The organism is Agrobacterium sp. OT33, from assembly GCF_017313365.1.
Classification (GTDB): domain Bacteria; phylum Pseudomonadota; class Alphaproteobacteria; order Rhizobiales; family Rhizobiaceae; genus Agrobacterium; species Agrobacterium rhizogenes_A.
The window spans coordinates 281,367-338,046 of record NZ_JAFLMZ010000003.1 but is presented as its reverse complement, the minus strand read 5'-3'; the positions used below and the strand labels follow the sequence as shown (position 1 = coordinate 338,046).

The window sequence follows — 56,680 nt, the reverse complement described above, 5'->3', positions numbered from 1 at the left end:
GAGAGTGTGAGGAAGTTTACCCCTCGGTCTTCTGCTTCTTGCGGGCCTCGATCATCGGCATGGCCTCAGCATAACTCACGCAGGCGACATCGTCTTTCCGGCAGACTTCGCGCAGCAGGCGCTCATAGGCGTTCCAATAGGCGCCGCCATTCATCTTCACGAAATGAAAGCCCATCTGCAGCGGAATGCGCTCGCCATTGTATTGCCTGTCGAAAGCGTTGCGGAAGGCCGTATAGGCACGGTCTTCAAATTCCCTGGCGCGATCCGGCGTCTCGACGCCGATGGAATGGCGGATGAAGAGATTGTAGTCCATGGCGATGATGGGGCGGTTGCCCGGACCTTCGGGAATGAGCGGCAGGCCGAAATGTTCGATGCCGTCGCGTTCCACCGGCCATTCCGGTCCCTTGGTGATGCTGGTGGCGTCGTAAACGAAACCGTGTTTTTTCTGCGCGGCGGTCAGCGCCGGCCCCTGCGACAGATAGGGCGCGCGGAAACCGTTGATGTTCTTGACCATGTCGCGCCAGCCTTCGGGTTCCTCGCCCTTCTTGCCGATCATCTGCCAGGCATTTTCCAGCGTGCTGGTGAAGGTGGTGAATTCGCCGTCCCATTGTTCGGCGGTCCATTGGCCTCCATCGAAGTGGCCGCAGGTGTGGTTGCCGATCTCGTGACCTTCGCGATAAGCTGCCCAGATGTTCCTGAGCCTTGCCTCCACCTCTTCCGGCGATTGGCCGAAACCGACATTGGAGCGGCCGGCCTTCTGCCCGGGACCCTGATAGGTCTTGGCGCTGGTCTTCCTGTCCATCACCAGCGTGCAGGCAAGGAAATAGGTGAAATGCGCGCCGACTTGCCTGCCCGTCGCCCGGCTTCTTTCCCACAGTGTATTGTCGCCCGCGCCGTCGAAGGACACGATGACAAGCTGCTTCGGCTTCTCAGCCTCCTGCGCAAGAGCGGGAAGGGCGGCGAGAAGCGACAGGGAAAAGGCGGCAAATGGGCGAAACATCAGGTATCCGTCATATGAAACACCGTGGCCTTTTGCGGGTGGAATAAGGCGAAGCTTTGAATAGTCTGGCGTTTTCATGACTTTCGGCCTAATTCCTGTTCTTAACTGCGGTGATAGGGCCGCTTCGTTCCACCGGGGGACCGTGTTCCATGCTTTTTCTCGCACTCTGTCTTGCCTTGTTCCTGCTGACCCATCTTTTGAAGGTGGTCGCACCGCATTTTCGCGCGCGGATGATCGCGACGATGGGCGAAGGCCCTTTCAAGGGCGTCTATTCGCTTGTCAGCCTCATCACGTTCGGCCTCGTCATCCATGCCTTCGGCGAAGCGCGGCAGGAAACCGGGATGGTCTGGTATCCGCCGGTGTGGACGAGCCATCTCGCCGTGACCCTGATGCTGCCGGCGATGATCTGTCTTGTCGCCAGCCTCATCCCGGCTGGCCACATCGCAGTGAAGACGAAACATCCGCTCATTCTCTCGGTGAAGATCTGGGCGCTTGCCCATCTTCTGGCCAATGGCGAGACGTCCTCGATCCTGCTCTTCGCATCGTTCCTCGCCTGGGGCGTGGTGATGCGGATTTCGCTGAAGCGCCGGGAGCGAGCGGGCGAAAAAGTGGTCCGGGACTTCGTTTCGAGCCGCTACGATCTGGTGGCGGTTGTCGGCGGCATCGTTCTCTGGGGCGCTTTCATCCTGAAACTGCACGAATGGTTGATCGGCGTTCAGCCAATCGCGATGTAGGAAATCAACGTTTCCCCCTTACATATCAGGCAAAATAGGCTAGAAGGCCGACCAAGACCCGGTCGGCCTGACTTTTGCCAACCCGGGTAAGCGGCTTGGTATGTCCGCGAACGGATGGATCGGAAGCGATCTCCGCGCGGGTAACGGAGAATTTGATGGCAAACGAAAATGATACCTTTATCCGCGAAGTGAACGAGCAGATCCGCTCCGAGCAGCTGTCGCGCTTCTGGGGCCGGTACGGTATCGTGGTTGTGGGCGCCGCCATTCTCGTGGTTGTCGGCGCCGCCGGCGCGGGCATCTACGAATACTGGAACACCAGCCGCGCTTCCAATTCCGGCGACCAGTTTCTTGCGGCGCTGAAGCTCGCTTCGGACAACAAGACGGATGAGGCGCTGAAGGCCTTCGCCGATCTCGAAACCTCCGGTCACGGCAACTACCCCGTCCTGGCGAAGTTCCGCTCGGCCACGTTGCTGTCGCAGAAGGGCGATGCGGCCGGCGCCATCGCCGCCTTCACCGCCATTGGCAACGATACGTCCGCGCCGCAGGTCTTCCGCGATACCGCCAAGGTGCGCGCCGCATGGCTGCTGGTGGATAACGGCACCTATGATCAGGTCGTGGCGCTGGCCGAGCCGCTCAGCACTGAGGGCCAGACCATGCGCGCATCCGCCCGTGAGGCTCTGGGTCTCGCCGCCTACAAGGCCGGCGATTTCGCCAAGGCCAAACAATGGTTCGAACAGATCGTCAGCGACACGCAGGCGCCGCGCAACGTGACGAACCGCGCGCAGATCATGCTCGACAATATCACCGCTTCGGGCAAGGCTGCTTAAAGCCGCTTCGCCACACGAGATCGCCCCGGCATTTCTTCGCATTGCCAAAGCGATCCAACTCATTATTTTACGCATGTCCTTTGCCCAAAACAGGTAACGTTTTGGGCAGACGTGCTTTAAGGAACCAGGATCAATGAGCTTCACCGTCGCCATAGTCGGGCGCCCCAATGTCGGCAAGTCCACGCTTTTCAACCGCCTCGTCGGAAAGAAGCTGGCGCTGGTGGACGACACGCCGGGTGTTACCCGCGACCGCCGCCCCGGTGAGGCGAAGCTGGTCGACCTGCGTTTCACCATCATCGATACCGCCGGTCTGGAGCAATCCGGGCCGGAAACGCTTCAGGGCCGCATGTGGGCGCAGACGGAAGCGGCGATCGACGATGCCGATGTGACGCTGTTTGTCGTGGACGCCAAGGCGGGCCTGACGCCGGCTGATGAGACGCTGGCGGAAATGCTGCGCCGTCGTGGCAAGCCGGTCGTGCTGGTGGCCAACAAGTCCGAAGCGCGCGGCTCCGACGCCGGTTTCTACGATGCCTTCACGCTCGGCCTTGGTGATCCCTGCCCGATTTCGGCCGAACATGGTCAGGGCATGATCGACCTGCGCGACGCCATTGTCGAGGCAATCGGCGAGGATGTCGCTTTCCCGCCTGAGGTGGATGAGGCGGAGACGGATATCGTTCTGCCGCGCACCGAACCCGGCAGCGAGGACGAGGAAGACGAAGAGCCGGTTTATGACGAGACCAAGCCACTGCGCGTCGCCATTATCGGCCGGCCGAATGCGGGCAAGTCGACGCTGATCAACCGCTTCCTCGGTGAAGACCGCCTGCTGACCGGCCCGGAAGCCGGCATTACCCGTGACAGCATTTCGGTCGAATGGGACTGGCGCGGCCGCACCATCAAGATGTTCGATACGGCCGGCATGCGCCGCAAGGCCAAGGTGACGGAGAAGCTGGAAAAGCTCTCGGTCGCGGATTCGCTGCGCTCCATCCGTTTTGCGGAAACGGTGGTGATCGTGTTCGACAGCACCATCCCCTTCGAAAAGCAGGATTTGCAGCTGGTCGATCTTGTCATCCGCGAAGGCCGCGCCGCCGTGCTCGCCTTCAACAAATGGGATCTGGTGGAAGACCCGCAGGCCTATCTGGCCGATCTGCGTGAAAAGACCGAGCGTCTCTTGCCGCAGGCGCGCGGCATCCGCGCCGTGCCGATTTCCGGCCAGACGGGTTATGGTCTCGACCGGCTGATGCAGAATATCATCGATACCGACAAGGTCTGGAACCGCCGCATCTCCACCGCAAGGCTCAACCGCTGGCTGGATTCGCAGACCACGCAGCATCCGCCGCCGGCCGTTTCCGGCCGTCGCCTGAAGCTGAAATACATGACGCAGGTAAAGGCCCGCCCGCCGGCCTTCATGATTTCCTGCACACGGCCGGAAGCCATTCCGGAGAGCTATACGCGTTATCTGGTGAACGGTCTGCGCAAGGATTTCGACATGCCCGGTGTGCCGATCCGTGTGCACTATCGCGGGTCTGATAATCCGTTCGAGAGCAAGGCGAAGAAGAGGCGGTAATCGGTCGTCGTTTTTATGATGCACAAGGCTGCGGCGTGTTTCTTCTCCCCGAGGGGGAGAAGGTGGCCCGAAGGGTCGGATGAGGGGGCAACCTCTCCGTATATTGTTGGCCTCGCCCCCTCATCCCGCTGCCGCGGACTTCTCCCCCTCGGGGAGAAGAAACAAGCGGTGGACGCTCATCCAACGCCTTGTTTTGAAGAGTAAAAGACCATGCTGATCAAGCAGACCGACTATCACCGCATTTACCGCGTCATCAACAGCCTGCTCATCAGCCAGAATGCCGATCCCGCTTCGGCCTCCATGTATTTCAGCACTTTTGGTGCCTTCATCCTGCAGCAGCATTACAAGGTGAAGGCCGTGCCGAAGGGTGGGCTTGCGGCCTATAATCTTGGCGGCACCGTCCTGCTGTTCGCCGATCATCGCGACGACGGTTATGTGACGGGCGCAGGCGATAATTTCCACTGCTGGGTGGAGGCCGATGGTTGGGCTATCGATTTCATGGCGCCTGCCTTTTCGCAAGGCGCCGATGGGCTTTCCGTGCCGGCGAAAATGTTCCAGCGGCCGCTTGTCGCCATGGCGGCATCCATCAACGATCTCGGGCAATCCGGCGATTTCTTCTATCGCTCCGAACCCGAAGCCACGGCCAAGCGCTTTGCCGACTGGCACAAACAGGCGATGATCGGCGATATGGCGAGCGTTGCCGCCAACTGGTTCCGCAAGTCGCCGAAACAGATGGCCGCATCGCTTTCGGTAACGGATCGCGACGGCAAGGCGCGGACCGTGCCGCTTTTCGGCCAGATGCTCAACGGAGCGTGGTGAAGGCAAGTCACGCCGCAGGGCGTCGATCCCGAAGGTTTTGTCAGCAAAAGGTCTTTTGATTTATAAGGGCAATGTTGCTACGCAGACTGGGCTTTAACTGCGACGGGATTGACGTGTTCCTATGGCCGATGACACGATTTCAATAAGCTTCACGCCCGATCCGAAACATGTGCCCGACTATGTCCACGGCTATCAAAATCAGGCCTATGAAAATTACAGCATGATTTGTGACAAGTCCTGGAAGCGCCATTTTGCCTCGGCCAGAGCGCATCTATCCTCGTTTGCGGGACTTGCTGCCGGTTTCATCTATTCCTTAAGCCTGCCGTGGTTTCCGGGCGTCTGGCCGGTGGTCGGTTATTGGGTGTTTGCACCCGCACCGTTTGTGGCCCTCGCCATATGGTTCATTATCTCGTGGGGCTCGAGAAAGGAGATGAAATCCTATTACGAGGTTCTGGCACATTGGAATATTGCCAATGATCGGATGTATTCGCCTCACACGGAGGTCGAGATAGGACCCGAGGGTTACAAGCAGGTCACAAGACTGGACACCGTGCAGCTGAGCTGGGCGCGCTACCATCTCGCCATCACGCCGCCGGATAGTCTGGTGCTGGTTTTCCACGGGACGGTGGCTGTCATACCCAACAGCGCCCTGCCGATTGCTGCAAAGGACATCATCGAGAAGATCAACCACTGGTGCGCAGCCCAGCAGAAAGAGCTTCTTCCCTTATCCTGAAGCGGCATCTGAAAATGGCGGTATCATCCGGAAACAGAGGACGGCCAGCGTGTTCTCGCGGCAGCCGCCTGACGTCAATCAGCAGCCCGACCCCGTTCTAAAGATAACGGCAGTCGCGTCCTGATCGCCTTGTGACATTCTCGCTCCGTTTCGTCCACCGTTTCCGAACGGAATCCTCAGGCAAGCTGCGAACGGGATAGCAGCGGCAAGGATTTTCCGGCGGCGTGGATGACATTGTCGAGGAATTGCTTTGAGGCCTTTTCCCAGCTGTAGCTCCTGGAAAGCGCCAGCGCCTCCTGCGGCGAACAATGAAGCGCCGCCAGACAGGCATCGCGAAGATTGTCGTCCAGCGCACCGGCTGCCGGGTTACCGCCGAGAATATCGATCGGTCCGGTGACGGGGAAGGCGGCCACGGGCACACCGCTTGCCAGCGCTTCCAGAATGGTGTTGCCGAACGTGTCGGTCTTCGAAGGGAAAACGAAGACATCGGCCTGCGCATAGGCGTCGGCGAGGTCCTCACCGGTCTTGACGCCGGTGAACAGCACATCCGGATATTTTTCCTGCAATTCATGGCGGGCGGGGCCGTCGCCGACGACGATCTTCGATCCCGGCAGGTCCAGTTCCAGGAATTCCGGCAGGTTCTTCTCCACCGCCACACGCCCCACCGTCATGAAGATCGGCCGCGGCAGGTCGAAAGGCAGCTTTGCTTTCGGACGGGGATGGAAAAGTTCGGCGTCGATGCCGCGGCTCCAGCGCTTCAGGTTGCGCACGCCGCGCGCTTCCAGTTCGGTCTCAAGACTCGGCGTCGCCACCATGCAGGTGTTGCCGCCATTGTGGAACCAGCGCACGAAGGCGTAAAGCCAGCTTTCCGGGACGGGGAAACGTGCCGCGACATATTCGGGAAAGCGGGTGTGATAGCTGGTGGAAAAGCGCATATGGTTCTTCACGCACCAGCGCCGTGCCATGAAGCCGAGCGGCCCTTCCGTCGCAATATGCACAAAAGACGGCTGGCTTTTTTCGATCTCCGCCGCCACACGGCGATAACCGGCGACGGAAAGGCGGATTTCCGGATAGGTGGGGCAGGGGATGTTGTAGAAACTCTGCGGCGTGACCATGCGCACATCCACACCCAGCCGTGCCAGTTCGGTATTGGTGTTTTCTATCGAACGAACCACGCCGTTGACCTGCGGGTGCCAGGCATCTGTGACAATCGTGATTCTCGTCATGAAACACTGATCCTGCTCATCTGCGCACGGGCGAATCCCCATTGCCCGGCTTCTGCCCGTATATGCGGCGCGCGTGTTACAGGATCATGTCAGGGTGTGTGACGGCGGGGAAGCGTGGTTTTTGCGCAGAAGTTTGCGGTTATCCACGGCGCTCCCCCGGTGCGACGGAGCCTTATCCCACCAGCGGCAGCAGCTCGGGGCTGATCAGCGCGCCGTGGTGGCCGATGACGGTTGCCGCCGCCCTTGCTGCGAAGGTGGCCGCTTCCTCCGGCGAGCTGCCGGTCACGTAACGGGCGAGGAAGGCGCCGTTGAAGCTGTCGCCGGCGCTTGTCGTATCCACCACGTCCACGGCCTTCACCGCCGGTGCATGACTGCGACTACCGCCGAAATCGAGTGTCGCGCCCTTGGCGCCGTCTTTCACGACGATGTTCTCGACGCCGAGGGAACGGTAGCGGTCGATGGTCGCTTCCACGGAGACATCGCCGAAATGGCTCGCCTCGTCATCGAAGCTTGGCATGACAAGCGTTGCGGCGCGTGCGCCGTTGGAGATGGTCTCGAGCATCGTATCCCTGTCCGCCCACAGGCGCGGGCGGATGTTGGGGTCGAAGACCACCAGCTTGCCCGCCGCCCTGGCGCGGCGCAGTTCGGCGAGGAACGTATCGACATCATGGGCGGAGGCGAGAATGGCGAGCGTGATGCCGGAGAAATAAACGACATCGGCGCTTTCCACCGTCCTGCGCAGGTGGTCCGCATCGGCGGCGAGCTGTCTTGCGGCGGCGGCGTTGCGCCAGTAGCTGAAGGTCCGCTCGCCGTCCTTCAGGTTGATGAGGTAGAGGCCGGGCGTGCCGCCCTTGATGCGGCGGATTTTTTCGGTGCCGATGCCGGCATCCGCGATGAAGGTGAGCATGTCTTCAGAGAGAGGATCGTCGCCGAGTGCGGTGAAATAATCGACCGACCAGTCGCCCGGCAGGCAGGCGCGCGCATACCAGGCGGTATTGAAGGTGTCGCCCGCAAAACCCTTGCGCAGCAGCCCGTTGCCGGCCTGCGACAGTTCCACCATGCATTCGCCAATCGACAGAAACCGTCCGCCCACGCCGTCATCCTCCCGTTTTTTCCAGCCATGCGGCTTACGACGAGTGCGCGCCGCTGACAAGGGCGGTTGTGGCCGTTTGTGCGTGTGCGAAGTTCCGGTTTACGCGGCCGCACAGGCTTTATATTCTCCCGCCAGACACATCAGGAGATCGCCGATGACGTTACCCCATGCCCCGGTCCACAAACCCCAAGCGCAATCGGACTGGTGGAAGGGAGCGGTGATCTATCAGGTCTATCCGCGCTCGTTTCAGGATACGACGGGTGACGGTTACGGCGATCTTGCCGGCGTGACGAAACGCCTGCCCTATATCGCCTCGCTCGGTGTCGACGGCATCTGGCTCTCGCCCTTCTTCACCTCGCCCATGGCCGATATGGGATATGACGTTTCCGATTATTGCAATGTCGATCCGATGTTCGGCACGCTTGCCGATTTCGACGCGCTGATGGCAGAGGCGCACCGGCTGGGGCTGAAGGTCATCATCGATCAGGTCATTTCACACACGTCGGACCAGCATCCATGGTTTGTGGACAGCCGGGCGAGCCGCACCAACAGCAAGGCCGACTGGTATGTCTGGGCCAATCCCAAGCCGGATGGCACCGCCCCCACCAACTGGCTTTCCGTTTTCGGCGGCCCGGCATGGGAATGGGACGGCGTGCGCAAGCAATATTACATGCACAGCTTCCTCGCCTCGCAGCCGGATTTGAACTTCCACAATCGCGAGGTTCAGGATGCGCTTCTCGAAACAGTACGTTTCTGGCTGGAACGCGGCGTGGACGGTTTCCGGCTCGATACCGTCAACCATTATTTCCATGACAAGCTTTTGCGCGACAACCCGCCGCTTTTCGACGAGGAAAGTTTTGGCCTCGATGCATCCGACGTCAATCCCTACGGTATGCAGGACCATCTCTACGACAAGACGCGGCCGGAAAACGTGGCTTTCCTCAAGCGCTTCCGCGCGCTGCTCGATGAATATGAAGGCCGCGCCACGGTGGGCGAGGTGGGAGATGGGGCGCGCTCGCTGAAGACGGTGGCGGCCTATACATCCGGCAATGACAAACTCAATATGTGTTATACGTTCGACCTGCTGGGGCCGGATTTCAGTGCAAAACATCTGCGCGCCTCGGTGGAGACCTTCGGCAAGGTGGTGACGGATGGCTGGGTGTGCTGGGCCTTTTCCAACCATGATGTGGTGCGCCATCTCAGCCGTTTTTCCGAAAGCGTGGAGGAGCAGACACGGGTGGCGAAGCTCGCCATCTGCGTTCTCGCCAGCCTGCGCGGCTCCATATGTCTCTATCAGGGCGAGGAGCTGGGGCTGACCGAGGCCGAGCTTGCGTTTGAGGATCTGCGCGATCCCTATGGCATTCGTTTCTGGCCCGCCTTCAAGGGGCGCGACGGATGCCGCACGCCGATGGTGTGGGAAACCGGCAAGCCGAATGCCGGTTTTTCAAGCGCTGAAAAGCCCTGGCTGCCGGTGCCCTATGTCCATGCCATGCAGGCTGTGGATGCGCAGGAGCGCAAGCCGGACTCGGTACTGAACCATTACCGCGCTGTCTTGTCCTTCCGCAAAGGTCACGGCGCGCTGCGTGACGGGGACATACACTTCATCAAGACCAACCTCGATGTGCTGGCCTTCACGCGCAGCAAGGGTGACGAAAAACTGCTGTTCGTTTTCAACCTGACGCGTGAGGCGGTGGAGTTTCCGGTGCCGAAGGCCATGCGTGTCACGGATATTGTGCCGATGCCGGGTTTTGCGCCGCTGTTCGATGCTGATATCGTGAAGCTCGAGGGGCTGGATGTATTTTGCGGGATCGTTGCATGAGTGGTCAATTCGTCATTGGAAACGCCGCCGACTATCGGGATGACTGGTGCCTTTTGCGGCACCGGCTGTGGCCGGATACCTCGCCCGCCGAACATATGGCGGAATTGCGGGACGTTTCCGAAACCGGGGCTGGGTTGATTGTCCACGATCCGGCCGGAGTGGCCATCGGTTTTGCCGAGGTCAGCCTGCGGCGGGATTACGTCAACGGCTGCGATACCTCTCCCGTGGCGTTTCTTGAGGGAATTTATGTCGAGGAGGCGTTTCGCAGACAGGGCGTTGCCGCCGCGCTGGTGGCCGAAGTGACCCGCTGGGCGGTTGGTCAGGGCGTGAGCGAGCTTGCTTCCGATGCCGATATTGCAAACGTCGATTCCCATCGCATGCATGCGGCACTGGGGTTTGAGGAGACGGAACGGGTGGTTTATTTCCGCAAGCTGCTGCCCTCGGATTGAGGGGAGACATAATGATTTTTGCCGATCCTCCACTCTTGTGACAAGCACAGGAATAGGGATCGGCGTTTCATCCTCCCAGCCGGGATGTTTTCCGGTCAATCAGATCAGCGCAAACCGGTCCACGTCCACCATGCCCATATCCGAAATCTTCAGATGCGGGATAACGGGCAGGGGCAGAAAGGCCACCTGCAGGAAAGGCTCTTCCAGTGTGGTGCCGAGCGCATAGGCCGCTTTTCTGAGCGTGTGCAGCGTGTCGCGCACCGTCTCGTAGGGTTCGAGGCTCATCAGCCCGGCGACGGGAAGCGCGATTTCGCCGCTCACCCTGCCGTCTTCCACCACCACGAAACCGCCCTTGATTTCGCCGAGCCGGTTGGCGGCCAGCGCCATGTCGTCTTCGCTCACGCCGACGACGCAGATATTGTGGCTGTCATGGCCGACGGTGGAGGCGATGGCGCCTTTCTTCAGGCCGAAACCCTGAACGAAACCATTGGCATGGTTGCCGTTCTTGCCGTGTCGTTCGATGACGGCGACCTTGATGATGTCGTTCTCGAGATCGACTGTCGTCTGGTTGCCATCCGTCGGCAGTTTATAGCGGCGATGTTCGGTGATGATCTTGCCGGGAAGCACGCCCATGACCGGTGTTTCGCCTTCGGTGACAGGCACGCCGAAATGGGAAGCGAGTACCGGTCGTGCCTTGACGCTGTCGAGACCAACGGGGGCGACCGGCTTGCGGGTGGCAAACAGGGCGTCATCGACGATCCGACCGCCGGAAAGCACCATGCCGGCCTTGCAGTTCTGCAGGCTGTCGATGACCACGAGATCGGCGCGCCAGCCGGGCGCGATGAGGCCACGGTCACGCAGGCCGAAGGCTTTTGCGGCGGAAATCGAGGCGGCGCGGTAGATGGCGAGCGGTTCGACGCCATTGGCGATGGCGGTGCGGATCATGTAGTCGAGATGGCCCTGTTCGGCGATATCGAGCGGGTTGCGGTCATCCGTGCAGAGCGCCAGATAGGGCGACAGGCGTTCGGTGATAACAGGCATCAGCGCGTGCAGGTCTTTCGAGACCGAGCCTTCGCGCACCAGAATATGCATGCCCTTGCGGATTTTTTCGAGCGCTTCCGGTGCATTCGTGCATTCATGTTCGGTGCGGATGCCGGCGGCGAGATAGCCGTTCAGCGCGGTGCCTGACAGAAGCGGTGCGTGGCCGTCGATATGCTGGCCCTGAAACGCCTCAAGCTTCGCCATGCATACCGGGTCCTTGTGGATGACGCCGGGAAAATTCATGAATTCGGCAAGCCCGATGACCTTCGGGTGATTGCGAAACGGCAAAAGTTTCTCGATCGGCAGATCGGCGCCCGATGTTTCCAGATGGGTCGCGGGCACGCAGGAGGACAGTTGCACGCGGATGTCCATGATGGTTTCCATGGCGCTGTCGAGGAAGAATTGTAGCCCTTCCACCCCCAGAACATTGGCGATCTCATGCGGGTCGCAAATGGCTGTCGTGACGCCATAAGGCAAAACGCAGCGGTCGAACTCATGGGGGGTGACGAGCGATGATTCGATGTGAAGATGTGTATCGATGAAACCCGGAACGACGATCTTGCCGGTAATATCGATTTCCCGGCGGCCCTCATAGTTTTCGCAGGTGCCGACGATGGTATCGCCGCAGATGGCAATATCCGACGCAACAAGTTCCCCGGTCACGAGGTCGAAGAAGCGTCCGCCTTTTAGAACCATATCTGCCGGTTGACGGCCCGTACCCTGATCGATGCGCGTTTCAAGTTTCGAATTCATGCGGTTCTTCTTTGGCTCCAGCTTTGCGTTATGCGCGAGATTTTTTAGTGTTCACATTCTCAGGTTGTTTCTTGATGTATTCAGATTGATTCTTCGTGTTTTAAATATATCCGGAGTAAAAAATTTTCATATTCGTGCTATCTTATGTTCTGTGTTGCAGAGTTGAATAGTTCGGCGGGCTTATCTTTATCCGTCTGAGGGCTGGTTTTACGTTGGCCTTTACCAATAGCGGGTCACGTTACCATTCCCGGGAAGGAAAATAAAAGCGTCTGATGCTCAAGCGAATTTCCACCCGACAATTGACTGTTGGCATGTTTATCGAGGCGGTCGAGGGAACGCTGTCGAACCGGCACATCATGCAGCGGCATCGTTTTCTCCTGCGGCATGAGGATGTGGTGCGGCAGCTGAAGTCAAGCGGCGCGGAAAGCATCGTCATCAATACCGCCAGGGGAAATGATGTTGAAGGCGGGCCGGGTGCCGGCACCGCCGCACCGGTGAAACCGGACAGTTCTTCCGAAACCATGGCGGCCGTCAGCCATGCCGTGCGCTCGGCCGCCGATGCGGTGGCCGAGACTTTTGCGGCTGTCGAAGCGGGGGGTGTCGTATCGCTGAAAGGCATGGCGGCGGAAACAGGCAAGATTTCCGAAGCGGTGCAATCGAACCCGGCGATTTTCATCGGCGTCACACGCCTGAAGTCGAAGGACGAAACAACCTTCGTCCACTCGGTTTCCGTCAGCGGTTTGATGATGCATTTCGGCAGCTATCTCGGGCTGGATAAGGCAACGGTCGATCTGCTGGGGATCAGTGGCCTGCTGCATGATATCGGCAAGGTGGAAATTCCCTCTTCTATCCTCAACAAGGCGGATGGGCTGAGCCCGAATGAGCGGGAGATCATCAATCTCCACCCCGCCTTCGGGCGCGATATCCTGTCGCGCAACGAGCAGATGCCGGAGATGGTTCTGGATGTCTGCTTCAATCATCACGAGCGGATGGATGGCGGCGGTTATCCGAGCGGGCGGTCTGGCGCCGAGATCAGCCTTTACGCCCGCATCGCGGCGATCTGCGATGTCTATGATGCCGTCACCTCGGTCCGGCCCTACAAGAAGCCGTGGACGGCGAATGATGCGTTGACCTGGATGCTGCGCCGGGAAGGCCATTTCGACGTGCAGCTTCTGAAGAAGTTCGCGCTCTGCATCTCCGCCTCGCTGCCGAGGGCTTAATTGCCGAAGATGACCGCCATCTGCAGGCTGTCGGTGTAATGCCCGTCGATCAGAACGGCGTCGCGTGCCCGGCCTTCATGCACGAAGCCGATCTTTTCATAAAGCGCAATGGCTCTGGCATTGTCCCCATGCACGCTTAATTCAATACGATGCAGCCCGCATTGACGGGCGGCATCGAGCGTCCGCCGCATCAGCCGCGCACCCAGCCCCTTGTCACGATAGGCTGGCAGGATGCCCATGCCGAGCGTGCCGCAATGGGCGCGGGTTTCTCTGCTCACGCGGCGAATATCGCACCAGCCAATAACTTCATCGTCCACAATCGCCACGAATTGCGGATGGCCGTTTTCGATCATGTCATGCACGAAGGCGCGCACCGCTTCGAGCGGCGGCGCCTCCAGAAAGCTCAGATATTTTCGCTCGCGCGACACCGCATCGAGAGCACGATGAAAGCTTTCAACGTGCTCCGCCCGGATCGGTTCGATGCTGATAGCGTCGGCAGCAGCCATCACGCGGCTTTCGTCTTTGCCTTGCGGGTCAGATGCACCACCACGTTTTCGATCATCCGCATGCCGGCGTCCTGGCCGAGCGTCATGATCGATTCCGGGTGGAACTGAACGGCGGCCACCGGTTCCTTGGCGTGTTCGATACCCATGATCGTACCGTCCTCGCTTTCCGCGGTGATGATGAAATCACGCGGCAGGGTGGTGGGATCGGCGAAGATCGAATGGTAACGGCCAACGGTCACTTCCTTGCCGAGACCGGAGAAGACAAGACCGGGCTCCAGCACGCGGATGCGCGAGGGCTTGCCGTGCATCGGCACCGCAAGCTGGCGCAACTCGCCGCCATAGGCTTCCGCCAGGGCTTGAAGGCCAAGGCAGACACCGAAGATCGGCAGGTCACGGGCGCGGGCGGCCTTGATCGTTGCCTTGCAGTCGAAATCCGTCGGGCTGCCGGGGCCGGGAGACAGAACGACCAGATCGGGCTGGAAGCGATCGAACACATCCGCGGCGACCGGCGATCTGACGGTGGAGACGGTCGCGCCCGTCTGGCGGAAGTAATTCGCCAGCGTGTGCACGAAGCTGTCTTCGTGGTCGACGAGGAGGATCTTGACGCCGGTGCCGACCTTGGCGGCATCGCGTTTGGTGGCGGCAGAGTTGGTGCCCTTGGCATCACGAATGGCCGATATCATGGCGGAAGCCTTCAGTTCGGTTTCTGCTTCTTCTTCCTGCGGGTTGGAATCGTTGAGCAGCGTCGCACCGGCGCGCACTTCGGCAATGCCGTCCTTGATGCGGATGGTGCGCAGCGTCAGCCCGGTGTTCATGTCGCCATTAAAGCCGACCATGCCGATCGCGCCGCCATACCAGGCGCGCGGGCTCTTTTCATGGCCTTCGATGAAGCGCATCGCCCAGAGTTTCGGTGCGCCGGTGACGGTGACGGCCCAGGCGTGGCTAAGGAAGCCGTCAAAGGCATCCATGTCGTCGCGCAGGCGGCCTTCGATGTGGTCAACCGTGTGGATGAGGCGCGAATACATCTCGATCTGACGGCGGCCGATGACCTTCACCGAACCCGGTTCACAGACGCGGCTTTTGTCGTTGCGGTCCACATCCGAACACATGGTCAGTTCGGATTCGTCCTTTTTCGAATTGAGCAGTTTCAGTATCTGCTCGCTATCGGCAATCGGATCGTCGCCGCGCTTGATGGTGCCTGAAATCGGGCAGGTCTCGATGCGGCGGCCGGAGACGCGCACGAACATTTCCGGCGAGGCGCCGACCAGATATTCCTGATGGCCGAGATTGATGAAGAAGGAATAGGGCGACGGGTTGATCGCCTTCAGGCGGCGCGAGATCGCCGACGGATTGCTTTCGCAACGCTCCATGAACTTCTGGCCGGGAACGACCTCGAACAGGTCGCCACGACGGAAGCTTTCCTTGGCCTTCACGACAAGTTCGGAATATTCGCCGGGACGGTGATCGCCCTTGGGCGGGATCGTATCGGTGGTCTTGAAGGGCTCGGGCGTAATGTCGGAGGACTTGCCATCCGTCGTGACGCCGGCCTTTTCGAAATCGTAGCGGTCGATCCAGGCCTTGGCGGAATAGTGGTCAACGACGAGGATTTCATCGGGCAGGAACAGCACCATGTCGCGCTGGTCTTCCGGCCGCGAAAGCGACAGCTTGATCGCATCGAACTGGAAGGCGAGATCGTAACCGAAGGCGCCGAACAGGCCGATGGCCGAATCCGCATTGGAATAAAAGAGATCAACGACGGCGCGCAGCGCGGTGAAGACGGTCGGGATTTTCGAACGTTCTTCTTCGGTGAAGACGCGATCCGGCTCGTTGACGGTGAGATCGAGACGGCGCGTGGTGGAAGCGCCAAGCGTGAGATCGGGCGTCGCCTTCAGCTTTTCGGCGATGAAGCCGAGCAGTACTTCGCCACGGCCATTATAGGCCTCGATCCACATCTTGCGGCCAAAACAGGAAATGCCGAGCGGTGGGTCGATGATGGCCGTATCCCAGCGGGTGTAACGGCCGGGATATTCATAGTTGGACGAAAAAACCGCGCCGCGATGGGAATCGAGCTTTTCGATGTAATTATCGATGGCGCTGGCATAATCGGCGGGCCGGCGCTTTCGGCTGACCTTGATGCCGCCTTTCGTCTCGTAGGTTTCCGCTCCGTCATCCTGAATGATCGTTACCATTTCTTTCGTACTTCCTGTTGTTCAGGCCCGATGACAGGCGGCAAAATAACAAAAAAGCCGCCTGAAAATTCGGGCGGCTTGGACTTTGTCTGAAGACATGACTGGTCAAGGCCGCGTAAAGCTGCTCCACCACCAGTTAGCAATGTTCATAGACACGATATTCATGGGAAAATTGTTAGCGTGCACGATCCGCCTTGGCAAGCGGATTCAGAGACGGAATGAACCTTACCGGCCGCCGGCGCGTTCCTGTCCTGCCGAAACGGTCAGGAGTACCCCGTACAATGCTTCATCGCCTGTGTCTTCTGGTAGCCAGCCTCGCATTGATTGCCGCCTCTGAACCGCCGCCCCAGGTGCCCGTGCCACAGCCCAAACCGGGCGAGGCGCAATCCTCCACCCCTTCGGAAAAGCCGCCGGAGGAAAAGCTGCAAAATCCGGCTGAAGCGCCGAAACCGGCGCCAAAGCCTCAGGTGCCGGAAGCATCGAAACCGGATGGCGAAAAGACAGCCGCTGACAAGGAGCCCGGTGATCCGAAAAAGGAAGGCGAGGGCAAGGGCAGCGAGGGACAGCAGAAACCGGCTGACGGGGTGAAAAAAGCGGAGGAGAAGCCGCGCGAACCGGTAAAGCCGGAAGACCCCGCAGAACTTGAGGCCTGCCTCGGTGCGCTGAAGGAGATCGGTGCGGAATTCAAAAAGCTTGAGCCGATCCGGGACGAGGAGCAGGGCTGTGGCATCGAAGCGCCGATTGAGCTTTCCGTGGTGCTGCCCGGCATCAAGCTCGAACCATCAGGCACCATGCGCTGCGAAACCGCGCTTGCCCTTTCCCGCTGGACCAAGGAGATGATGTTGCCGGCGGCGGCCCTTGCACTGCCGGAAAAGAAGGTGACGGCCATCGCCAATGCCTCGACCTATATCTGCCGCAACCGCAACAGTGCGGAAAACGGCAAGATTTCCGAACATGCCAAGGGCAATGCCGTGGATATTTCCACCATCGCCTTTGACAAGGGCGAGCCGCTGGTGATGAAGCCGCGCGGTGAGGACGGGACGCCGGAAGGCGCCTTCCAGCGCACGATTACAGCCGCCGCGTGCCTGTTCTTCCGCACGGTTCTCTCGCCCGGCAGCGATGCCACCCATCAGGATCACCTGCATCTCGACGTGCTGGAAAGAAAGGGCGGCTATCTCTATTGCCGCTGACAAAAAAGGGGCGACCCGAAGGCCGCCCCGACTGGAGATGGTGGTCCTGCCCGTTTTAGAATTTCTGGGTCAGGGAGATTTTGAAGGTGCGTCCGGCTTCGGAATAGAAGTCGACCGGCTGGTTGACGGTGCTGACAGCGTTGGGGTTGATGTCGCGGACGCCGACGGCGTTCCAGTATTTTCTGTCGAACAGGTTGTAGATGCCGGCCTGGATGCGCAGTCCCTTGGTCTGTTCCGGCTCCCACCAGCCACTCAGGTTGAAGATGCCGTAACCGGGGGCGTCAAAGGTGCTGGCCGTCTTGTCGTCACGCATGCCGGACGAGAAAATGCCGGTGAATTCCGTGCCCCAGGTTTCCTGCGCATAGCCGAGACCGACGACGGACTTGAACGGCGCCACCGTGCGGATGAACTCGTTGGTGTCGGTGTCCTTGCCATAGGCGTAAGCGAGAGACGCATGGGCGAAGAAGCCGTTTGCAAGATCCTTGCGAACCTTGGCTTCCACGCCGGAAATTTCGACATTGGCGCGGTTGCGATAGGTGAAGAGCGATCCGTTACCCCTGCCGCCGAAACCGGGGAAGAGGGTGGTCGAGGTCGTATATTGCTCGATGAAGTTCTTGTACTTGTTATGGAACAGGGTCAGGCTTCCGGCCAGATCGCCCGACGCATAGTTCGCGCCGATTTCGAAACCATTGCTGGTTTCGGGATTGAGGTCGGAGTTGCCGATAACGGCGTAACCGGAACTGACGTTCGAGAAGTTCAGGTACAATTCATTGATCGTCGGCGCGCGATAGGCCATCGACCATTGTGCGAAGAGCTGAAGTTCCGGCGTCACGTCATAGGTGGCAAGCAGTTTCGGCGAGAAGCGCGAGCCGCTGTTGCCGCTCGGCAGGCCGAAGGTATTGTAGCCGCTATTGCTTGATACCGAACCATCCGGATCGTAATCGTAGGAATCGAAGCGCAGGCCGGGGGTCAGGCGGAAGCCGTTGCCGAATGCGATTTCGTCATCAAGATAGAGCCCGAGGCTCTTGCCGCTCACGTCAGGCATGTCGGATTGCGACGAAGACGTCACTCCGGCCGTGTTGGCGTAAAGCTCCTGGCTGAAATCGGTCGTCATGGCGTTGCCGCCGAAACGGACCGTGTGCTGCACGCCGCCAAGCTCGAAGCCGGATTCGAGGCCGCCGACGATGCCGAATGCGCTGTTGCGCATGCTGTCTTCGCGGATGTAGAGCGAATTGTTGGTCAGGCGGTCGCCGGCACCGGATTCCTTGGAAAGACGCGTCCAGTAAAGCGAAAGATTGGCGGCATCGATGAAGCCGTCGGTCGAAGGGGCGTCGTATTCGTAATCGAGAGATACGCGATCGCGCTCGGTATCCTCATAACCGCGGTAATCGCCGATCCGATAGCTCGATCCCGTGCCCGTTATGCTGACGCCCTGCAGGGTTCGCATGTCGCTGCGGTTTCTCAGTGAATAACGCTCGGCTGTAAGACCGATGCGGTGGCCGCCTTCCAGATCCTGGCGGATCTTGAACATCAGGTTGCTTTCATAGGTGTCGGCGGGATTGGGCTTGGTGCGGCTCATTCCGTAGACATCGGCAGTGCCTTTGTTGTCCGTCTCGTTGCCGCGCTTGTAGGAACCCTGGAACAGGACCGAGGTGTTCTCGATCTTCTTGGCGACGGCGAGCGATCCGCCGACGCTTCTGTCTTCGCTGTCATAGGTGGTTTTGGCGACGCCGCCCCAATCCCTGCCTTCGCCGATCAGGTCTTCCGGCTCGAGCGTGCGCAACACCAGCGCGCCGCCAAGAGCGCCGGAGCCGATGCGGCTGGAATCGGCACCGCGCACCACGTCCACAGTCGAAAGCGAAGAGAAATCGAAGCTCGAATTCGTATTGCTCAAAGTGGTGGTGGCCTGACCCTGACGGGCGAAGTTTTCGAAGAAGGGGACGGGGATATTATCGATCAGCGTCACGACACGGGCGCCACCGAGACCACGGATGAACAATCCACCCGGCTTGCCGGGCTTGGCGTCCACGTAGTCGACGCCCGGCTCGGTCGAGTTTCCGAGGTCCCTGATGCTGCCGATGTCTTTCTTCCTGATCTCTTCCGCCGTTGTCTGGCTTGCCAGCGGCGTGTCGGCGGCGGCGTTGGCGCTTTGTACGCGCTTGCCCTTGACCACGATCTTTTCAAGCGTGGTGGTGCCGTTCGCCTGCGAGGTGGCTTCCTGTGCCAGCACGGGGCCGGCAACGGGCAGAAGAGACATGGCAGTGCACAGAAGCAGCGCGGATTGCGTGCGCGAGATGGACATTAAATACCCCCGGAAGGCGCGCGGACAAGCCACGGCGCGCGAAAACGCGCCGCACTCAGCGCGGCTGGAAATGTTCTGATTTGTTACGGGCGAGCCGATAGGTGAGGACTAGAAAACATGATGATAACTGTCAACATATTATATATGACTTTTTACATCATGTTTTAAAGCATAACCGTATGTTGCAGAAATGTTACGGGCCGGCTTTGTCCTACCCCCGCGCGGAATGAAACGAAAAACGCCACGGTCCTGCCAAAGTCCCGACATTGCCGCTTGCTAGGATATTCGCAGCCAGTTTACATGGCGAAACAAAGCATGCCCCAACAATAGACAGTTTATTAATCGGATACGGAAATGAAGTCTCTTGAACTGCTCGTAGAGCGGATCATTCTCTCCAGCCGCTGGCTGCTCGTCGTCTTTTATCTCGGGCTTGTTGCGGCGCTGGCGGTTTATGCCTTTTCCTTCGCGCTGAAATTCCTCAAAGTTGCGAAGAATGTTTTCATCTACGATGAAGCGGACATGATCCTTGCCATGCTTGGCCTGATCGATGCGGCGCTGGTGGCCAGCCTGATCGTCATGGTGATGATTTCCGGCTACGAGAATTTCGTCAGCCGTTTCGATGATGCGGATGCCGAAGTTTCATTTCTGGGCAAGCTCGATGCCGGCAGCCTGAAGATCAAGGTCGCGTCGTCGATCGTGGCGATTTCGTCGATCCACCTGCTGCAGATATTCCTCAATGCCAACCAGTATTCTGACAGCAAGCTGATGTGGTTCACCCTCATCCATCTGGCTTTTGTCGTTTCGGCGGTCATGCTCGGTTTCCTTGAGAAACTGATGGCGAAGCCGAAAGACAAGTCCGAAAAACCGGCGCTTTAGGCCAGGGGTCCGTCGGTTATGAAGGTCGCAACCCCGTTTGGCCGTGGCATGTGTTCCTCCCTCCGGCTCGTCGCAGCCCGATATGGCGGCGGTGTGTGAATGGTGAAAACGGAGCGCCAGGCCAGACTGTGCCGGGACCTGTCGGCCGCTACCGACAAATCCCAGTGGCTAGAGGCGCTGCGGGAGGTGACACATGCGTTCGGTTACGCCTATGTGACGCTGCTGCGGTTGCCAGGCGGATCCAACGCTTATGCTTTGCCGACGGTTCTTGAAAGCAGCCTGCCGGTCTGGGTCGTGAATGCGATGACCAAGGACGGTGCGCTTGGGGACTGTCCTGTCATAAAGCGCGGCGCCTCATCGATGATGCCGCAATATTGGTCGCTGGAGGACCCGGATCTTGCCTGTGAGCCGCTCATGGAGGCGGTGGCCTCGGTGGGCAGCATGGGCATCGCCTCCGGCCTCATGGTGCCGGTGACCGGCATGTATGGAAACCGGCATCTGATAAATTTCGCAGGCGATCGCGAGCCCCTGTCGCAGGCGTCGCTGAACGAACTGGGCATGATCGCCCTGCACGCCCTGGAGGTCTATGACCGCCTTTGCCGCGTCGGCTCGAAGGGACCGTCACCCCTGACCAAGCGGGAACTCGACGTGGTGCGCTGGACGGCGCAGGGGAAGACCTCCGTGGAGATCGCCGAGCTTCTCTCCATCTCGGAGCACACCGTCAATACTTACATGAACAATGCCATGCGCAAGCTCGACTGCGTCAACCGCACGCAACTGGTGGCCAAGACCATACGCCTGCGGCTGATAGACTGAGCCGGCCGCAAGGGGCCGGCTTCATTGTCAGCGATCGAGAACGGAGCGAAGTTCGACAAGGTTCGAGCGCACCCGCAGAACGTAAAATCCCATGGTGGCGAGATGCGAGGGCATGATCCAGCCGCTTTCCTCGCCGTTGGAAATGATCGCCGGCTGGATACGAAGGGCGGCGCGGGTCTGTACCAGTGTGTCGTTCCACAGGTTGGTCAGATTGCGTTCGCGGATGACCTGCGCGAAGTCCGATCCGGCGGCGGACAGCACGCCGTAATAACCGTAGAGCTGGCCATAGGCGAACCAGAAACGGTCGTCGGCGCGGGTGTCGAACCAGCCGCCATTATAATTCTCCGAACGCTCGCGCAGAATTGCAGAGGTGGAGCCGATATCGCCGGCAATACGGTCGATGAACTGGATGAGGTTGTCGGCACGGGTATCGAAGACGGCCTTGCAGGCGGTCAGTTCGCCGTTGAAGGCCTGGAAGCTGCGGATGGCGGCGCGGTAGTAGCTGGGTGTCGGCGTCTTCGGGCCGAAGGGATCAAGGCCGAAATACCAGGAATATTCGCTGAACTGCATGTTGCCGCGCGCTTCCTGCAGATTGTTGTTGATACCCGATGTTCCGCGCACGCGGCCGAGCGTGTCGACCAGCTCCACCGAGGTGCGGCGCACCGCCTGGTTCACACCGCGCTGGAATGAAGCCTTGTTGTCCAGGAACGGCGTGCTGTCCCAGTCGATGCCGAAGAGGCCGAGACGATAGAGCAGCATGGAGGAAATCCACGCGTTCTGGTTGACGTTGAAATCGGTGAGATCGGCGGCGGCATCGACGATGGCCGAGCGCTGGCACACGGGTGCGGACGTATTGGCGGCAGCGCCGGTCGCCGCAGCCGGGGTGGCGGCCGGTAATTCCTGTCCGGGCGGCACGGTGCGTTCGGCCAGCTTGTAACGGGCGATATAGTCCGGGTCGAAATTGCTCCAGACCTGCGTCTGCCAGACGAAATATCCGTAAAAGCCGGCAAGCAGGATGAGAACCAGAGCGATCGGTCCCTTGATGATCCAGTTGCGGTCGCGATACCAGCCATGGGCGGCCATGAAGGGCCACAAAAGCCAGGCGACGACCATGCCGGCGGCCTTGCCGATGGCGCTGAAGGCTGCCTGAATCAATGCGGTGATCCGGTCGATCATGTCGTCATAGTCTCCTCTGCCCGTGGGGCTGGACGCCGGAAGAAAAATCCGTGGCTCAATCCGCGCCCTTTCGGTGCTTCGGAAAAACCACGGTCATTTACTGTCTTCCAGATATGTCCCGGTCAACCGGGATACAACATGATTGCGAAACTTTTCTCAACCTGCGGTCCGCGTCGGCTATTCCGGCATGCTCAGACTGCTTAACCGGATATTGCCGCCGCGGAGCCGTGGGGATATGCGGTTACAGGCCGAGTTTGGTGATCTCGGCATTCAGCCGGTCACGGGCTTTCTTCGGCAGCTTGCCGTTCTTGACAGCATCCAGATTGGCCGGCGGTGCGTCGCCAACGACAATGAGAGCGACCATGCCCATGCCAAGATGCGGTGTGCATTTGACGACATAGGCGCCTTCCTTGTCGACCGTCACCTTCACCGTCTCGTTCATCTTGCCTTTGAAGTCGGCGACGCCTTCGGGGATCATTTCCTTGACGGCTGCCGCATCATGGCCCTTGTCGACCGGAACGAAGGTGATGACGTCACCGACGGCGGCCTTGACGGTTGCCGGTTCGAAGACCATCGCCTGGCCGTCGCTGCCCTTGTTGAGCATCTTCACTTCGATTTCAGCCGAGAGGGCGGGAAAGGCGAAAAGGCCCGCGATGATGGCGAGGCTGGCGAATTTGGCAGTTTTGTTCTGCATAATTTTGCTCCTGAGAGAAAGCACATCCACGCGAATGTGTCGCCCTCGTCTTAGCGCAGGAGCAGGCAAGCCATCTTTGCGAAAAATCAAATGCGGCAACCGGACGCAGACACTCAGCCGCCCTTGACGGTCTCCACCCAATGGCGGCGGCAGAAGGAAACGTATTTTTCATTGCCGCCGACCTCGATCTGCGCGCCTTCCGTCACGACCTTTCCTTCATTGTCGAAACGGGCCACCATCGTCGCCTTGCGGCCGCAATGGCAGATGGTGCGGATTTCGCGAAGCTCGTCGGCGATGGCGAGCAGTTCCTTCGAGGCGGGGAATAGCTTGCCCTGAAAATCCGTGCGCAGGCCATAGGTCATGACCGGAATATTCAGCCTGTCGGCAATGTCGGCCAGCTGCCAGACATGGTGTTCGGAGAGAAAATTGGCTTCGTCGATGAAAACGCAGGCGACCGGTGCTTCGGCATTAAGGGCCGATACCTCGGCGAAGAGGTCGGTATTTTCATCGAAGGTCAGGGCGTCGGAGGACAGGCCGATGCGCGAGGCGACGCGACCGACGCCCGCCCGGTTGTCGAAGGCGGCCGTGAAGATCAGCGTGCGCATGCCGCGTTCCTGATAATTATAGGACGCCTGCAGCAGCATGGTCGATTTGCCGGCATTCATCGTCGAATAATTGAAATAGAGTTTTGCCATTATCCACTCCCGGAGCACCCTCGCGTCCTTCGGACGTTTCACAATGCTCCAACCTATCGAATCGGCACATCGCGCCTCATGGAACAGATTCCTGTTTATGAGCCGATGCTGCAGTAAGCGTCTTTTGACGGCGAAGAAGCGGATTGAAAAGTGTGGCGATGGGAAAAACACAGATTTCCGCAATCCGCCAATTTCCTCATCAACCGGCGAAACACGGCCATTTTCACGATTTTGTCGCAAACGGTGCGCCAAAGCACGCAAATGCACGCGAGTTGATTGTGCCCGGCAGATATTGATAATGGCAAGGGAACGAAAAAACAGGGAGCAAGCGATGTTTGCAAATAGAAGTCGCTGTCTGGCCTTGGCCGCAGCAATCTCCTCCATGACGTTCAGCGCGGCCGGCGCGGCCGAGCCGGCAAGTTGCGGTACGGTGCGTTTTTCCGATGTGGGCTGGACCGACATCACCGCCACGACGGCGACCGCCACCGTGCTTCTGAAAAGCCTGGGTTATGAAACCGACGTCAAGCTTCTCTCCGTACCCGTTACCTATACATCCTTGAAAAACAAGGACATCGACGTCTTCCTCGGCAACTGGATGCCGACCATGGAAGGCGATATCGCCCCTTATCGCGAAGACAAATCCGTCGAGACGCTGCGGGAAAACCTGACCGGCGCGAAATACACGCTGGCGACCAACGCCAAGGGCGCGGAACTCGGCATCAAGGATTTCAAGGACATCGCCGCCCATAGCGCCGATCTCGGCGGCAAGATCTATGGCATCGAGCCCGGCAATGACGGCAACCGACTGATTCTCGACATGGTCGCCAAGGACAGTTTCGGACTGAAATCGTTCGAGGTGGTGGAGTCGTCCGAGCAGGGCATGCTGTCGCAGGTCGCACGCGCGGAAAAATCCGGCGAGCCGATCGTCTTCCTCGGCTGGGAGCCGCATCCGATGAATGCGAATTTCAAGCTGACCTATCTGACCGGCGGCGACGAGGTCTTCGGCCCTAATCTCGGCGGCGCGACGATCCATACCAATGTCCGCAAGGGTTACGTCGAGGAGTGCCCGAATGTCGGCGCCTTCCTCAAGAACCTGCAATTTTCCCTGCCCATGGAAAACGAGATCATGGGCAAGATCCTGAATGACGGCCTTGAGGGCGAGGCGGCTGCAACCGCCTGGCTGAAGGCCAATCCGGCGGCGATCGAACCCTGGCTTGCCAACGTCAAGACCAAGGACGGCAGCGCGGACGCCTTGCCCGCCGTCAAGAAGGCATTGGGCCTCTAAGCCGCAAGACGTGCATGGCTGCGCCCGGTTCTCCCGCGAGAAGCCGGACGCAGCGGGAAATGACAATCTCCATGCATGACCTTGCTCCGCTGATTTTCCCGGCATGAGGTCATGCGTCAGCACCGCGTCCGGCAGTTTTGCTGCCGGCCATTGTTTCTGCATTGGCGTGTTGCCGGTCGAACGGCATCACCGTCAATGCTTCAAATCTTTTTGCCTGCGCAATTCCGGACGCAAGATCGCTCCGCTTTTTTGCTGGAATTGCTCTCATTCACGAAAGGTCTTTTCTTACCGTGGAATGGCTCAGCGCTCCTGAAAACCGCCTGCCTGTCGGCCGATATGCCAAGGAGGCCATCGACTGGCTGACCGGCAATCTCGCTTTTTTCTTCGATTGGCTTTCCTTCATTTTCCAAAGCGTCATCAACGCCCTGCTGTTTGTCCTGCAGGCGCCGCACCCGCTCATCATCGTCGCGATCGTGACGGCGCTGTCGGCCTGGACGCGCCGCTCCGTGGGCATGCCGGTGTTCACGGCGCTCGGCCTGCTGCTCATCATCAATCTCGGTTACTGGAAAGCGACGACGGAAACGCTTGCGCTGGTCATCGCCGCCAGCGCCGTGTGCATGATCATCGGCATACCGCTCGGCATATTGGCGGCGCGGCGCAAGTGGATCTATGCCGGCATGCGTCCCGTGCTGGACCTGATGCAGACGATCCCCACCTTCGTTTACCTCATTCCGGCGTTGGTGCTTTTCGGCCTCGGCATGGTTCCGGGGCTCATCGCCACCGTCATCTTCGCCATTCCGGCTCCCGTGCGGCTTACCCGCCTCGGCATCGTTTCGACGCCGCCGGCGCTGGTGGAGGCGGCGGTCGCCTTCGGTGCCACGCCGTCGCAGGTTCTGCGCAAGGTGGAGCTTCCCTTCGCTGCGCCGCAGATCATGGCGGGACTGACCCAGACGATCATGCTGTCGCTGTCGATGGTGGTCATCTCCGCCCTCGTGGGGGCGAATGGTCTGGGTGTGCCGGTGGTGCGTGCGCTCAACACCGTCAATATCGCCATGGGCTTCGAGGCCGGCCTGTGCATCGTCATACTGGCGATCGTTCTCGACCGGCTTTTCCGCCTTCCCGGCACGGAGGATGACCTATGAGCGACGCCATCATCTTCGGAAATGTCGATATCGTCTTCGGCGACCGGCCGGACGCGGCGCTGCCCATGATCGACGGGGGCAGCACCCGCGACGAGATCAATGTCGAGACCGGGCTGGTGCTCGGTGTCGCCAACGCTTCGCTGTCCGTCAAGGAAGGCGAGATTCTCGTGCTCATGGGGCTTTCCGGCTCCGGCAAATCGACGCTGCTGCGGGCGGTCAACGGGCTTGCGCCCGTGGTGCGCGGCAATGTCGGCGTGAAGACCAGTTCGGGTTATGTCGATCCCTATCGCTGCCCGGCGAAAACGCTGCGCGACCTGCGCATGCATACGGTTTCCATGGTGTTCCAGCAATTCGGCCTTCTGCCGTGGCGCAATGTGGCCGACAATGTCGGTTTCGGGCTTGAGCTTTCCGGCGTGCCTGAGGCCGAGCGCAAGCGGATGGTGGCCGAGCAGCTGGAGCTGGTGAACCTTTCCGCCTGGGCCGACCGCAAGGTGGGCGAACTTTCCGGCGGCATGCAGCAGCGTGTGGGGCTGGCCCGGGCCTTTGCCACGGGAGCGCCTATTCTCTTGATGGACGAGCCGTTTTCGGCGCTTGATCCTCTCATCAGAAGCCGTCTGCAGGACGAGCTGCTGGAATTCCAGAGCCGGCTGAAGAAGACCATTCTCTTCGTCAGTCACGATCTGGACGAAGCCTTCCGCATCGGCAACCGCATCGCCATGATGGAGGGCGGGCGGATCATCCAGTGCGGCACGCCACAGCAGATCGTCAAGCAGCCGGCCACGCAATATGTCGCCGATTTCGTGCAGAACATGAACCCGATCTCGATGCTGACTGCGGCAGATGTGATGAAACCGGGTGTCGACGAGCGAAACGGACGGCTGGCGGTGGCCGCCACGGCCCGTCCGTCATCGCCGCTGATCGATATTCTCGATACGCTTGCGAAACACTCCGGGGCGATCGGCGTCGTCGACAATGGCGCCATCATAGGCACGATTTCCGCAGACGAGATCGTGACAGGGCTGACCCGGCACCGCAAAAAATAGTATTAATCCTGCCTGAAAAGCACAAAGGGCCTTCCGGACTGGAGGGCCCTTTGTGCTTTTCGGAGAGGCCAGCGGCGCAAGTTATACCTTCCTATGGTGGCAAAGAATATTTTTGATATCAGAAGTTATGCATGAAAATAATTACTAATAAAAATCATATTGCAAATTTTGAGAAAATTGCGCAAAGTTAATCTAGATTCTGTGGCGCGTTGCTAAATTTAAGGTGGTATAAGATTATAGCCTCAAATTCGGGCATTGCCTGTCAGGATTTATACGCTCAAATTTTCATCGATTATTGCTTATAAATACTGCTGCTAATACATGAATTTATTGCGAAATTGACAAAAATCATGCAAAAGGATGATAATTTAGTCGCAATATTTTAAGTAAATAACCGGAGAAGAATAGTCTTTGAAAGGGACACGATATAAGCAAGATTTAGGTATATACAACGTATTCGCTGAATTATAAAAGCACCTTTTGGAACACCTATTATAGCCACCATGACGGTCTTTCCGACTGTCATCAGGAGACTTGAGCGTATGGATAACCAATCTCTGTCGGAACATAGCATCGCCGCTGCAGACTTGCTCTCAGCGATGGCGAATCCCAAGCGCCTGATGATCTTATGTACGCTGGTGGATACGGAAGTGCCGGTCGGTGTTCTCGCCTCACAGGTTGGTCTCAGCCAGTCCGCTCTTTCGCAGCATCTTTCGAAATTGCGTGCGCAGCGGCTGGTCAAGACACGACGGGATGCGCAGACCATCTATTATTCCAGCAACTCCGAATCCGTTAAAAAAATCCTCGCCTCCCTCGAGGAAATTTATTGTCAGGTGCAGAAGAGCAGCAAGACAGCGGCCTGAGCGCGCAGCCATTTTCCAGGGCCTTCACGGCAGCCTGTCCCATTGAAACCGGCGCACGACGCCGGTTTTTCGTTTTAGTCATCGCGTCCGGTGTGGGCCTTCGGCCTGACGGACCGTTGGCCGAGGCGACTGCGTTTCCCGATTCAGCGGATTTCAGGGTAATGGCGCAGCCTGCATCTGTTGCTTGAGGCGGCTGGCCGCGGCCGCATATCCGCCGTCGGCGCCATCCACGAAATGCATGTGGTCCCTTGAAAGCGGGGAGGGCACGATACAGGTCATCAGGGCGGCGTCCTGTTCGTGCAGGCCGAAATAACAGGTTCCGGACAGGCGGCCCTGTTCCAGCCGGGCGCGGATTTCTTCAAGCCGTTCCGCATCGATGTCCACCGTCATCTTCAGGCCATCGTCGAATTTCCGGAAATCGGTGTTGCTGGCCACCGAACGCCGGTAACGTGTGGCGTTGAACCGGCCGAGCGACAGTCCCGTCAGGTCGAGAAGATTGACCAGCAGGCTTTCGCCGAGGATGCGCAATGAGCGGCGCTTCTGTCCCCATCCATCCCGATATGCCGCGCCAGCCCTGGCTTCGAGGCCAAGGCCTTCCTTCACGAAGCCGAGTTTCGGCCCGTCCTCCGGAACGGGGTGGCCATCTCTTGCATCCTGTGCGGCCAGGTCGACGAGATCGACGACGAGCTGGCGGAAGGCCGGCATATCCCGCGCCGGTCCCGGCACGGCGATGATCGAGACGACCTTGCCGTGGCTCGCCGGTATGGGATTCCAGCGGCATGAAAGACCGGTGAGATCGGGGCGCTCACCTGTCCCGGCCGCCGGCAGGCTATATTGCCCTTGCTTCATCCTTGCTTCGGCCCAGCTGTTGCCGCCGCCCGAAAACATCGCATAGGAAACGTCTTCACTCGCCTGGAAGCGTGCGACGCGGACATCGAAGCCGTTGGCGCGGATGTCCTCTATGGGAACAAGGGCAACCCGCATCGCAAGGTCGAGATCGTCCTTCACCCAGCGCTGGACATTCGAAAGCGTGCGGCCAGCAAGAGGCAATCCATCGGCGGGCACCGCGACGGCGGCACCATCGCCGCCGAACACGAAGGGCAGGTCGTGGCGGCCGAGACTGTTCGAAATGCCTGAAATGACTGCCGCACCCGCCATGTTCACGGCCTTGTATCGGCCGGCGCCGATTGCCGCCGTCGAATCGACGATATCGGCGATGGCCAGCCCCCATCCCGAGGGCAGGGCGCGGTAAAGCGCCGGGTCTGCCACGTCTTCAAAATGTCGGAAGACGGGAAGGCCCGTCAGAAATGCGTCATCGGCTGCGATCATGCCGGCATTATCCTCCCGCGGCGGCCAAACGCCAAGGCTTTACGACGCGCGGATTATGGGTTCTGATGGCGCAATCATGACGGGCGGGGCGATTGATTTACAGGTAATAGACCTTATCCAACAAAGGTGACTTGCATAAGTCATCAAACCTTCCGTATGAGTTGAGACTGAAGGCTCGGAATTCAAACATGGAACGAGTTTTCGCCGGGAGGCGTCCGATAGTTTCATTCGGTCGACGCCCATGGCGCTCACCGGGTCCGCGACCCCTTTTAAGGAGACACCAGGATGAAACTGAAGACATTGACCAGCGTGACGCTCGCAGCGTCCTTCGCATTCGCACCCCTTGCCCATGCCGAAATCGTCATCGGCCTGATTGCACCGCTCACCGGCCCTGTTGCCGCCTATGGCGACCAGGTCAAGAACGGCGCCCAAACGGCAGTCAATGAAATCAACAAAAAGGGCGGCATCCTCGGCGAACAGGTCGTGCTGAAGCTGGCCGACGATGGCGGCGAGCCCAAGCAGGGCGTTTCCGCGGCCAACCAGCTCGTTGCCGAAGGCATTCATTTCGTCGTCGGTCCGGTGACGTCTGGCGTCGCCATTCCGGCTTCGGATGTCTTTGCCGAAAACGGCGTGCTGATGATCACCCCGACGGCAACTGCTCCGGGCCTGACCAACCGTGGCCTTTCCAACGTCTTCCGCACCTGCGGTCGTGACGACCAGCAGGCCGAGGTTGCGGCGAAATACGTTCTCGCCAACCTCAAGGACAAGAAGATCGCCATCATTCACGACAAGGGCGCTTACGGTAAAGGTCTTGCGGATGCCTTCAAGGCAACGCTGAATGCCGGTGGCGTGACCGAAGTTCTCTATGATGCCCTGACACCCGGCGAAAAGGATCTCGGCGCGCTGACAGCCCGCCTGAAATCCGACAATGCCGATATCGTCTATTTCGGCGGTTACCATCCGGAAGCCGGTCTTCTGGTGCGCCAGCTGAAGGACATCGGCTCCAAGGCTGCCGTCATCGGCGGTGACGGCCTGTCGAACAGCGAGTTCTGGAACATCGGTTCGCAGGCTGGCGAAGGCACCATCTTCACCAACGCCTCCGACGCGCTGAAGAACGACGACTCCAAGGCCGCAGCCGAAGCGCTGAAGGCCGCCAACATTCCGGCGGAAGCCTTCACCCTCAACGCCTATGCCGCCGTCGAAGTACTGAAGGCCGGCATCGAGAAGGCCGGAAGCGCTAAGGACTCCGAAGCGGTCGCCACGGCTCTGAAGAGCGGCGATGCTTTCGCCACGGCAATCGGCAAGGTCACCTATGGCGAGAATGGCGACCTGACGTCGCAGACCTTCTCGCTCTTCAAGTGGCAGGACGGCAAGATCGTCGCCGCCGAATAAGTTGACGATACCGGCCGCACCTGTTGCGGCCGGTATTTTTTCATGGCCTTAAAAAGCGGGAAGTGGGCATGCGCGACGCCGAAAAGCACAGCCTTTCAGACATCGGTTTCGAGCGGACCTTCCCGATCGTCAGGATTTTCGACGAGGCCAAGGCCCGGGAATTCTATGTCGATTTTCTCGGTTTCGAGATCGACTGGGAACATCGCTTCGGAGACAATTTCCCGCTCTACATGCAGGTTTCGCGTGCCGGAATGGGGCTGCACCTCAGCGGTCATCACGGCGATGCGACGCCGGGCTCCAACATCTTCGTCACCATGCGCGGCGTTCACGCCTATCAGCAGGAACTGGCGGCGCATGACTATCGCTTCATGAAGCCGGGCGTCGAAGAATTGCCCTGGGGCGATGTGATGGAAGTCACCGATCCCTTCGGCAACCGCATCCGTTTCTGCGAACAGAAAAGCGGGGATTGAGGTCGTTGATGCGACCTTGAGGCTCTTGACCTTGCCTGCGGTTTGAACGATAGAAAACCCCAATAGCGAACCGCGCGCACGGAGACCCCGTGCGCGCGGTTCGTGCGTTTTGGCAGTCGGTCATGCAATTCGTTCGCATCCGCACGGGGGCAAAAATGAACAGTGAAGGCAATGCACTGGTAAGGAAGCTCGCATTCTGGGGCATTCCACTTTCTTTCGGCGTGCTGGGCCTCAAGCTTCTGGCATGGTGGGTCACGGGGTCCGTCGCACTTCTGTCCGATGGTCTGGAATCGACCGTCAACGTGGTGGCGGCCTTCATCGCCTATTTCGTCATTCGTTATGCGCAGAAGCCTGCCGATGACGATCACCAGTTCGGCCATCACAAGGCGGAATATATTTCCGCCGTGGTGGAAGGCGTGCTGATCGTCGTTGCCGCGCTGCTGATCGTGCAGGAGGCATGGGGCGGTCTCTTTAATCCGAAGCTGCCGGAGGCGCCGGTTCTGGGTCTTGCCATCAACGCGGCGGCGGCGGTCATCAATGCGGTCTGGGCAACGACCCTGATCCGGGTCGGCCGGAAATACGCCTCGCCGGCGCTTGCCGCCGATGGCCATCACATCATGTCGGATGTGGTGACTTCAGCGGGCGTTCTCGTCGGGCTCATTCTGGCGCTTGTGACGGGTTACGCCATTCTCGATCCGCTGCTTGCCATATTGGTCGCCATCAACATCCTGTTTCAGGGATCGAAGGTCATCATGCATTCGCTTGGCGGGCTGATGGATCGCGCGGTGGAGCCCGAGGAAGACGAGGCGATCAAGAAGGCGATCGCGGACAATTCCGGCGGCGTCATCGGCGTGCATGACCTCAGGACTCGCCGTGCCGGTTCGGCCGCCTTCATCGATTTCCACGTGGTCGTTCCGGCCACGATGACGGTGCGGGAGGCGCATGATATTTGCGACCGCCTTGAAGATGCCATAAGGGAGGTCATACCGGGCGCCAGCCTTGCCATTCACGTCGAGCCTGAGGGCGAAAAGGCGCATGGCGTCAAAGTCATTGTATAAGTAGTCAGGAGTTTTCCATGTCCGTGACGGATGTTTCCGGCCTGTCGCAGCTGGGCACGAAGGTCGATACGCCCGAGAGCCCGGAAAAGGCCATTCTCGAAAAGGTGCCGAACGGCAATGCCGGCACTGATTACGTGGTGCGCTTCACCGCGCCCGAATTCACCTCGCTTTGCCCGATGACCGGCCAGCCGGATTTCGCCCATATCGTCATCGATTACATCCCGGGCGATTTCCTGGTGGAATCGAAGTCGCTGAAGCTGTTCCTGCAGTCCTTCCGCAACCACGGCGCATTCCACGAGGATTGCTCCGTCTATATCGCCAAGCGTCTGGTGGAACTGTTACAGCCGAAATGGCTCAGGATCGGCGCTTACTGGTATCCGCGTGGCGGCATCCCGATCGACGTCTTCTGGCAGACCGGGCCGGCGCCCGAAGGCGTATGGCTGCCGGATCAGGGTGTTGCGACCTATCGCGGTCGCGGCTGATCCGGCTGTTTAGCGTGTGAAGATTCAGGCGAACGAACCGTCGTCGCCTGAATCGAAATCAGCGTCGTCAGCATTGTCGCCATAGTCGGCCTGCTGGATATTGTCGTCGTCGTCGTTACTTTGCTGATTGGCGCTGTCGCCGTAATAATTGTTGACGACGGTTTCCTCGACGGGGGCGTTGCCTGCGGCATTACCGCCGCCGAAGGGTGAACCGAGCCCCAGCGACGACATGTGGCTGCCGAAAATGCCGCTCAACGAATTGGCAAGCAGCATGCCGCCCGCGACGCCGGCGGCGGTGCCGAGCGCGCCCTGCAGAAAGCCACCACCCGAACGCCCGACGGCGGTGGGTTGCTGGCTCCACGGGCCGCCGGGTTGCTGCTGACCGGCCGGCGATCCCCAGGGGCCAGCCGTCTGGCCGGCGGTATCATTGCGCCATGAGGTTGGCGCGGCGGCAGGGGCTGGCGTCGGTGAGGGCTGCTGCGATTGTCCTGTCCCGAAGATTGAACTGAGGAACCCGCCCTGTGCGGCTGCCTGCGGGGTGTTATTACCGCTTTCCAGCACATGGATGCGGTCTTCGAGCTGCCTGATATGGGCTGCTGCCGCCTCCAGCCCTTTTTCCTGAACGATCACCGCCTGGGCGAGATAATAGGGGGCTGCGGGTTGATCGCGCACGGCGTCTGCGATCAATGTTTCCGCCTCGCGGTCACGCGGGGTGGCGGATGCGGTTTTGGTCCTGTCGAACAGGCCCTTGAGAAGCTGGCTTTCTTCCGGTGACATATGCTGCCTCCTTACCGTGAAGCGTAAATCCACGATAAGGAGGTAGGCCTCAATTCAGGCTTTTCAAAGCGGCCCGAATTTTAAATTTCGGTAATGATCGTCAGCCGCCGAGGGCAAGCGACAGGCCGGCGATTGCCGTCAGCGCGCCGATGGTGCGGCTTGCCGCCGAGCCGAAACGGGCAATGCCAAGGCCGAGCGCGATGCCGGCCAGATGCAGCAGCGCGGTGGCGATCATGAAGCCAAGGCCGAATTGCCAGGCGCCGGCGCTGCCCAGTTCACCGCCATGGGCGTGGCCGTGGAAAAGCGCGAAAGCGCCGACAACCGCCGCAGCTGCCGCTGTCGGCAGCTTTACCGCCGCCGCGACCAGCAGGCCGAGGCCGATGACCGAGGCGAGAATGGCGGGTTCGACGAAGGGAAGATCGATGCCGTAAACCGCCATCAGGAAGCCGGCGGCCATGGTGCCGACAAAGGCGGACGGCACGAGCCACAAGGCCTTGCGGTCACTGCCGGCCATGGCGATCTGCGAGGCCCAGATGCCGACGGCGACCATGGCGAGAATATGATCCGCGCCGAAAAACGGGTGGGAAACGCCCGCCATGAAGGAACCGTGTTCTTCCGGGTTCAAATGGGCGAAGGCGGGCAGGGCGGTAGCGCCGAGCGCGGCAGCGGCAAGGCTTAGTCTTTTCAGCATGGTTCCCTCTTTTGATTGTTGCCGCCGGACAGGCTCTTGGGCTTCCGGCACGGGCGGCACTGCAATGAGGCGCCGACGATATCGTGAACGTCAGGATGCTGTCCATGCGTCATCTGCCGGGGGTCCTGTTTATTGTTCGGGCGAAAACCTTGCCTTTTTCGCTCATTGCCTTACGTAACAAGTCGCACTATGTCCGAAGGGCATGCATGAATTACGCTGGAGAGCCGTTGATGAACGAAGACGAAGACGACAAGAGCAAGGAACTGCCGATCGGCAAGGAAACGGAAGCGAATCTTTTCAAGTCGCGTTCGATCTTCATCTATGGTGGCATCACGCAGGAACTGGCGCAGAAGGTCTGCACGCAGCTCGTGGCTCTTGCGGCCGCCGGTGACGACGACATTCGCGTTTACGTCAATTCGCCGGGCGGTCACGTCGAATCGGGTGATTCCATCCACGACATGATCAAGTTCATCAAGCCGAAGGTCTATATCATCGGCACGGGCTGGGTCGCTTCCGCCGGTGCGCTGATCTATGTTTCGGTGCCGAAGGAACGTCGCCTTTGCCTGCCGAACACCCGCTTCCTGCTGCACCAACCCTCCGGCGGTACGCGTGGCATGGCATCCGACATCGAAATCCAGGCCCGTGAAATCATCAAGATGAACCAGCGCCTGATCAAGATCTTCTCCAAGGCCACCGGCCAGAGCGAAGAAAAGATCGCCAAGGATATCGATCGCGATTACTGGCTGAGTGCGGAAGAGGCCAAGGATTACGGTCTCGTCGGCAAGATCGTCGAAAGCCAGTCGGAGCTCTGAGCTTCTGATATCTCTTTAAAAAGCCCGTACTGGCAGTGGCCGGTGCGGGCTTTTCCGTTCCTGGCGGCTTATGCCGCGTTTCCGGTCCTGCGCTGTCGCAGGCCAGCCATCATTGCATGGTGTCGCAGGCCTTCATCATGTCGGCCTTCTTCATCTTGTCCATTTCCATGCCGGCCTTGTGCATGCAGTCCTTCTTGTCCGCCATTGGCATGCCGTCCTTTTTCGTCATTTCCGTCTGCGTGGTGTCGCTGTGCATGGCGTCTTTTTTCATCGTATCGGTCTTCATGCTGTCGGCATGGGCGATACCTGTGAAAGAGAGGGCCGACAGCATGGAAGCGGTGGCGATGGTCGCAAAAATGCGGGTCATGAAAGGTCTCCTCTGGGACGTTGTTTTATGTCCGGCGGCGTCGTGCCGTGGCTCACGATCGTCCATTCGCTCGGAAACAGCCCGCCGTTACAGCTTCACGTGCTTGTGACGGAATATTCGGGCGAGATTTTTTTTCAGCCATTATGTAACAATATCGTATGGACTGCGAATAACCCGACAGTGACGATGACAGGCAGCCTTTCGGAAGAGACATTAAAGATGCTGATGCTGCGTTCCCTTGACGGGGACGAAAGCGCCTACAGGCATTTGCTCCATGCGTTGCGCCGGCTGTTGGTCGCCTATTACGGGCGGCGCATGGCCTCCTCATCCCGAGGCGATGTGGAGGATCTTGTGCAGGAAACCCTGTTGTCGCTTCACGCCAAACGGGAGACCTATGATCGTGCGCGACCGTTCACGGCCTGGTTCTTTGCAATCGCGCGCTACAAGCTCATCGACCATTATCGGGGCAGGGGCGCGCGGATGCTGGCGGAAGTCGAACTGGATGAGACGCTGGAAGCCGAACCGACTGTCGATGCGGTGACGGCGCGCATGGATGTGGAACGCCTGCTCGACGATTTGCCGGAGCGGCAACGAGACCTCATTCGCAATGTGAAACTTGAAGGTCAGTCAATTGCAGAAGCGGCAAAAAAGTCCGGCCAGACCGAGCTTGCGGCACGGGTCGGCATTCACAGGACGCTGAAAGTCCTGGCGGCAAGGTTGCGGGGAGACACGTGAGAAAGACGGAAGACATCATTGATCAACTGGCGGGCGACCTCAGGCCTGTGCCCGTTTCGGCGCTGGAGCGCAGGCTGCTGCTGGCCGTCTTGCCCGCGCTCTGCATTTCGCTTCTGCTGATGTTCGTCATTCTCGGGCTGCGCAGCGATATGGATGATGCTTTCACTGAACTGGGTTTCTGGATCAAGTCCGCTTACAATGCCGTGCTGGCCGTGGTCGCGTTCCTCGCTGTCCGGCGCCTTGCCCGGCCGGATGGCGATCGTGGCTGCTTTTTTGCATTGCTGGCGGTGATTTTCGTTGCAATGGCGGCAATCGCATTCGTCCAGCTGGGCTTTGCCCTGCCGGGCAGCTACCGCACCCTTATTCTGGGATCGTCGGCTCTGCATTGCCCGTTTTTGATCGTGGCTTTTGCATTTCCCATGTTTCTGGCGAATTTGTCGGTTCTCAAACGCTCCGCGCCCGCCGATCCCGCGCTTGCCGGTTTTGCGGCGGGCATCGCCGCGGGTGCAGCCGGGGCGTGGGTCTATTCCTGGTTCTGCACCGAAAACGGCATGGCATTCGTGCTGATCTGGTATTCGCTCGGCATTCTTGTCATGGGCCTGATCGGCGCTTTTGCCGGGTCCCGGTTTCTCCGCTGGTAGCTGCTTCCTTCGCCTGGCCGAGCCGGTTGCCAATACCGGCCCCGACCGTTGCCGGAGCCGGTATCCTGCGTCATCACGGATCCTACTGACCCAAATTTGCGGGAATTGCGAAGAGCGCAAACTGGGTGAACTGCTTGCCCGGATTGAAATTGTCGTCCGAGGCGATGACGAAGAGCTGCTTGCCATCCACCACCGGCCCGAAGGCGAAGCTTTCGATATTGTCGATATCGAGGCCGAAATCGCCTTCGTTGATTTCGAACCACGCTGATTTGGATACGGCGGTCACGGATGCCTGATCGATCTTGTCCCTGCCGAGAATATTGTCGGCGCGGGAGAGGTCGGCGATGAAAAAGCGGATATGGTTGCCGACCCCGGAAGCGAAATTGCGCTCGACGGCAACGAAACGGCCATCCGGCAGGGCCTCGATGGCGGAGAGACCATTGTCGTTATATTTCGGCTCGGCGGCTGTCGGGGTCTTCGAGATCGCCTCGGTGACATAGACATGTTCCGCGGCCGGCTTCAGCGTCGTCGTGTCGATCACGAGGATACGGGCCGGGCTGCCGGCCTGTGGCGTCGCCTTCGGGCCGTCCTGGATCAAGGCATTTTCGGTGGCGGCGATCAGCCGGCCGGGCATCAGCGTCAGGCCCTCGAAGGCGAGATTGTTCTGTACCCCCTTGGTCTTTGCATCATCGACGAGATAGGCGTCGGGCAATTCCAGCCGCTTGACATTGCCGCCATCGAGGTCCGAGGCATAAAGCGCGGGCTGGTTCTTGAGGTCACGCTCGGATGACCAGTAGAGCTTGCCGCCCTTACGGTCGAGCGCTATTCCCTCGGCATCGATGCCCTTTAGGGCGAAGGCTGCGCCGGCCTCATCCTTCAATTCCCGCGTGGCGGCGATGTTCAGCTTAACGATGCCGTCCGTGACGGCCAGTTCCAGCTCGTAATAGCGGGCGGGACCATTTTCCACACGATCATCGGAAACAGCGAGATAACGGCCGGTTTCACTGTCGAAGGCGAGATCCGAAATGCCGCCGAAGGCGACGCCATTGATGGAGAGGCCCGAAGGAACGACGATCTGGCCAAGAAAGGCCGGCACTGGCGGGGTCTGCGCGGCGGCCGGAAGTGCCACAAGGCAAAAAGCGGCGATGGTGGCGATGCGAAACATGGAGACGATCCCTCTTGTGGCGGCTGCCCTGCTGTTGTGGATGCCGTGAGGATTAGCCCCCTGTCGCTAAACTTTGATGACGTTTTCCGCGTTTCCCGTACCTGAAGCCCGGCCGCTCATCTTGCCAAGCCTTGTCTTTTTTGATCCTGAATATAGTCATGCTTCATCCAAAGCGTGTCGCCATCTTCGGATTCGCGCTCCACGCTTCAAGTTTTGTTCCTGTCCGTCGTCAATGCAGACCGCTGCGGTTTTTGCGACAGGCAGCAGGCCGCAGAGTGCTTCATGCTGAAAGATTTTTCCGTCCAGAGCCTGTTCATGGGGTGCCTCACCGCCTTTGTCGGTTTTGCCAGCTCCTTTGCCGTCGTGTTGCAGGGCCTCAAAGCCGTCGGCGCGACGGATTTCGAGGCGGCTTCCGGGCTGATGGCGCTTTCGGTGGCGATGGGGCTTTGCGCCATCGTTCTTTCTGTCGCCACACGGCTGCCGATCAGTATCGCGTGGTCGACGCCGGGTGCGGCCCTGCTGGCGACCACGGGCGTGATCGAGGGCGGATTTCCGGCGGCGGTGGGCGGTTTCATCATCTGCGCCGTGCTGATCATCATCGCCGGCCTGTTCCGGCCGCTCGGGCGGGCGGTTGCCTCCATTCCCGCGCCACTTGCCAATGCCATGCTGTCAGGTGTCATCATCGGCCTGTGTTTCGCGCCGATCAAGGTGATCGGTTTCAACCCGGCGCTTGGCCTGCCGATCATTCTCGCCTGGATCGTGGTGGGTGCTTTCCGGCGGCTTTTCGCCGTGCCTGCGGCGCTTGCCGCCTTCGTGCTCGTCATGATCTTCGGGGTCGATATTCCGGCTGGCGCGCTCGATAGCGTGGCGCAATCGCTGACGCCGCCGATGGAGTGGGTGACGCCCGTCTTCAGCCTGCACGCCATCGTCTCCATCGCGCTGCCGCTGTTCATCGTTACCATGGCCTCGCAGAACATTCCCGGCATCGCGGTGCTGAAGGTCAATCATTACGATCCGCAGCCCGGACCGCTTTTCGCCACGACCGGCTTCTTCTCGCTGCTTTCCGCCCCCTTTGGCGGCCATGCCGTCAATCTTGCGGCGATCACCGCGGCGATGTGCGCGGGCGAGGACGCCCATGCCGACCCCAAACGGCGCTATTGGGCGGCGATCATCGGCGGTGTCGGTTACATTATCTTCGGCCTGTTGGCTGGCGTGGTCACGGCCTTCGTGGCGCTGGCGCCACCGATCCTCATTCAGGCGGTGGCGGGGCTGGCGCTGGTCGGCGCCTTTTCCGGTTCCGCCGTCGCGGCTTTCAAGGAAGCGGAGACGCGAGAGGCGGCGGCGATCACGTTTCTCATCACGGCCTCGGGCCTGTCTTTCGCAGGCGTTTCCGGAGCTTTCTGGGGCCTGATCGGTGGCGGGCTGATGATGGCGTTGCAGCGGGTGGTGAAACGTTGTTAGATAGGGTGCTTATTGTTTTAAGAAATATTTATCTGCTCATTTCCGTCGGCGTTCTGGAGACAGGAACAGTGTTATGAAGACGATCAGCGCTGAAGAGTTCGACAGGAAATTCGACCAAGGCGAAGACATCGATGAATATCTAGATTGGTCCACGGCTCGCCATGCGGGACTGGATTTGGTGCGTGTAGATATTAATCTTCCCGAGAATGTTTTGCGTGAACTGGATGGAGAAGCGACGCGCCTTGGAACTACACGCCAGTCGCTAGTGGCGAAATGGATTGTGGAGATGTTGGAGAATAGTCATTCTGGAAAATAGCGCCGGTCATCACAAGATCACTTGTCAGACCGCCAGCCGCTGTTTATACACGTCGCCATGAGCAACAGCATCGCAACCATTTTCGGCATGAGCGCGCAGATTTCTGCGAAGGCCTCGCCGTGCGGTGCACTCTCGCTTCTTAGCCTCGACCTTACACGCGGTTGCCGGGTCCAGTGAGGAGCGCCCGGCGGCCGAAAGCCCGCTGGTGCAAACGCTCCTCATCTCGAAATCTCATTTTATACTGGATTTAGGCTCTCAAGGGCCGCGCATCCGCCGATGGCTTGAAGAAGCCCGCGGACTGCGCAAGGAGGAAGCGAAATGGACGGCAAGATCACCAATATTTCCAAGGGCATGAACGACGCGAGCGTGAAGTATCGCCCTTACCCGACCATCAACATCCCTGACCGCACCTGGCCGGGCAAGATCATCGACAAGGCGCCGATCTGGTGTTCGGTGGATCTGCGCGACGGCAACCAGTCGCTGGTCAACCCCATGGGCCACGACCGCAAGGCCCGCATGTTCAAGCTGCTGCTCGAAATGGGCTTCAAGGAAATCGAGATCGGTTTCCCCTCCGCCTCGCAGACGGATTTCGATTTCGCCCGCTGGTGTGTGGAAGAAGGCGATGTGCCTGACGATGTATCCCTGCAGGTGCTGGTACAGTGCCGCCCGGAGCTGATCACCCGCACCTTCGAGGCGCTGCAAGGCGCCAACAAGCCGATCATCCACTTCTACAATTCCACTTCGGAACTGCAGCGCCGCGTGGTGTTCGGCAAGGATGTGCACGGCATCAAGCAGATCGCTGTCGACGCGGCCAAGATGATCACCGACATGGCGGCGAAGGCCGGCGGCGGTTACCGCTTCGAATATTCGCCTGAGAGCTTTACCGGCACCGAGCTGGAAGTGGCGCTGGAAATCTGCAACGCCGTGGTCGAGGTGGTGAAGCCGACGGCCGATAACAAGCTGATCCTGAACCTGCCTTCGACGGTGGAAATGGCGACGCCGAACATCTATGCCGACCAGATCGAATGGATGTGCCGCAATATCGATAATCGCGAAAACGTCATCATCTCGCTGCATCCGCATAATGACCGTGGCACCGGCATTGCCGCGACCGAGCTGGGCCTGATGGCGGGTGCGGACCGCGTCGAAGGCACGCTGTTCGGCAATGGCGAGCGCACCGGCAATGTCGACGTCGTGACGCTGGCGCTGAACATGTATACGCAGGGTGTCGATCCTGAGCTGGATTGCCGCGATATCGAGCGCATCAAGTCGGTTTACGAATATTCCAACGAGATGACGATCCCCGAACGCCACCCTTATGTCGGCGAACTGGTCTACACGGCCTTTTCCGGCTCGCATCAGGATGCGATCAACAAGGGCATGAAGGCGATCAAGGTCGCCAACCATCCCGTCTGGGAAGTGCCCTATCTGCCGATCGATCCGAAGGATGTCGGCCGCTCCTATGAGGCGATCATCCGCATCAACTCGCAATCCGGCAAGGGCGGCATCGCCTATATTCTGCAGCAGGATTACGGCATCAACCTGCCGCGCAACCTGCAGGTGGAGTTCCGCGAGGATATTCAGCGCATCACCGATGAAGAAGGCGTGGAACTGCCGGCCAAGCGCATCTATGAGCGCTTTATCGAGCGTTATGTGACGCAGCCGAAGGCACGCATCAAGTTCGTCGATCATCACACCTATCCGGCCGGCGATTTCAAGGGGGTGCGCATTGTTGCCGCCGAGATCACCGACAATGGTGAGGTGAAGCGTATCGAGGGCAAGGGAACCGGCCCGATTGACGGGTTCATCAATGCGCTGTCGGTCTATCTCGGCATTGACCTGTCGGTGAATGATTATTCGGAGCATTCGCTGCAGCATGGCTCGAATGCTTCGGCCATCGCTTATGTCGAGATGGAGCATCCGGGCGGCAAGCTGTTCGGGGCGGGGGTCAACACGAATATTGTGGCGGCTTCGCTGGAGGCGATCGTTTCGGCGGCCAATCGGGTGCTGGAAGAGCGGGCTAAGTAAGTGGGCCTTGAGGGTGGGGCTTTACCCCCCTCTGCCCTGCCGGGCATCTCCCCCTCAAGGGGGGAGATCGGCAGGAGGCGCTACCACCACTTCATTCTCAACCTTTGAGATGGGCGAGACCCAACCACGAGTCGATCTCCCCCCTTGAGGGGGAGATGCCCGGCAGGGCAGAGGGGGGGAAGCCACACGCTCCAACCTCACGGCAGCGAACCTATTCCCCCAACCGCGAAAACCCCAGCGGCCGCCCGTTTTCATAAAACACCCTGATATCCTCCAGCGCCACACCCGTCCCCGTCTCATCAAGACTATGGCGCTCACAGGCGACATTCCATGTGCCGGGACCACCGGAAATGTGGAAGAGATTATAGGCCGCGCGCGGTTTTTCCCCACCCGGTCCCTGGCTGGCCGAGGCGATGCCGACGACCGGAATGTGGTCTTCCCCGTGATGCGTATTCAACCAGTAAACCGTGTTGAGATGGGTATGGCCATGCAGCACGAGTTCCGCCCCGCCGACGCCCAGCGCCGCTGCGAAACGGCGGATGCCGATCATGCGCTTGTGGGTGGCGGTGGCGCCGCGGATGGGTGGATGATGGATCATCACCACGCGGAACAGCCCCTGTTCGCCGGCTTTTTTCAAAAGTTCTGCCGTGGCGCGTGCCTGCCGGTTGCCGAAATAGCCGGTGGCGGAGAAGGGGGGCGTGGCAATCGAGGTGGAGCAGCCGATCAGTGCGACCGGGCCACGCACGCGCATATAGGGGAAAATCTTGCGGTCATCGTCCCATTCCGGCGGATCGCCATCGCCGCGCACGTAGGGGTACCAGGCCTGCATGGCCTTGTCGTGCGCGCCGGAAACATAGGCGTCGTGATTGCCGGGAACGACGGACGTCTTATCAGGGTCGCCCACTTCCTCCAGCCAGTCGGCGGCGGCGCGAATTTCAATGCCGGTCGCAAGATTGACGAGATCGCCGGTGATAGCCAGATGATCCGGTGATTTTGTCTCGAGATCGTCGAGCAGCTTTTCCAGCGTATCAGTGAAGAGATGCTTGCGGCGGTTGCGGTGCCAGTTGACGAAACCGGTGATACGCTTGGATGCAAGTTCCCGGAAAGTGAGCTTTGGCAGTGGCCCCAAATGGACGTCTGAAATATGCGCAAGTTTGAACATGGCGGCAGAGATAACCTATGATATGCGGCACGTCCAATAAAAGCCTGCCGGTGGGGAGAAACCAGGGTGAATGACGAGACAACCGGGCAGAAGGCCCGTCCGTTCCACATGCGTGTCTTCATCCGCTTTCTGCATTTCATTTTTCTGCTCACACGGGGTGCCACGCTTGGCGTGCGTGCGGCCTGTTTCGATGAAAAGGGCAGGATTTTTCTGGTGCGGCACACTTATCTGCCGGGCTGGTATCTGCCGGGCGGCGGGGTGGAGCGTGGCGAAACTCTGCTGATGGCGCTGCACAAGGAAATCCGCGAGGAGGGCAACCTCGTGGCCGCTTCAACCCCTCAGCTTTTCCATGTCTATCTCAATCTGGAAGGCAGCAATCGCGACCACGTGGCGCTCTACCGGCTGGAGGTCAGCCAGACAGCTCTGAAAAAGCCGGACCATGAAATTGCCGAAAGCGGCTTTTTCGACCTTTCGGCTTTGCCGGAAGGGGTGACAGCCGCCACCCGCCGCCGCCTCGCCGAACTTGCCGGCGAAGCGGAAATCGCCGACCACTGGTAGCGGCGGGAGGCTTCTCGTCAGGAAAGCGCCTCGCGGCCATGGGCCATGGTCAGGTCCAGCTCCGGGCCGACGGGCACGATGCCGGTCGGGTTGATGGTGCGGTGGCTGCGGTAGTAATGTTCCTTGATGTGGCGCATATCCACCGTATCAGGCACGCCCGGCGTCTGGTAGAGATCGCGCAGGTAACCCGTCAGGTGCGGATAGTCGTGGATGCGGCGGATGTTGCACTTGAAATGGCCGACATAAACCGGATCGAACCGCACCAGCGTCGTGAAAAGGCGCCAGTCCGCTTCCGTCTGTTCTGAACCGAGCAGGAAGCGCCGGTCCTTCAGGCGATCTTCCAGCATGTCCAGCGTTTCGAACACCTTCACGGCATTCTGCTGATAGGCATCCTGCGTGGTGGCGAAACCGGCCTTGTAGACGCCGTTATTGACGGTGTCGTAGATGACGTCGTTCAGTGCATCGATCTCGGCGCGCAGCGCCTCCGGGTAATAATCCGCTTTCGATCCGGTGAGATCGTTGAAGGCAGAGTTGAACATGCGGATGATCTCCGCCGATTCATTGGAGACGATGGTGCCGCGCTGTTTGTCCCAGAGCACCGGCACGGTGACGCGCCCCGAATATTTGGGGTCCGCTTTGGTGTAGACCTGCCAGAGCGTGGAGGAACCGAACAGGTGGTCTTCGGTCGCGCCCGGTGTGCGTTCGCTCTCAGGCTTGAATTCCCAGCCGTTTTCCAGCATCAGCGGGTCGACAACGGAGACGGAGATCAGGTCTTCCAGCTTTTTCAGCTTGCGGAAAATCAGCGTCCGATGCGCCCAGGGGCAGGCGAAGGAGACATAGAGGTGGTAGCGATCCTTCTCCGCCTTGAAACCGCCTTCTCCCGAAGGGCCGGGGGCGCCGTCGACCGTCACCCAGTTGCGGAACTGCGAGGCGCCGCGCTTGAAATGCCCCTTGGTTTCCTTGGTGTCGTACCAGACGTCTTTCCATACGCCTTCCACCAGCATGCCCATGACGATCTCCTTATGTGTTTCCTTGATGGCGATCTTACCCGTTTCACGCCACGCCGCGAACCCGCAAGGCGTTGAACAATGCGTTTCCGGTCCTGCATGGGCTGAATGGGGCAGGCATAAGATTTGTTCTGGACGGGTTTGAATTTTCCTGATAATTGCGATTTTCACAAATCTGAGGAAATTGCTGACTATGATCGAACCACGGATGCTCCGACGACGCTGACGCTCCTGAACGCCCTTACCGGCGCAGCCGTCACCTATTGTCGCATCCGCATTCTGGAAGTTTCGGTCTCTTCATGTCCAAGCACGATCTTGTCTACCTCACCGAGGACGCGTCGCACGACGCCATCATCGAAGTCATCAACGAAGAAGCTTTTGGTCCCGGCCGGCACACCCGTGCCGCAGCGCGCATCCGCGAGCAGGGCCCCCATGACCGGTCGCTGTCCTTTGTCTGCGCCGATGATGGCGAGACGATTGCTTCGGTGCGCATGACGCCGGTTCTGGCGGGTGATGTGAAGGGCCATATGCTTGGCCCGCTCGCGGTGCGGCCCTCGCACAAGAACAAGGGCATCGGCCGGGAACTGGTGCGGATTGCCATTGCGGCGGCCCGGCGCAAGGGCTCCGAAGCCGTTATCCTGATCGGCGATCCGCCCTATTATATGCCGCTCGGTTTCGAGAAGGTCGCTTATGCGGCGCTCGATTTTCCGGGTCCGGTCGACCCGAACCGGGTGCTGGTGGTGCCTGTTGGTGACGACGTGCATCAACGGCTGAAGGGCAAGATCGGCTGGCGCAAATGCGAGGCTGCGATGCCGGCCGCCGCGGCGGACGATGAGGGTTTTGAGGAGCCGCTCAGGGTTTACGGCTGAGGGGGTATCGGAAGGGGCTGTGTGCTTTTTGGTGCAACATAAACCCCGTCATTCCGGCCTTGAGCCGGAATCCAGCCAACCCAAGTCTTTGGGCTGAAAGGATTCTTCCCACGGCGCAGACGCGCCGTGACTGGATGCCGGATCAAGTCCGGCATGACGGAAGGGGCGTTGCGCGCTATGGCAAACATCGAGACTGCCGTGCACATCTCCTTGTGTGGTAAAATCTTCTTCCGGTAGCCTGTCTCGAAACAACGCGTCTCCCTCCACAGAATTCAATTCCGTTTCCTCCCCCTATACGATAGCTAGTGAAAGTCGATTACTGCGAAGGGGCGGGGCATGACGGCGATTACCATGAACGATGCGCTGGAGCGCGCGGGCGCAGGCGCCTATCAACGGCGGCTGATGGGCATTTTCGGCCTCGTCTGGGCGGCGGATGCCATGCAGGTTCTGGCCGTCGGTTTCACCGCCGCCTCGATTGCCGCAACCTTCGGCCTGACGGTGCCGCAGGCCTTGCAGACCGGAACGGCGTTCTTTTTCGGCATGTTGCTCGGTGCTGCCGGTTTCGGACGGCTGGCGGACCGGTATGGGCGTCGTCGTGTGCTGATCGTCACCGTCGCCTGTGATGCGCTGTTCGGTGCGCTTTCGATATTTTCGCCCGATTTCACCATTCTGCTCATCCTGCGCTTTCTCACCGGCGCGGCGGTGGGCGGCACGCTGCCAGTGGATTATGCGATGATGGCGGAGTTCCTGCCTGCCAAAAATCGCGGCCGCTGGCTGGTCTTTCTCGAGGGCTTCTGGGCTGTCGGCACGCTGATCGTGGCCTTGGCGGCCTGGGGTGCAAGCCTTGCCGGTGTGGCCGATGCCTGGCGTTATATTTTCGCCGTGACGGCTTTTCCGGCCGTTCTTGGTCTCGGGCTTCGCTTCCTGGTGCCGGAATCGCCGCTTTACCTGCTGCGCAGCGGGCGATTGGACGAAGCCAAGGCCGTCGTCAACCGTATGCTGGTGACAAATGGACGTGCGCCTCTCGATGCCGGGACGGGGCTTTTCCAGCCTGATGTGGCCAAGGGGCAGGGGATATTTTCGCCGGCGCTCCGGCAGCGCAGCATCATGATCCTCACCATCTGGTTTCTCGTCTCCGTTTCCTACTACGGTGTCTTCACCTGGATGCCGGCGAAACTGGCGGGCGACGGTTTCGGCTTCGTGCGCGGTTATGGTTTTCTGGTGCTGGTGGCGCTGGCGCAGATCCCCGGTTACGCGCTTGCCGCCTATGGCGTCGAAAAATGGGGCCGCAAGCCGACGCTGATCGGCTTCTGCCTGCTCTCCGCGCTTGGTTGCCTGCTGTTTACGCTCGCTTCCGGCGGCGCGATGATTGCCGCCTCGCTCCTCATCATGAGTTTTGCGCTGCTCGGCACCTGGGGGGCGCTTTATGCCTATACGCCAGAGCTTTACCCGACGGAATCGCGGGCGACCGGCATGGGTGCTGCAGGCGCCATGGCACGGCTTGGCGGCCTGCTGGCGCCGTCGCTGCTCGGTTATGCCATTGCGCAGGGCTTTGGTGTCGCGATCGGCATATTTGCCGGGCTGCTGGTGCTGGCTGCCATTGCGGCGACGATGATTAATGCGGAAACGCGGCAGGTGGCGCTGAGCTGACTACCGCTCAGGGGTGATGGCCTGATCTGATCCTTGATCAGGCCATTCTGTTCTGCGCTTACAGCGTCGTATAATTGACCGGAAGCCAGTCGTAATTGGTGCTGTCGGTACGCACATGGCCGATGCCGGGGAAAGCGATGTGAGCGCCGGCCACCAGATATCTGCCCTCTACCGCCTGTTTGAACGCCAGATCGCGCGCCACGACGGCGGCTTTCTGGTCGACATCGAACTCGATCGCCACGTCTGGCTCATCGAACTGGAGGATATCGCCATGGGTGATATCGCCCCAGAAGACGATCTTCTGGCCGTCGCTTTCCAGAACAACAGCGCTGTGGCCGGGTGTGTGGCCGGCGTAAAGGATCGAGCCAAGACCGGAGACCGGTGCGGCATTATCGCCGAAAGTCTCGAATTTCCCGGCATCGATATAGGGCTGGATGCTTTCCTTCGCTTCGGCATAACCCTTCTTCAGCGCTTCAGGGGCCGCCTTGGCCTTTGCCTTGTCAAGCCAGAAGGCGGCTTCGCGCGCATTGACCCGGAGCGTCGCATTGGCAAAGACACGGTTGCCATTTGAGGACAGCCCGCCGGAATGGTCCGTGTGGATATGGGTGAGGATAATGTCGTCTATCTCGCCGGTTTTGTAACCGGAGGCCTCGATATTGGCGACGAGCCTGCCAAGGCTCGGACCGAGATAGGTGCCGGTGCCGGCATCGATCAGCACCAGCCTGTCTCCGGTGTTGACGAGAAATGCATTGACCGAAGTGGGCGTCTCTTCCGGCAGGAAGGCTTCCCGCAGCACCTTGGCTGCATGTTCCGGTGTGGTGTTGGTGTAGATTTTGGCGAGTGGCAATGCAATGACGCCGTCCGAAAGGGCGGTGACTTCCACCTTGCCGACCATCAACCGATAAAAGCCGGGTGCCTGCGTGGCGGCCAGGGGCGCCTTGGCGAATGCGACGGTGGGCGCAACGAAAGGGGCGGCGAAGATGGCGCTGGCGGCGCCTTTGAGAAGCGAACGACGTGATGGCATGGGTGGCTCCTGAGTTTGGGGAACGTCTTGAAAGTTTCCGAACTCCAGCTAAGTGTAGAAAGGCCAGCAATCAAATCGATGTGACTTATGCAAACTATCGATCATTTCAATCTCCGTTCCTTCGACCTCAATCTTCTCATCGCCTTTGATGCGATGATGGAGGAAATGAATGTCACGCGGGCTGCGCGCCGGCTGAAAATCCAGCAGCCGGCCATGAGCCACAACATCTCCACCCTGCGGATATTGTTTCAGGATGAGCTTTTCATCCGCGTGGGACAGGAGATGAAGCCGACGGCACGGGCGCTCAATCTGGCCGGACCGGTGCGGCAGGCGCTCCGGCAGGCGCAGGCGGCGGTGCTGACGGCTGATGTTTTCGATCCGGCGACGGAGCGGCGCACCTTCCGGCTGGGCATGTCGAGCGAGGTGGAACTGTTGCTGCTGCCGGACCTGACGGCGCGGCTGCGCGAGATCGCGCCCGGCATCCGCATTCTGGCCCGCAGCGGGCAGGAGGAGGAAATCACCGCGATGCTGGATACGGGTGTGATCGATATGGCCGTGGGATGCGCCTATTCGAAAGAGCAACGCCATCATTGCGAGCCGCTTTATTCTTCCAGCGTGCTTTGCTGTTTCAACCCGGCTCTGCTCGATCTGCCCAATCCCGTCGGGCTGGACGCCTATATGGGGGCCAAACATGCGGTCATATCGCAGACGGACAGCCTGCATGGCTGCATCAAGGATGCGCTGGAACTGAGCGGATTGGAAATCGATGTCGTTGCAGCCGCGCCGGATTTCCTCTCGGTGCTGGCAACGGCGCGATCCTCGGCAGTACTGGCGACCGTGTCCTCACGCATCGCGCTGCGTTATGCGCCGATGCTGGGACTGGAAATAAGCCCGGTGCCGGTGACGCTGAATTTCCCGCCGGTCGCCATGGTCTGGACCTTGCAGACCGATGCGGATGCGGGAGCCGTGTGGCTTCGCCAGCAAATTCGTGAGGCCATGGGCCGCACGGTCGACAATGAGGTATCGGGGATCGCGGCGTAGCTGCTTTCGCAATCTAGAAGCGCTTCTCCAGCCAGGTGATCGACTGGCCGCTGGAAAGGGGGCCAAGCGAGCCGATTCTGGTGAAACCGTAGCGTTCGTAGGTTCTCAGGGCATCAGGGTTCATCGTATCGATGTAAGCGCCGGTGCAGCCGCGCTTTCTGGCTTCTTCCTCCGCCATCGCAAGCAGCTTCGCAGCGGTGCCCTTTCCGCGCATGGTTTCCGGCACGAAAAGAAGCTGCACATAAAGCCAGCCGCGGCCGGTATATCCCACCAGACCGCCGGTCACAGCGTTTTCGTCATCGCGGATGGTGATATTGAGCTCGCGTTTGTCACTTTCACCGAAACGGGCGATATTATAGGCCACCAGCGGATCGCGGATGGCCTTTTCAGCGTCCGCATCCGCGACATCGCTCAAAACGAAATTCATGATTTTCTTTCCCGGACGCCGGGCGGCGGCCGTTTGTCGTTTTCCAGTTCAAGACGCGGAAAGTCTTGCACTATTGCCAAGGTTTTACCGCCCTTCACGCCACCAGAGCGCGGAGAAGGCAAGCAGCAGGGCGCCAAGCCCGGCAAAACCGGCAAAGAGCGGCAATGTGTTGACGCCTTTCAGCACCGTCTCGTCGGTCAGACGTATCAGCATGCGATCCTCGTCGGCAACCCTGATGTCACCCCGCACCGGCAATATATCGGGCAGCGCGATACGGCCGGAATTATCGGCGACACGGTGCACGCTGCCCTTGGTGGCGTCGGCCAGCGGCTTCAGCGTCTCCGTCGTCGAAATCATCGCCTTGAATTCCGGCGCATCCACCGCGCCGACATGGACGAGGGTGGTGAAATCGCCGTTCTTGATTTCGAACAGGCCGGTTTCGTCCATGCGGCGCTCGATCTTGTAAAGACCGGGCTCGGTGGTGGTGAAGGCCATGTTTTCGGTCTTGCCGGAAGGGAAACGCACGCTTGCCTGACCGGGATCGTCGCCGATGGTCTGGCGGGTGATTTCCAATGTGCGGCCATTGGCCCGCGCCGTCAGCGCCTCTTCTTCCAGCTCGGGCTCCTTCATCAGCCAGTGGGCGATGCGGCGATAAAGCGCCACATGCGGGCCACCGCCTTCAAAACCACGCGCCCACAGCCAGCCCTGATCGGACAGAAGCATGGCGACACGGCCTTCGCCCTGACGGTTCAGCACCAGCAGCGGGTCCTGCCCGTCGCCGAGCATCACGGTTTGGCCCTGCGGCGGGTCAACGCTGATGGTGCGGAACCAGCGGCCCCATTGCGGCGGCTCGTTGGCCGATCCATCCAGCCCGCGGGTGACAGGGTGCTTCTTGCCCGCTTCCGAAAGGCGGGGATAGAAGGCCGCCTGATGCACCTGACCGGTCGGTTGGGCCGGCAGCACGGAGGCGAGCGGCGTCATGGCGATCGAATCCTGACCGGCATGTTCCGGGCCTGCGGCAATCAGGAGCGCGCCGCCCTTTTCGACATATTGGGCGATGTAATCGTAATAGAGGATCGGCAGCACGCCGCGATGCTGGTAGCGGTCGAAGATGATGAGGTCGAAATCCTCGATCTTTTCGACAAACAATTCGCGGGTCGGGAAGGCGATCAGCGAGAGTTCGTTGATCGGCGTGCCATCCTGTTTTTCCGGCGGGCGCAGAATGGTGAAATGCACCAGATCGACCGAGGCGTCGGATTTCAGCAGGTTACGCCAGGCGCGTTCGCCGGCATGCGGCTCGCCGGAGACGAGCAGCACACGCAGGTTCTGGCGGATGCCTTCGATCAGGTGAACGGCGCGGTTGTTCGCAGCAGTCACTTCGCCGGGAAGCTCGGCGACGGAAAATTCCATGACATTGTTGCCGCCACGCGGAACCTTGAAACTGAACGGCGTTGGCTGGCCGGGTGTGGCCTGAAGTGTGGCGATTTCTTCGCCGTTCATCTTCACGGTCACTTCTGCCGAGCCACCGCCTGCGGGGCGGCCGTCATCAAAGACACGCAGCGTCAGCTGCTGCTCTTCATTGACGATGCCGAAGCGCGGGGCACGGACGATCTCGATGCGGCGGTCGAATTCATCAGCCTTGCCGGTGATCAGCCCATGCACGGGGGCGCGGAAGCCGAGCGCCTGTTCGGCATTGGGCAGGGCATTCGGGATATCGTGAATCTGGCCGTCGCTGAGGAAGATCGCGCCGCCGACGCGGGATGGCGAGACATCGGAAACGGCGGAGGAAAGGGCCGAGAAAAGCTGGGTCGAGGGCGAATCACTCTCGCCATCGTCGCGCACCTCCACGATGCGCGGTTCGATGCGCGGGAAGCGGGAGAGCCGGTCTTTCAGCGTCTCCAGCGCCGTATCGGTCATTTGCGGCCGGTCCTGTACGTCCTGGCTCTGCGAGCGGTCAACGATGACGGGGACGATGGTGGAAAGCGGCTCGCGTTCCTCCTGCGTCAGAAGCGGATTGGCGATGGCAGCCAGCAAGGCGGCGAGCGCAAGCCCGCGCAGCCATGCGCCACGCACGCCACGCCACAGGCCGATGAAGGAAAGCGCAAGAGCGGCGACGGCCAGAACGGCAATCACGATCCACGGCAGAAAGGGGGCGAAGGTCAATGTCATGTCACTGCCCCAACCGTTCGAGAAGTGCGGGAACGTGGACCTGATCGGCCTTGTAGTTGCCAGTCAGCATATACATCATGATGTTGACGCCGGAACGGAAGGCGTGTTCGCGCTGCATCTCATCCGGCGGCACGGTGGGCAGAACCGGCGCGCCCTGCGGATCGACTGCCCATGCGCCGGCGAAATCATTGCCCGTTATCATGATCGGCGTCACGCCATCGCCGGAAGAAGAGAGGCCCGAGGTGGTCTTGGCGGCTCCCTGTCGCGATTCCACCCAGAGCGGCGAACCATTGTAACGGCCGGGGAAATTGGTGAGCAGGTAGAAGGACCGCGTCAGAACATGGTCTTCCGGCACAGGCTCCAGCGGCGGAATATCGATATTGGCGAGGATTGCCTGCAGTCGTTCGCCGTTAGGGCTGGTCGCGCCGGTGTCGAGCGAAGAGAACTGGTCGCGCGTATCGAACAGCACGGTGCCGCCGGCGCGCATATAGGCGTCGATGCGCGAAATCGCGGCGCTCGACGGCATGGGTGCCGTGGCGGAAACCGGCCAGTAGATGATCGGGTAGAAGGACAATTCATCCTTGGAAATATCGAGTCCAACCGGCTGACCGGGTTCCAGCGTGGTGCGCCAGGTCAGGAATTCGCTGAGACCCTGGAGACCCTGCTCGGAAATGCGGTCGACATCATCCTCACCGGTGCGGACATAAGCGAGATGGGTGGTGTCCAGCCGCTCGAAAATCTGCTCGTCGCCGGGTTTTGGATCGTCGGCGCGGGCGTCGGTTGGCGACATGGCGGCAAAGGCGCCAAGCGCCAGCAGCAGGGTGGCGACTGTCGCGCTGCGGGCTTTCGGCAGGCGCGCGAAGGCGCCGTTCATGAAGAGGACGATCAGGCTGTCGGCAATCAGCATCAGGAAGGCGGCGATGAACAAAGCAGGGCGCAGCGATTTCGCCGTTTCGCCGATCAGCGCTTCACTGGTGGTGCTGACACCTGCGACGGATGCCTCGAGCGGGCGCAGCGTCGCACCTGCGGGCAGGAGATTGAGAGCCACGAAACCATCCTCTGTGCCGTAAAGGCCGGGGGGATTGTCGAAACCGGTGCGCGGTGGCTGGCCGGCGCGCATTTCCAGCGGACGGGCAGTGCCGATTTCGGCGGATAGCGCGCCTTCGGCTGTCAAGAGGCGGAACGGGGGCAGGGCTGCGGCCGGGGCATTGGCGGAAGCCGAAGCGCCGCCCGCTTTCGACAATTGCACGATACGACGCAGCATATCGACGAAATGGCCTGAGATCGGCAGGTCGGACCAGCTCGCCTCGGCGCTGACATGGAAGAGCACGATGCGGCCTGCCTCGACAGTGCGGGTGGTGACGAGCGGCGTGCCGTCGGCAAGGCTTGCCCAGGTGCGTTCAGCCAGATCGGGTGTCGGTTCGGCCAGAACCTGGCGTTTGACGAGGATGCCATCGGCCTTCGGCATGCCGGCGAAGGCGCCGAAATTCGGGAAATCGGCAAGTGGCTGCGGCTCCGCCCAGGAGAGCGCGCCGCCAAGCGCGCGTTCACCCTGCCTGAGCGTCACCGGCACCAGCGGATCGTCGGCCGGGGCCGCTGCAAGACGCGGCCCGGCAAAGCGGATCAGCGTGCCGCCGGCTGCAAGCCAGCGCTGCATCGGCTCATAGGTTTCCTGTGGCAGTCGGCCAATATCGGCCATGACGATGACCGACGGGTTGGATTGCAGGATTTCCGGGATTGCTTGCGCCAGATCGGCCTGCCGCTGCGGAATGAGATCGACAAAAGGCTGAAGCGCGCGGCTGATATAATAAAGCGGCTGCAGCAGCGGCTGGAAATCATTGCCGGTTTCGCCGGCCAGCAGCGCCACGCGGCGGCGACGGAAACCGTCATCCAGCAGATGCACGGCGCCAGCCGTCGAAACGCCTTCGAGGGAGAGGCGGGCGAAATCGTTGCGCAGTTCGAAGGGGGCTTCCACCGTTGCGGTTGTTTCGGCCTCGCCGGGGGCGAAGCTGGCAGTGCCATTGGCGAGAATGCGGCCCTGGCTGTCCTGCGCATTGACGGTCAGCCGGGCGGCTTCGGCCGTGTCGAGCCGCGAAAGGGTGACGCTCATCGCATCGGCATTGTTGGTGGCGCCGGTAATGGCGGCGATGGCCTTGCCGTCGCCCTTCACGATGCGGAATTCGGCGGGTGAGAGGCTGGCAAGCGTTCTCATCGCGTTTTCATCCTGCGCGGTTTGAACACCATCGGTAAGATAAGCGAGCGTGCCGGGGGTCGTGCCGTTCAGCGCCTCGGTGATGGCTTCGGCCGTGCGCACCCGGTCCGGCATCAGCGGTTTCGGCTTGGCGGCGGCGAGCTTTTCCAGCGCCACGGCTGTCGTTCCCGATACGGCATCATGTTCGGCATCGGCGGTGAAGCTGATGGAGACGGGGCGGTCGGCCCGCTCCGCATCGCCGATCAGGGCCTGAGCGGTGGCCACGCGTCTTTCCCAGTCGGGCGCGGCGGCCCAGCTGTTGTCGACCACCAGCACCAGCGGGCCGCTGCCGGCGATGCTGTTATTGCGCGGGTTCACCACCGGATCGGCCAGCGCAAAAATCACGGCGGCGGCAAGCGCCATGCGCAAAAGGGTCAGCCACCACGGGCTTTTCGAGGGCGTTTCCTCGCGTTTCAGCACCGTCGCCAATATCTTCAGCGGCGGAAACACTTCCGCCTTCGGGCGCGGCGGGGTGAGCCGCAGCAGCCACCAGATGGCGGGCAGCGCCAGCAAGCCGAAGAGGATATAGGGGCTGGTGAAGACGAAAGGCAATGCGCTCATCGGTGCCCACCGCCCTGTGCCGGCGCGCCGGAAAGATACATGTGAACGGCCACAAGCGCCTCGGAAGCCAGATGATCGGTGCGGTGGAAGACGAAGTTCCAGCCGAGACGGCGCAGCGAAGAGGACAGCGCCTCGCGTCTTGCGAGATAGGCGCGGGTGTAATCCTCGCGAATGGTCTCGGCGCGGCCAGACACCAGTTTTTCGCCGGTTTCCGGATCGGTAAACTCGGTGCGGCCGGAATAGGGGAAGGTTTCTTCGGCCGGATCGGCGATTTCCACCACATGGCCGCGCAGGCCACGTCGCGCCAGAGGCGAAATCCGCTCCATCACATTTTTCGCATCATCGAGAAAATCGCCAATCAGAACAATGTCGCTCGCGCCGCGGATCATGCCCGTTTCCGGCATACCCGTTGTCAGCGGCGCGTGCATGATGGCGGCGGCCAGCCGTTCGGCGGCGTTTCTGGCCGAGACCGGCTCCATGATGCCGGGGCAACCAATGCGTTCGCCAGAGCGCGCCAGGATTTCCGCCAGCGCCAGCATCAGCACCAGCGCCCGGCTTTCCTTGGAGACGGAGCCGAGGGTGGATTTGAACATCATCGACGGCGACATGTCGGCCCAGAGCCAGATGGTGTGGGCTGCCTCCCACTCCCGGTCGCGCACATAGGTATGGTCGTCGCGGGCCGAGCGCCGCCAGTCGATGCGCGACAGGCTTTCGCCTTCGGCATAGGGGCGGAACTGCCAGAAATTTTCGCCGATGCCGCGTTTGCGGCGGCCGTGCCAGCCGGCGGTGACGGTGTTGGCGATGCGTTTTGCCTCGACCATGCAGTCCGGCACCAGTGCGGCACGCTGGCGCGCGCGCGCCAGAACTTCGCTACCCGGCGTCTTGTCTACGATCTGGCCGATGGATGCCACAGGCACTCCTTTCGCGAAAGGTTAGGCACGCGTCTTTTAATTCTTCGCCTGCTCCACGAGGGCCGCAATCACATCGCGCACCGACATGCCTTCGGCACGGGCCGCAAAGGTCAGCGCCATGCGGTGTTCCAGCACCGGCTCGGCCAGCGCATGGACGTCGTCCAGCGACGGGGCGAGCCTGCCTTCATAGAGCGCACGGGCGCGGGCCGTCAGCATCAGCGACTGGCCGGCGCGCGGACCCGGACCCCAGACAACGTGTTTGTCGGTCAATTTGTTGCCATGGCCGGGGCGGGCGGAGCGGACGAGCGAAAGGATCGCGTCCACGACCTTGTCGCTGACCGGCATCTGGCGGATGAGGGCCTGGATTTCCATCAGGCGCTCGGCACCGATCACGCCGCGTGCTTCGCCGGAGGCGGTGCCCGTCGTGTCGAGCAGGATCTGGCGTTCGGCGGCAAGCTCGGGATAACCGACATCGACCTGCAGCAGGAAACGGTCGAGCTGGGCTTCCGGCAGCGGATAGGTGCCTTCCTGTTCCAGCGGGTTCTGGGTGGCGAGAACGTGGAACGGCTTCGGCAGCTCATAGGTCTGGCCGGCCATGGTGATGTGATATTCCTGCATGGCCTGCAAAAGGGCGGACTGCGTGCGCGGGCTGGCGCGGTTGATTTCATCGGCCATCAGCAGCTGGCCGAAAATCGGACCCTTGATGAAACGGAAGGACCGGCGGCCGTTCTCGTCCTGATCCATGACTTCGGAACCGAGGATGTCCGAAGGCATCAGGTCCGGCGTGAACTGGATGCGGTTGGCATCGAGGCCAAGGACGGTGCCGAGCGTGGTGACGAGCTTTGTCTTGGCAAGGCCGGGAACGCCGACCAGCAGCGCATGGCCGCCGGAGAGGATGGCGAGAAGCGTGTTCTGCACCACTTTTTCCTGGCCGAAAATGACCTTGGAGACTTCCGTGCGGATGGCCGCAATGTCGGAAAGCGCCTTTTCGGCCGAGGCGACGATGGCCTTTTCATCGAGGGTTTCGCCGGTATTCATCACGCCCATGTCGCTCTCCTCATACCTTCGCCGCTGTCACATTCGCATCCCGGTTTTGCTGGTTGCCAACCGGGGCGGATTTTGCGCTGCATCTAGCTTATTGCTCTCTTGGCCGCTGACAAGCGCCATTCGAATGACTATGTCGTGACTTAGTATTTCCTTATCGGCAAAGCGAGACTCGAATATGGCAGCGGAGACGATAAATTCGGCTGATGATGCGGCGGGACTTGCGG

General features: G+C 60.3%; 54 protein-coding genes (1 of these 54 running past the window's edge). 30 read left to right on the top strand and 24 right to left on the bottom strand.

The genetic code is table 11. The features are described 5' to 3' along the window. Positions 1–16 precede the first annotated feature (16 nt). Complete coding sequence (locus JZX88_RS09155) at positions 17–1,000, bottom strand: polysaccharide deacetylase family protein (protein ID WP_206913334.1); 984 nt, start codon at positions 998–1,000, stop codon at positions 17–19. Between the two features lie 149 nt (positions 1,001–1,149). On the opposite strand from JZX88_RS09155, the gene JZX88_RS09150 reads away from it, so the two are divergent. From JZX88_RS09150 to JZX88_RS09130, 5 genes are all read left to right on the top strand, one after another. Then, a complete protein-coding gene (locus JZX88_RS09150) occupies positions 1,150–1,734 on the top strand; it encodes an NnrU family protein (RefSeq protein ID WP_206913333.1) in 585 nt (194 codons plus the stop codon). Between the two features lie 155 nt (positions 1,735–1,889). Next, positions 1,890–2,561, top strand: a complete 672-nt coding sequence (locus JZX88_RS09145; protein ID WP_065113933.1) for a tetratricopeptide repeat protein — start codon at positions 1,890–1,892, stop codon at positions 2,559–2,561. Between the two features lie 133 nt (positions 2,562–2,694). Beyond that, on the top strand, positions 2,695–4,125 hold the full coding sequence (gene der / locus JZX88_RS09140) for a ribosome biogenesis GTPase Der (protein ID WP_110756147.1): 1,431 nt from the start codon (positions 2,695–2,697) through the stop codon (positions 4,123–4,125). Positions 4,126–4,335: 210 nt separating this feature from the next. Continuing rightward, positions 4,336–4,944 (top strand): DUF2026 family protein, encoded by a 609-nt coding sequence (locus JZX88_RS09135; protein ID WP_206913332.1) that lies wholly within the window; start codon positions 4,336–4,338, stop codon positions 4,942–4,944. 121 nt (positions 4,945–5,065) lie between these two features. Next, complete coding sequence (locus JZX88_RS09130) at positions 5,066–5,677, top strand: hypothetical protein (protein ID WP_206913331.1); 612 nt, start codon at positions 5,066–5,068, stop codon at positions 5,675–5,677. 176 nt (positions 5,678–5,853) lie between these two features. Here JZX88_RS09130 and JZX88_RS09125 read toward each other — a convergent pair whose 3' ends face one another. Next, on the bottom strand, positions 5,854–6,903 hold the full coding sequence (locus tag JZX88_RS09125) for a bifunctional monoglucosyl/glucuronosyl diacylglycerol synthase (RefSeq protein WP_174034273.1): 1,050 nt from the start codon (positions 6,901–6,903) through the stop codon (positions 5,854–5,856). A gap of 172 nt (positions 6,904–7,075) precedes the next feature. Beyond that, positions 7,076–7,996 (bottom strand): sugar kinase, encoded by a 921-nt coding sequence (locus JZX88_RS09120; RefSeq protein ID WP_161991714.1) that lies wholly within the window; start codon positions 7,994–7,996, stop codon positions 7,076–7,078. Between the two features lie 154 nt (positions 7,997–8,150). On the opposite strand from JZX88_RS09120, the gene JZX88_RS09115 reads away from it, so the two are divergent. Beyond that, complete coding sequence (locus tag JZX88_RS09115) at positions 8,151–9,815, top strand: alpha-glucosidase family protein (protein WP_206913330.1); 1,665 nt, start codon at positions 8,151–8,153, stop codon at positions 9,813–9,815. Next, positions 9,812–10,264, top strand: coding sequence for an aminoglycoside 6'-N-acetyltransferase (gene aac(6') / locus JZX88_RS09110; protein ID WP_206913329.1), 453 nt, complete (start codon positions 9,812–9,814; stop codon positions 10,262–10,264). Before JZX88_RS09115 ends, aac(6') begins: the two co-directional genes overlap by 4 nt. A 99-nt stretch (positions 10,265–10,363) precedes the next feature. Here the strand turns inward: aac(6') and ade are convergent, their stop codons facing one another. Then, positions 10,364–12,058 (bottom strand): adenine deaminase, encoded by a 1,695-nt coding sequence (gene ade / locus JZX88_RS09105; protein WP_206913328.1) that lies wholly within the window; start codon positions 12,056–12,058, stop codon positions 10,364–10,366. 272 nt (positions 12,059–12,330) lie between these two features. On the opposite strand from ade, the gene JZX88_RS09100 reads away from it, so the two are divergent. After that, positions 12,331–13,278: an HD-GYP domain-containing protein gene (locus tag JZX88_RS09100; protein ID WP_206913327.1), complete on the top strand. Its 948-nt coding sequence runs from the start codon at positions 12,331–12,333 to the stop codon at positions 13,276–13,278. Here JZX88_RS09100 and JZX88_RS09095 read toward each other — a convergent pair. Continuing rightward, complete coding sequence (locus JZX88_RS09095; protein WP_065113923.1) at positions 13,275–13,784, bottom strand: GNAT family N-acetyltransferase; 510 nt, start codon at positions 13,782–13,784, stop codon at positions 13,275–13,277. The two genes, JZX88_RS09100 and JZX88_RS09095, sit on opposite strands and share 4 nt — an antisense overlap. Then, a complete protein-coding gene (locus JZX88_RS09090) occupies positions 13,784–15,973 on the bottom strand; it encodes an anthranilate synthase (RefSeq protein WP_142857182.1) in 2,190 nt (729 codons plus the stop codon). Before JZX88_RS09090 ends, JZX88_RS09095 begins: the two co-directional genes overlap by 1 nt. A 281-nt stretch (positions 15,974–16,254) precedes the next feature. Here JZX88_RS09090 and JZX88_RS09085 point away from each other — a divergent pair, with 281 nt between their 5' ends. Continuing rightward, complete coding sequence (locus JZX88_RS09085; RefSeq protein WP_206913326.1) at positions 16,255–17,163, top strand: extensin family protein; 909 nt, start codon at positions 16,255–16,257, stop codon at positions 17,161–17,163. Between the two features lie 55 nt (positions 17,164–17,218). Here the strand turns inward: JZX88_RS09085 and JZX88_RS09080 are convergent, their stop codons facing one another. After that, positions 17,219–19,465 (bottom strand): TonB-dependent hemoglobin/transferrin/lactoferrin family receptor, encoded by a 2,247-nt coding sequence (locus JZX88_RS09080; protein ID WP_206913325.1) that lies wholly within the window; start codon positions 19,463–19,465, stop codon positions 17,219–17,221. Between the two features lie 354 nt (positions 19,466–19,819). Between JZX88_RS09080 and JZX88_RS09075 the strand changes: the two genes are divergently transcribed. Then, positions 19,820–20,341, top strand: a complete 522-nt coding sequence (locus tag JZX88_RS09075) for a TIGR00645 family protein (RefSeq protein WP_065113919.1) — start codon at positions 19,820–19,822, stop codon at positions 20,339–20,341. Between the two features lie 99 nt (positions 20,342–20,440). Further along, the gene (locus JZX88_RS09070) at positions 20,441–21,157 is read left to right on the top strand and encodes a LuxR family transcriptional regulator (RefSeq protein ID WP_110756123.1); all 717 of its coding nucleotides are present in this window, start codon (positions 20,441–20,443) and stop codon (positions 21,155–21,157) included. Between the two features lie 27 nt (positions 21,158–21,184). Here the strand turns inward: JZX88_RS09070 and JZX88_RS09065 are convergent, their stop codons facing one another. From JZX88_RS09065 to JZX88_RS09055, 3 genes are all read right to left on the bottom strand, one after another. Further along, entirely contained in the window at positions 21,185–22,333 is a 1,149-nt protein-coding gene (locus JZX88_RS09065; protein WP_206913324.1) for a DUF2333 family protein, read from the bottom strand. A 241-nt stretch (positions 22,334–22,574) separates the two neighbouring features. Continuing rightward, the gene (locus JZX88_RS09060) at positions 22,575–23,027 is read right to left on the bottom strand and encodes a pseudoazurin (RefSeq protein ID WP_065113916.1); all 453 of its coding nucleotides are present in this window, start codon (positions 23,025–23,027) and stop codon (positions 22,575–22,577) included. 113 nt (positions 23,028–23,140) lie between these two features. Next, positions 23,141–23,722, bottom strand: coding sequence for a thymidine kinase (locus tag JZX88_RS09055; RefSeq protein WP_065113915.1), 582 nt, complete (start codon positions 23,720–23,722; stop codon positions 23,141–23,143). Between the two features lie 382 nt (positions 23,723–24,104). Between JZX88_RS09055 and JZX88_RS09050 the strand changes: the two genes are divergently transcribed. Further along, the gene (locus JZX88_RS09050; protein ID WP_371741108.1) at positions 24,105–25,007 is read left to right on the top strand and encodes a choline ABC transporter substrate-binding protein; all 903 of its coding nucleotides are present in this window, start codon (positions 24,105–24,107) and stop codon (positions 25,005–25,007) included. A 109-nt stretch (positions 25,008–25,116) separates the two neighbouring features. Here JZX88_RS09050 and JZX88_RS09045 read toward each other — a convergent pair whose 3' ends face one another. Next, the gene (locus JZX88_RS09045) at positions 25,117–25,275 is read right to left on the bottom strand and encodes a hypothetical protein (RefSeq protein ID WP_206913322.1); all 159 of its coding nucleotides are present in this window, start codon (positions 25,273–25,275) and stop codon (positions 25,117–25,119) included. A 22-nt stretch (positions 25,276–25,297) separates the two neighbouring features. Between JZX88_RS09045 and choW the strand changes: the two genes are divergently transcribed. From choW to JZX88_RS09030, 3 genes are all read left to right on the top strand, one after another. Next, a complete protein-coding gene (choW, locus tag JZX88_RS09040) occupies positions 25,298–26,149 on the top strand; it encodes a choline ABC transporter permease subunit (RefSeq protein WP_065116031.1) in 852 nt (283 codons plus the stop codon). Then, a complete protein-coding gene (gene choV / locus JZX88_RS09035; protein WP_065113913.1) occupies positions 26,146–27,192 on the top strand; it encodes a choline ABC transporter ATP-binding protein in 1,047 nt (348 codons plus the stop codon). The genes choW and choV overlap by 4 nt, the downstream gene beginning before the upstream one ends. A gap of 542 nt (positions 27,193–27,734) precedes the next feature. Then, a complete protein-coding gene (locus tag JZX88_RS09030; RefSeq protein WP_045019117.1) occupies positions 27,735–28,055 on the top strand; it encodes a helix-turn-helix transcriptional regulator in 321 nt (106 codons plus the stop codon). Between the two features lie 153 nt (positions 28,056–28,208). On the opposite strand, the gene JZX88_RS09025 is transcribed toward JZX88_RS09030, so the two are convergent. Then, positions 28,209–29,384, bottom strand: a complete 1,176-nt coding sequence (locus JZX88_RS09025; protein ID WP_206913320.1) for a DUF3095 domain-containing protein — start codon at positions 29,382–29,384, stop codon at positions 28,209–28,211. A gap of 285 nt (positions 29,385–29,669) precedes the next feature. Between JZX88_RS09025 and JZX88_RS09020 the strand changes: the two genes are divergently transcribed. The 4 genes from JZX88_RS09020 (at position 29,670) to queF (ending at position 32,786) form a co-directional block, all read left to right on the top strand. Continuing rightward, positions 29,670–30,776, top strand: coding sequence for a branched-chain amino acid ABC transporter substrate-binding protein (locus tag JZX88_RS09020; RefSeq protein WP_065113911.1), 1,107 nt, complete (start codon positions 29,670–29,672; stop codon positions 30,774–30,776). Between the two features lie 68 nt (positions 30,777–30,844). Continuing rightward, entirely contained in the window at positions 30,845–31,246 is a 402-nt protein-coding gene (locus JZX88_RS09015; RefSeq protein ID WP_206913319.1) for a glyoxalase superfamily protein, read from the top strand. A 155-nt stretch (positions 31,247–31,401) separates the two neighbouring features. Continuing rightward, the gene (locus JZX88_RS09010) at positions 31,402–32,304 is read left to right on the top strand and encodes a cation diffusion facilitator family transporter (RefSeq protein ID WP_065116030.1); all 903 of its coding nucleotides are present in this window, start codon (positions 31,402–31,404) and stop codon (positions 32,302–32,304) included. 17 nt (positions 32,305–32,321) lie between these two features. Then, positions 32,322–32,786 (top strand): preQ(1) synthase, encoded by a 465-nt coding sequence (gene queF, locus JZX88_RS09005; RefSeq protein WP_065113909.1) that lies wholly within the window; start codon positions 32,322–32,324, stop codon positions 32,784–32,786. A 24-nt stretch (positions 32,787–32,810) separates the two neighbouring features. Here the strand turns inward: queF and JZX88_RS09000 are convergent, their stop codons facing one another. Both JZX88_RS09000 and JZX88_RS08995 read right to left on the bottom strand, forming a co-directional pair. Further along, on the bottom strand, positions 32,811–33,563 hold the full coding sequence (locus JZX88_RS09000) for a DUF2076 domain-containing protein (RefSeq protein WP_206913318.1): 753 nt from the start codon (positions 33,561–33,563) through the stop codon (positions 32,811–32,813). A 100-nt stretch (positions 33,564–33,663) separates the two neighbouring features. After that, a complete protein-coding gene (locus JZX88_RS08995; RefSeq protein ID WP_206913317.1) occupies positions 33,664–34,254 on the bottom strand; it encodes a HupE/UreJ family protein in 591 nt (196 codons plus the stop codon). 230 nt (positions 34,255–34,484) lie between these two features. Here JZX88_RS08995 and JZX88_RS08990 point away from each other — a divergent pair, with 230 nt between their 5' ends. Next, the gene (locus JZX88_RS08990) at positions 34,485–35,066 is read left to right on the top strand and encodes an ATP-dependent Clp protease proteolytic subunit (RefSeq protein ID WP_065113906.1); all 582 of its coding nucleotides are present in this window, start codon (positions 34,485–34,487) and stop codon (positions 35,064–35,066) included. Between the two features lie 109 nt (positions 35,067–35,175). Here JZX88_RS08990 and JZX88_RS08985 read toward each other — a convergent pair whose 3' ends face one another. Further along, positions 35,176–35,433, bottom strand: a complete 258-nt coding sequence (locus JZX88_RS08985) for a pentapeptide MXKDX repeat protein (protein WP_206913316.1) — start codon at positions 35,431–35,433, stop codon at positions 35,176–35,178. Positions 35,434–35,619: 186 nt separating this feature from the next. Here JZX88_RS08985 and JZX88_RS08980 point away from each other — a divergent pair, with 186 nt between their 5' ends. Further along, a complete protein-coding gene (locus JZX88_RS08980) occupies positions 35,620–36,168 on the top strand; it encodes a sigma-70 family RNA polymerase sigma factor (RefSeq protein WP_110756451.1) in 549 nt (182 codons plus the stop codon). Further along, the gene (locus tag JZX88_RS08975) at positions 36,165–36,809 is read left to right on the top strand and encodes an NrsF family protein (protein WP_110756108.1); all 645 of its coding nucleotides are present in this window, start codon (positions 36,165–36,167) and stop codon (positions 36,807–36,809) included. Before JZX88_RS08980 ends, JZX88_RS08975 begins: the two co-directional genes overlap by 4 nt. Before the next feature lie 82 nt (positions 36,810–36,891). On the opposite strand, the gene JZX88_RS08970 is transcribed toward JZX88_RS08975, so the two are convergent. Then, the gene (locus tag JZX88_RS08970) at positions 36,892–37,974 is read right to left on the bottom strand and encodes an esterase-like activity of phytase family protein (protein WP_206913315.1); all 1,083 of its coding nucleotides are present in this window, start codon (positions 37,972–37,974) and stop codon (positions 36,892–36,894) included. 282 nt (positions 37,975–38,256) lie between these two features. Between JZX88_RS08970 and JZX88_RS08965 the strand changes: the two genes are divergently transcribed. From JZX88_RS08965 to leuA, 3 genes are all read left to right on the top strand, one after another. Beyond that, complete coding sequence (locus JZX88_RS08965; protein ID WP_206913314.1) at positions 38,257–39,435, top strand: benzoate/H(+) symporter BenE family transporter; 1,179 nt, start codon at positions 38,257–38,259, stop codon at positions 39,433–39,435. A gap of 73 nt (positions 39,436–39,508) precedes the next feature. After that, positions 39,509–39,751, top strand: a complete 243-nt coding sequence (gene brnA / locus JZX88_RS08960; RefSeq protein WP_193559899.1) for a type II toxin-antitoxin system BrnA family antitoxin — start codon at positions 39,509–39,511, stop codon at positions 39,749–39,751. A gap of 318 nt (positions 39,752–40,069) precedes the next feature. Next, the gene (gene leuA, locus JZX88_RS08955; protein WP_206913313.1) at positions 40,070–41,779 is read left to right on the top strand and encodes a 2-isopropylmalate synthase; all 1,710 of its coding nucleotides are present in this window, start codon (positions 40,070–40,072) and stop codon (positions 41,777–41,779) included. Positions 41,780–41,990: 211 nt separating this feature from the next. Here the strand turns inward: leuA and JZX88_RS08950 are convergent, their stop codons facing one another. Next, on the bottom strand, positions 41,991–42,941 hold the full coding sequence (locus JZX88_RS08950; protein ID WP_206913312.1) for a metallophosphoesterase: 951 nt from the start codon (positions 42,939–42,941) through the stop codon (positions 41,991–41,993). Positions 42,942–43,007: 66 nt separating this feature from the next. On the opposite strand from JZX88_RS08950, the gene JZX88_RS08945 reads away from it, so the two are divergent. Next, a complete protein-coding gene (locus JZX88_RS08945; RefSeq protein WP_206913311.1) occupies positions 43,008–43,499 on the top strand; it encodes an NUDIX domain-containing protein in 492 nt (163 codons plus the stop codon). Between the two features lie 17 nt (positions 43,500–43,516). Here JZX88_RS08945 and JZX88_RS08940 read toward each other — a convergent pair whose 3' ends face one another. Then, positions 43,517–44,509 (bottom strand): glutathione S-transferase family protein, encoded by a 993-nt coding sequence (locus tag JZX88_RS08940; protein WP_206913310.1) that lies wholly within the window; start codon positions 44,507–44,509, stop codon positions 43,517–43,519. A 296-nt stretch (positions 44,510–44,805) separates the two neighbouring features. Here JZX88_RS08940 and JZX88_RS08935 point away from each other — a divergent pair, with 296 nt between their 5' ends. Both JZX88_RS08935 and JZX88_RS08930 read left to right on the top strand, forming a co-directional pair. Continuing rightward, positions 44,806–45,375, top strand: a complete 570-nt coding sequence (locus JZX88_RS08935) for a GNAT family N-acetyltransferase (protein WP_174030000.1) — start codon at positions 44,806–44,808, stop codon at positions 45,373–45,375. A 336-nt stretch (positions 45,376–45,711) separates the two neighbouring features. Next, a complete protein-coding gene (locus JZX88_RS08930; protein ID WP_206913309.1) occupies positions 45,712–47,025 on the top strand; it encodes an MFS transporter in 1,314 nt (437 codons plus the stop codon). 58 nt (positions 47,026–47,083) lie between these two features. Here the strand turns inward: JZX88_RS08930 and JZX88_RS08925 are convergent, their stop codons facing one another. Next, positions 47,084–48,049: an MBL fold metallo-hydrolase gene (locus JZX88_RS08925; RefSeq protein WP_206913308.1), complete on the bottom strand. Its 966-nt coding sequence runs from the start codon at positions 48,047–48,049 to the stop codon at positions 47,084–47,086. An 87-nt stretch (positions 48,050–48,136) separates the two neighbouring features. On the opposite strand from JZX88_RS08925, the gene JZX88_RS08920 reads away from it, so the two are divergent. Beyond that, positions 48,137–49,090 (top strand): LysR substrate-binding domain-containing protein, encoded by a 954-nt coding sequence (locus JZX88_RS08920; protein WP_206913307.1) that lies wholly within the window; start codon positions 48,137–48,139, stop codon positions 49,088–49,090. Between the two features lie 13 nt (positions 49,091–49,103). Here JZX88_RS08920 and JZX88_RS08915 read toward each other — a convergent pair whose 3' ends face one another. The 5 genes from JZX88_RS08915 to JZX88_RS08895 all read right to left on the bottom strand — a co-directional run bounded on the left by JZX88_RS08915 (position 49,104) and on the right by JZX88_RS08895 (position 56,456). Next, entirely contained in the window at positions 49,104–49,517 is a 414-nt protein-coding gene (locus JZX88_RS08915; RefSeq protein WP_206913306.1) for a GNAT family N-acetyltransferase, read from the bottom strand. Positions 49,518–49,601: 84 nt separating this feature from the next. Then, entirely contained in the window at positions 49,602–51,686 is a 2,085-nt protein-coding gene (locus tag JZX88_RS08910) for a hypothetical protein (protein ID WP_206913304.1), read from the bottom strand. Position 51,687: 1 nt separating this feature from the next. Next, positions 51,688–54,498: a DUF4159 domain-containing protein gene (locus JZX88_RS08905; protein WP_206913301.1), complete on the bottom strand. Its 2,811-nt coding sequence runs from the start codon at positions 54,496–54,498 to the stop codon at positions 51,688–51,690. Beyond that, positions 54,495–55,409: a DUF58 domain-containing protein gene (locus tag JZX88_RS08900; protein WP_004430192.1), complete on the bottom strand. Its 915-nt coding sequence runs from the start codon at positions 55,407–55,409 to the stop codon at positions 54,495–54,497. The genes JZX88_RS08905 and JZX88_RS08900 overlap by 4 nt, the downstream gene beginning before the upstream one ends. 36 nt (positions 55,410–55,445) lie before the next feature. Continuing rightward, a complete protein-coding gene (locus tag JZX88_RS08895) occupies positions 55,446–56,456 on the bottom strand; it encodes a MoxR family ATPase (RefSeq protein ID WP_065113889.1) in 1,011 nt (336 codons plus the stop codon). A 175-nt stretch (positions 56,457–56,631) separates the two neighbouring features. On the opposite strand from JZX88_RS08895, the gene JZX88_RS08890 reads away from it, so the two are divergent. Further along, a protein-coding gene (locus JZX88_RS08890; RefSeq protein WP_206913299.1) for a DUF1285 domain-containing protein crosses the window boundary here: on the top strand, positions 56,632–56,680 show its 5' end (the start). The gene runs 581 nt beyond the window's last position; only the first 49 of its 630 coding nucleotides appear in the window; the start codon lies at positions 56,632–56,634; the stop codon falls past the right edge of the window.

Coding starts and splice junctions, on each gene's coding strand:
- JZX88_RS08910 (WP_206913304.1), bottom strand. CDS start 51,686: ATGACATTGACCTTCGCCCCCTTTCTGCCGTGGATCGTGATTGCCGTT.
- JZX88_RS08970 (WP_206913315.1), bottom strand. CDS start 37,974: ATGTTTCGCATCGCCACCATCGCCGCTTTTTGCCTTGTGGCACTTCCG.
- JZX88_RS08905 (WP_206913301.1), bottom strand. CDS start 54,498: ATGAGCGCATTGCCTTTCGTCTTCACCAGCCCCTATATCCTCTTCGGC.
- JZX88_RS09125 (WP_174034273.1), bottom strand. CDS start 6,903: ATGACGAGAATCACGATTGTCACAGATGCCTGGCACCCGCAGGTCAAC.
- JZX88_RS08980 (WP_110756451.1), top strand. CDS start 35,620: ATGACAGGCAGCCTTTCGGAAGAGACATTAAAGATGCTGATGCTGCGT.
- queF (WP_065113909.1), top strand. CDS start 32,322: ATGTCCGTGACGGATGTTTCCGGCCTGTCGCAGCTGGGCACGAAGGTC.
- JZX88_RS09155 (WP_206913334.1), bottom strand. CDS start 1,000: ATGTTTCGCCCATTTGCCGCCTTTTCCCTGTCGCTTCTCGCCGCCCTT.
- JZX88_RS08920 (WP_206913307.1), top strand. CDS start 48,137: ATGCAAACTATCGATCATTTCAATCTCCGTTCCTTCGACCTCAATCTT.
- JZX88_RS09090 (WP_142857182.1), bottom strand. CDS start 15,973: ATGGTAACGATCATTCAGGATGACGGAGCGGAAACCTACGAGACGAAA.
- JZX88_RS09015 (WP_206913319.1), top strand. CDS start 30,845: ATGCGCGACGCCGAAAAGCACAGCCTTTCAGACATCGGTTTCGAGCGG.
- JZX88_RS09030 (WP_045019117.1), top strand. CDS start 27,735: ATGGATAACCAATCTCTGTCGGAACATAGCATCGCCGCTGCAGACTTG.
- JZX88_RS09025 (WP_206913320.1), bottom strand. CDS start 29,384: ATGATCGCAGCCGATGACGCATTTCTGACGGGCCTTCCCGTCTTCCGA.
- JZX88_RS09135 (WP_206913332.1), top strand. CDS start 4,336: ATGCTGATCAAGCAGACCGACTATCACCGCATTTACCGCGTCATCAAC.
- leuA (WP_206913313.1), top strand. CDS start 40,070: ATGGACGGCAAGATCACCAATATTTCCAAGGGCATGAACGACGCGAGC.
- JZX88_RS08925 (WP_206913308.1), bottom strand. CDS start 48,049: ATGCCATCACGTCGTTCGCTTCTCAAAGGCGCCGCCAGCGCCATCTTC.
- JZX88_RS08965 (WP_206913314.1), top strand. CDS start 38,257: ATGCTGAAAGATTTTTCCGTCCAGAGCCTGTTCATGGGGTGCCTCACC.
- JZX88_RS08995 (WP_206913317.1), bottom strand. CDS start 34,254: ATGCTGAAAAGACTAAGCCTTGCCGCTGCCGCGCTCGGCGCTACCGCC.
- JZX88_RS08930 (WP_206913309.1), top strand. CDS start 45,712: ATGACGGCGATTACCATGAACGATGCGCTGGAGCGCGCGGGCGCAGGC.
- der (WP_110756147.1), top strand. CDS start 2,695: ATGAGCTTCACCGTCGCCATAGTCGGGCGCCCCAATGTCGGCAAGTCC.
- JZX88_RS08990 (WP_065113906.1), top strand. CDS start 34,485: ATGAACGAAGACGAAGACGACAAGAGCAAGGAACTGCCGATCGGCAAG.
- JZX88_RS09070 (WP_110756123.1), top strand. CDS start 20,441: ATGGTGAAAACGGAGCGCCAGGCCAGACTGTGCCGGGACCTGTCGGCC.
- JZX88_RS09115 (WP_206913330.1), top strand. CDS start 8,151: ATGACGTTACCCCATGCCCCGGTCCACAAACCCCAAGCGCAATCGGAC.
- JZX88_RS09095 (WP_065113923.1), bottom strand. CDS start 13,784: ATGGCTGCTGCCGACGCTATCAGCATCGAACCGATCCGGGCGGAGCAC.
- JZX88_RS09085 (WP_206913326.1), top strand. CDS start 16,255: ATGCTTCATCGCCTGTGTCTTCTGGTAGCCAGCCTCGCATTGATTGCC.
- JZX88_RS09100 (WP_206913327.1), top strand. CDS start 12,331: ATGCTCAAGCGAATTTCCACCCGACAATTGACTGTTGGCATGTTTATC.
- JZX88_RS08940 (WP_206913310.1), bottom strand. CDS start 44,509: ATGGGCATGCTGGTGGAAGGCGTATGGAAAGACGTCTGGTACGACACC.
- ade (WP_206913328.1), bottom strand. CDS start 12,058: ATGAATTCGAAACTTGAAACGCGCATCGATCAGGGTACGGGCCGTCAA.
- JZX88_RS09050 (WP_371741108.1), top strand. CDS start 24,105: ATGACGTTCAGCGCGGCCGGCGCGGCCGAGCCGGCAAGTTGCGGTACG.
- JZX88_RS09045 (WP_206913322.1), bottom strand. CDS start 25,275: ATGAGAGCAATTCCAGCAAAAAAGCGGAGCGATCTTGCGTCCGGAATT.
- JZX88_RS08950 (WP_206913312.1), bottom strand. CDS start 42,941: ATGTTCAAACTTGCGCATATTTCAGACGTCCATTTGGGGCCACTGCCA.
- JZX88_RS09130 (WP_206913331.1), top strand. CDS start 5,066: ATGGCCGATGACACGATTTCAATAAGCTTCACGCCCGATCCGAAACAT.
- JZX88_RS08915 (WP_206913306.1), bottom strand. CDS start 49,517: ATGAATTTCGTTTTGAGCGATGTCGCGGATGCGGACGCTGAAAAGGCC.
- JZX88_RS09000 (WP_206913318.1), bottom strand. CDS start 33,563: ATGTCACCGGAAGAAAGCCAGCTTCTCAAGGGCCTGTTCGACAGGACC.
- JZX88_RS09080 (WP_206913325.1), bottom strand. CDS start 19,465: ATGTCCATCTCGCGCACGCAATCCGCGCTGCTTCTGTGCACTGCCATG.
- brnA (WP_193559899.1), top strand. CDS start 39,509: ATGAAGACGATCAGCGCTGAAGAGTTCGACAGGAAATTCGACCAAGGC.
- JZX88_RS09065 (WP_206913324.1), bottom strand. CDS start 22,333: ATGATCGACCGGATCACCGCATTGATTCAGGCAGCCTTCAGCGCCATC.
- JZX88_RS09150 (WP_206913333.1), top strand. CDS start 1,150: ATGCTTTTTCTCGCACTCTGTCTTGCCTTGTTCCTGCTGACCCATCTT.
- JZX88_RS09075 (WP_065113919.1), top strand. CDS start 19,820: ATGAAGTCTCTTGAACTGCTCGTAGAGCGGATCATTCTCTCCAGCCGC.
- JZX88_RS09010 (WP_065116030.1), top strand. CDS start 31,402: ATGAACAGTGAAGGCAATGCACTGGTAAGGAAGCTCGCATTCTGGGGC.
- JZX88_RS09145 (WP_065113933.1), top strand. CDS start 1,890: ATGGCAAACGAAAATGATACCTTTATCCGCGAAGTGAACGAGCAGATC.
- JZX88_RS09020 (WP_065113911.1), top strand. CDS start 29,670: ATGAAACTGAAGACATTGACCAGCGTGACGCTCGCAGCGTCCTTCGCA.
- JZX88_RS08985 (WP_206913316.1), bottom strand. CDS start 35,433: ATGACCCGCATTTTTGCGACCATCGCCACCGCTTCCATGCTGTCGGCC.
- choV (WP_065113913.1), top strand. CDS start 26,146: ATGAGCGACGCCATCATCTTCGGAAATGTCGATATCGTCTTCGGCGAC.
- JZX88_RS08895 (WP_065113889.1), bottom strand. CDS start 56,456: ATGGGCGTGATGAATACCGGCGAAACCCTCGATGAAAAGGCCATCGTC.
- JZX88_RS09055 (WP_065113915.1), bottom strand. CDS start 23,722: ATGGCAAAACTCTATTTCAATTATTCGACGATGAATGCCGGCAAATCG.
- JZX88_RS08935 (WP_174030000.1), top strand. CDS start 44,806: ATGTCCAAGCACGATCTTGTCTACCTCACCGAGGACGCGTCGCACGAC.
- JZX88_RS09060 (WP_065113916.1), bottom strand. CDS start 23,027: ATGCAGAACAAAACTGCCAAATTCGCCAGCCTCGCCATCATCGCGGGC.